Below are 57,671 nucleotides of genomic sequence, written 5' to 3' on the forward strand. Positions count from 1 at the left end.
GAGAACAGCTCAGATAACGAATTCCTGCCACTGCAAAGACAGGCCGAACGGGCTGAAAAGGAAATGGATCAGATCAGGCTAGGCAAAATCAGGCTTGCTCCCCCTGAAGCAACGAGCGCGCAGCCCAATGACACCGTTATCGTCGTAACCCCGCCCCGCAAATTTAACGATTGGAGCAGATTCTGATGGGTGGCGTCCGTTTTAAAATGGATATGAGCAAACTAATGAGAGGAGTTGGAGCTGCCGCAGAACGTGTTCAACATAGTCAGGAACTTATGGATGCAATAGGTGAAACGCTTGTCAGTTCAACAATACAGCGTTTTCAGGATGGTGCAGGCCCGGATGGTAAGAGATGGAAACCAAGTAAACGCGCAGAATCCGAGGGTGGACAGACTCTTGTTAAGTCCGGCCAGCTCCGCAATTCCATAAGTTATGAAGCTAGCCCCAAAATGGTCTGCGTCGGGACCAATAAAATTTATGCTCGCATCCACCATCTAGGAGGTAAGGCCGGGCGTGGTTTGAAAGTGAAGCTACCCGCAAGGCCGTATCTTGGCATTGATGATGAAGACCGCGCCGAAATCAAAGAGCTGATGATGGAAGAACTTAAATCTATGTTCGGCGCATAAGGACAGCCAACATGAGAAATTTGATTTTTGAAACTCTGACTACAGCCGCAATCGCTGCCGGATTACCACTTAAAACTGACGGTGAGGCTCCGATTTACGAGGCCCCTGTCGAAATGTCAGACAAGCTTCTGCCCAAACCTCGAATTGAAATCCAGCTGACCAAAGCCCAGGTTAAACATCTGAGCCGGAAGCTGTCCAAGTATCCAAGCCCCGGAAAAGAAGATTTATACCGCACGGTCAGAAAAGCCATTGATCAGATCATTCAACCGGTGCGTCTTAGCATAATTTCAAATGACGAAAATTGGCTTGCAGATTTCTCGCACCGTTTGCACAGAGACCTCCCGCGTCAGCTTGCAGACAGGCATAATAACAACGTCTTGGTCAGCATTGAAGCGGTTGAATCCACAGGCGGAGGATCGAAACTTGTGGACGTGGCCATCAAACGAAAGCTGATCAAGGTCTTTCATCTCCGTTTTAGCGGATACGTCACGATGGATGATGAAACCGTCTGGATAAAAGACGTTAATATTAAAGCTCATCAAAAGGAGGTTGAAGATGGCCAAGAAGCCGATTGAATTGTTTCCTGTTTCAGAGCTGGCCGAGAAAGCCGGTCTTCAAAACTGGAAGCTGGCAGCCATGTGTAAAGCCGCTGGCTGGACCACAGATAAACAGGTTTCACAAAGCGATTTTGATACAGCGGTAAGTAATTTGGAAAGCCGCAAGATGGGAGGCTGATCATGTCATCTCATGATGTTTTTGAATATATTGTAGACGGAACTTCCGGCCTTGTTCCCGGTGATGTCTCCGGCAAGGCTCTTATAGCCGGGGTGTGCTCAAAAGGAACTGCCGGTAAAATATACTATCTTGGTAAAAGTTCTGATTTAAACGGACTGCTCGGTGCTGGACCTCTTGTCGATCGACTAAATGATATTTTTACTGTTTGCGGTCAGTCCGCAACCGTTCTTGCCGTTCCGGTTCCAGGAAGTCCAGCCGGTTATATCGGGGCCGTTGAACATATAGGAGAAGGCCCGGAGATTGAAATTCACGGTTTGGCGGCAATAAATGCTGACGTGGTTATATCAGTAACCGATGGTGGTGCTCCCGGAGTCGCAAAAGTTAAAATATCAAATGATGGCGGTGAAAATTTTGATGCTGCAACCGTAGTACCTGAGAATGGACAGATTACAATAAATGATACCGGAGTCACCATTGTTTTGGAATTCGGGGATCTAATCAAAGATGATAGTTATTCTTTTGTAGTACGCTCCGCAATTGGCCCAGTTGAACAGATTGGACACGGACCCCAAATTACCGCAGCTGGAACCGTAACCATGGCGGCCCAGATACTTATGCAGGTTGTTAAATCCGGTGGCAGAAACAAAGGACAGTATAAAATATCGACTGACGGAGGCGATAACTACGGACCATACAGGACAATCCCAATTGATGGTCTTATTTCCGTTGGTGACACCGGAGTAAGCATATCATTTCCTGAGGGGGAATATACTTTCGGAACTGAATACTGTTTTGATCTTATGGCTCCTGTTCCAACAATTACAAGTGTAATAGAGTCTCTGGCTCTTCCTCTTGAAAGTATAGACCCGGAATTTGTGCATATCTGCGGTCCTTCAGATTCCATTGACTGGACAGCTTTAGGCAGCCTTGCCGATGATCTTTTTAATAAACACCGCCCGACAATTTTCACCTGTGAATCAAGACTCCCGAATGCTGCTGAAGATCTGAATGATTTTACAACGGCCATGAAAATAGAACGCAGGAGCGTTTCAGCAAGATTTGTGGCTGTCTGCACGGCCTTTGGAGAGACTACCAACCGCACAGGAGAAAGCGTTCTGCGAAATGCTGGAGGACTTCTTGCCGGGCGTATTTTGAGCATACCGGTCCAGCGTGACATTGGCCGGGTGCGTGATCAGGGCATAACCCCGTTAAAACTTCCTGAAGGATATGCTGAAAGTATGCAGTCTGAGCTTGAAACAGCCGGATTTATTACCGCAACGACTTACGCCGGTCTTTCTGGAGTCTACTGGGGAGATGCCAGAACTCTTGCCGATGCCACCAGCGATTATCAGTATCTGGAAGTTCTGCGGGTAACTTTTAAGGCTATTCGTCTCTTGAGAATACAGGCTTTAAAGTCCCTCAAAGATGAGGCCGGGGACCCGATTCTTGGCCTTGACGCTTCCGGTCTTTCCTATCTGAAAGCAAATCTAGAGAATGCTCTTGATACCATGACCAAGGCCAAGCCGAAAGAAATGGCTGCTTATGTGGTCAATATTCCTGACGGTCAGGACATAGTAAATAATGGTGTTGCCGTTGAGGTAACCCTAATCGGCATCCCGATTATCAAATCCATTAAACTTTACGCCAGCTATGTTTATGCGGGCAGTTCATTTGACCCGCGTCTTTCCGCGTAAGGAGGTATAATGGCAAATAAGTCAACAGTTTCAGTCCTTGGAAGGTCATACGACTGGGAATCTCTGACAATTACCGGCCCTCAGGGTGTGATTGTCGGGATTTCTGAAATCAACTGGAAATCCAATCAAAAGAAAAAAAGAACCTATGGCAAAGGGCTACTGCCACGTGGCGCAACTCGCAGTAACTATGAAGCAACTGTAGATTTTACTCTAGACTATTCCGAATACACGGATCTGTTGTCCGCTCTGGATTCTGGAATATTCAATTCAGTATTCAATATCTCACTGGTCTTCGAGCCAGACGGCGGAGACAAGCGTGAAGTTGTTTTAAAAAACATCATGATCGACGACAAAGATGAAAGTGCCAAGCAAGGCGACGATGAACAGACTGTAAAGCTATCCGGTACGGCTGAAATGATAAACATAAACGGCACACCGGAATACGAGGAGAAATAAAAAAATGGCTGAAGGAAAAGATATAGCAACTGATGATAAAATAAGCAGTCAATTTAAACCGTTTACCGCTGAGTATGACGACTTTGAAGAACAGGCCATCAAGCTGACTTTTCATTTCAAAAAGCCGGGGCGGAAGCAGCTTGTCTCTCTTTCAAAGGCGGATAAGTCCAAGCAGTTCGACACCATGTCAAAAGTTTTGGGCCAGCTTGTTGATCCATCTGAAAGGAATTCTCTCGACACTGAACTCAAAAAAGAGCCCATGCTTGTCGCTGCTTATGCTGATGCAATCATGCGCCGCTGTGGCGGCGGGTCGGTTGAGCTGGGAAACTAGAGCAAACCAGGGCTGCGTATCAAAACGCGGTCCTGGTTTATTCGGATCTAATTCGTCATTGGCTGCATGAACCGCCCGCTGATGATCTGGACGAATTTACAGAGCAGGCAGCCAGAGCCTTGAATATGGAAGAACGCTTCCACAAGCAACAAGCCGTGCATCTTGGAAACGTAATAGCCAAAATTTTTGGAAGTGAATAATGGACGTATTTGACGTATTCGCATCATTCAATCTTTTAGACTTTATGTCTAATCCATTGAGTAAAATAAGGCACGGTATGGATCAGACCGGTGCTGCCGGTTCTTCTCTGTCTGGTAAAATGGGTGCGCTTACAAAGTCCATGTTGCCATTTGTTGCGGCTGCTGGGCTATTTCTAGCGTCGTTAGCTCCTGCAATCGGTGTTGCGGCTAATTTTGAGCAGTCAATTTCTGAAGTCGGAGCTGTTTCCGGTGCTACCGCTTCTCAAATGCAGACTCTTGAGCAAGCTGCTCAGGATCTTGGAGCCTCCACGGCATGGTCAGCTTCCCAAGTTGCTTCGGCTGAAAAATCACTGGCTATGGCTGGTTTTGAAGTCAAAGACAATGTGGCCGCTTTGCCTGGTGTTTTAAATCTGGCCAGTGCAGCCCAACACGATCTTGGCTCAACCGCTGATATTGCATCGAATATTCTTTCCAGTTTCAGCATGAAAGCTAATGAAATGGGTAAAGTTGCGGACATTCTGACCACCACTTTCACCTCATCAAACACAACACTCGCCTCACTTTCCTCAACTCTTGCCAATGCCGGTCCTGTTGCCGCTGCGGCAGGAGCTTCACTTTCTGATGTAGCAGCTATGGCCGGAAAACTTGGTGACGTCGGTATTGATGCTTCCGTTGCCGGTACCGGTATTAAAATCATGTTTCAGCGTTTGCAGGCTCCTGCCGGTGGAGCCGCGAAGGCTCTTAAGCATTTAGGAATTACCACTAAAGATGCTCAGGGAAACATGCTTCCAATTTTTGATATTCTGGGAAATCTGGAAACTGCCCTTTCTGGCATGGGAAGTGCGGACAAGGCCGCATATTTGCAGAAAATTTTTGGATCTGAGGCTGTTGGTCCCATTCAAGCCCTGATGACTACCGGGATAAGTACTATTAAAGAATACGCAGCGTCGCTGGAGAAGCCCGGCAAAGCCGCAGAAGTCGCGGCCATGCAGCTTGATAATTTTAATGGTGCCACAACCATTTTAGGCTCTGCATTTGAGGCTCTGCAAATCACCATAGGTAATATCTTCCTGCCTGTACTCACATACCTTGTTAAGGGTGTGACCTCAGTTGTGACATGGTTAAATAAGCTTGCAAGTAGTCCTGTAGGACGATTTTTCATTGCTTTTGCTGCGGCTCTGGCCGTTGTGGTCGTTTCTATAGGCATATTCTCCGCAGTTATGTGGGCTGCAACACTGGCTGCTGGAGCACTGAATATTGCCTTGCTGGCTAACCCCATTGTTTTGATCGGCGCAGCAATTGTCGCAGCCGCAGTTTTGATCATTTCTTATTGGACAGAGATTAAAGATTTTTTTGTCGGGCTTATTTCATATTTCACTCCAGTAATAGATTTTCTGTCCAATGCTTTTGAGCCGGTAAAAGCTGCGTTTGCTGATGTCGGATCAGACCTTGAGGACCTCGGTTCAACAATATCAGAAGCCTTAGAACCACTTTCTGACCTTTTCGATGGGATTTGTGAGGCATGGGACAATCTGGCGCAGGATTTCTTTGGTGGTAATGACGACGCAGAATCCAGTTTTAAAGTTTGGGAAACAATTAGTTCTATAATCGGTACAGGCGTGCGTAACTCCTTTATTCTTCTCGGTGCAGCCATTCGAATAATCTTGAACCCAATTAAAATGGCCATTTCAGGTATCAAAACCTTTGTTGAATTATTAAGTGGCAAAATTTCATTGCGTGAAGCCGGTGTAAGGCTTGTTTCAACATTTGTTGACGGTATAAAAACAATGGTCATGGTTCCGTATAATGCAGTTAAAAAGATGTTGTCCAACGTCCGTAAATTGCTTCCGTTTTCGGATGCTAAAGAAGGACCGCTCTCAACGCTCACATTATCTGGTAAGCGCACAATGGAAACTCTGGCCACCGGAGTTCATTCCGGAGCAGGCAGCTTTTTTGATGCTGTCTCTTCAGCTCTTTCAGCACCGGGAAAATTATTAGACGCTGGAATTGGGGCACTATCCGTTCCCGTAGATATGGTCAGCAGAGGTCTTGACGCAGCTGGTGAAATGCTTTTCGGACCAAGCCCTGAACCGGCGGAAGGTGGTGCTCCGACAGCGGAAGTTTCTCCGGTTAATTTCAAACCGGCTGCAAACACTTCCAGATCGAAGCACAGCTCGTCAAAGTCCAGCGGGATCACGATTCAAAACATGACCGTAAATATGCCTGATGTGACTGACGCAGAAGGTTTTAAGCGTGAGCTGCAAAAACTTTTGGAGAAGTACGATGGCTAATGGATATTTGTCGTGGGAAGACGGCGCAGTCGTGCTGGGTGATTCCGAGCTGGACGGCATTTTACAGAACCTTTCTGTGCGCGGGGCGGTTTTGTTTGACCGGGCCGAACAAGATGGACTCAGCGGTAAAACCAAAATCCCCATGGGTTGGGAGGACGCTGATATCACCCTAGTTCTGCTACTCGAAACTAATGAAGCTGCTGATTGCTACGACCGTCTTGAAGAATTGGACGCTCTGTTTAAAGGGCAGGACAGTAACGGCAACCCACTGATCTTGGACGTGCGCAACCGTCATTGCCAAGCTCGGCATATTAACCAGGTCGTTTTTTCCGGTTTGGATTCTCAGGAGAACAACAAAGACGATGCTATCATAGCCTCGCTTGCTTTCTCTGAGCACCGCCCGGCAACGGTGGCCACTGAAGAACGTGTTGTCGCTTCCGGCAAGGCTGCCCCGGCAATCAATGCTTCCGAGGAGTCCCGCTAATGCAGATTAACGGTGTACGCACTCATATTATGATCGGCGGAATTGAAATCCTGCGCTGCCCCCGGTTGGCCATCATGTCCCGTCGTGGTGCCCCCATGTGGACATTTGAGATTACTTTGCCCGATCCTATGGGCAAGATCGGCCGCGCGGTACGGCTCGGCGATGCGGTTAACATGGCCATCGGCTACCGCGATAAAGAGCCGGTACTGTGGGCCGGAACCGCCAAGGCCATGCGACCGGGCAACAAAGATCAGCTCATAGTCTCCGGCGTTGGCCGTGATGACGAGCAGCTTAACACCGTGACTGTTTGTCAGTCCTGGGAAAATGAAACACCTGAAGCAATTGTCCGCTATGCCGCTGGCCTGACTGGATTACCCATTGCTCGCATCGACTCTCCCGGCGTGATTTTTCCACGGTTTGTTTCTTCGACCGTTCCCGTTTGGCAGTTGTCCAGGCAAGCCTCCGAGTCCTGCCAGCGCGGTTTCAATATCGACATGGCCAGGTGGAAAATGTGGCTCGGCTCTGACGGTATCCACTGGGGGGATCATGACCAGCCCGGAACTATACCGACTATTGCGACCGGCGCAGGACTGATTACGCATCTTCCGGCAGACAACCCCGCGGCACTCTCCAAGGTGGAAACATTTCTGCTTCCCAACCTCATGCACTCCCGTGTTTTCGGACTTATCGACAACAAACGCGGCATCAATGACAAATTCCGCGCTTTGAAAGTCCTGCATCTAATTGAGAACACATCTGCAAGAACCCTCATAAGCTACGGAGTTGAATATGGGTACTGATTTGCTTGCACTCTTAAAACGCGTTGTCGAACTGGCTATGCCCAACCTGCGCACCTATTACCGCATCACAAGAAAAGCCAAGATTGTGGCCACGTATGCTAGTGACGATAATTACTGGGCAGACGTGCAGCCGCTCCGCAATGATGAATCCGTAGATGACACCGAGCCGGTCATACCAAAAGTTGAAATCCCGATTATGTGGGCCGGACCTTTGCGTGGTGTTGTCTGTCCACCGTTGCCCGGAACTTACTGTGATCTCACATACTATGACGGAGACCCCGACTATCCGCGTATTTCGAATTTCCGCTGGCACGTATCTCAGGCTCCAGAATGTGAGGTCGACGGTTTTATTATCCAGCAACAGCCTGGCGTTCATATAAAGATAGATGCCGAGTCAAATATAATCCATTTCACTACAGCGAACAGAGTGAACAAAATCGGAGGTGAAAAGAATGAAACGATTGGAGGAAATTGGACCATAAGTGTGTCTGGATCAGCTGTTATTAAATCAGACGAACGCATTGAAATTTTGGCTCCTGAGATTCTCCGCCAGGGAAATGAGACATCAACCGGTGCATACGGTAAAATTGGAACCTCACATGAGCGCACTAACAGGGAACATGAGGGCAGCTACACATTAACCGGGACTCAGGTGATTAACGGTGACGTTACTATCAATGGCAATCTTACGACATCTGGTAACAGTCATGCTGGAAGCAGGACCGGGGGTAAGATATGAGTGCAATTTACGGCCAGGATATCCGGCTGGATGGTGACATGCAGGCGGCCGTTGCTGCAAACGGTGAACTAGTGCTGACAGACGGCACAGATACAGGTGAACAGGATATCAAGCTGGTGCTGTTCACTTACCTTGGAACTCTTTTTTATGACGTCGAGCACGGCAGCACCGTGCTCGACTGGATCAAAGAAGAATCTACTAACGCAACACGCAGCGCATTTTGTGTTGAAGTTGCACGTTGCATTAATACTGATCCACGCGTTGTCCCTATGTCCCCAAAATGCCATATCTTAAGTTGGGATGAAGCTGGAATAACGGCAAGAGCAAGCTGGAGATTTATAGACGAAACCCATCCGTTTAATATTATTTTTGAGGTTGGCGAGAATGGCTTAGTCAAAGAGGTTATTGAAGATGTCAATCCCCGTTAAGAAGACACTAGATGAAATACGCGAAGAAATATTTACCAGGATAAATGAAGTTCAAGACGAATATTCGGATAAGGGATGGCTTCCAAATCGACTAAATCTGAATAAAGGCGTCATACGCGGACTTATAGAAGTCTTCGCTTTCAGTCTGTTCAAACTCTATGAACTGCTTGCCATCATACTTGAAAATGCTTTTCCAAAGACATCCACCGGAGACTGGGCGGACTTACATGCTGAGCAGCTAGAGCTGACCCGTAAGGTTGCAACCAAGGCCAGTGGCAATGTTGTGTTTAATGGTGAAGAGTCCGGTAATGTTAAAATCCCTGCTGGCAGAATTATTAAGACCGCACCAGACGGTACCGGAGCCGTTTACCGCTTCATCACTACTAAAGAAGCGGTCATCCCTGATGGTCAGACTCGCGTTACCGTTCCTGTTGAAGCTGAAGAGTACGGACGCGGAGCAAATGCCGCGGCTGGTCAGATTTGTGAAATTTCAACAACAATATCTAAAGTTACAGCAGTAACAAACACATCTGACTGGCTCATAAGTGAGGGAGCGGATGAAGAAACCGACGCCCAACTAGGTCAGAGATATGTACTGCGATGGATGGAAAAAAACGGTTGTACCAAATATGCTTATGCTTCATGGGCGATGTCTATTTCTGGTGTTATTGCAGTAAAGGTTCTCGATCAACATCCTCGTGGCCAGGGAACTGTAGATGTTGTTGTGAAAGGAGCAAATGGAATTCCAACTAATGAATTATTGTCCAAAGTACATGACGCTATTTCATCAAATTTCCCGATAAATGATGACTGGATTGTGAAAGGCCCCAAGTCTGTACCTGTTGTAATTAATGCCGAGCTGGTTCTCGTGTCCGGTTCAGCCTCAGAAATAATTTCTGAGGTTCAAAATAGAATTACTACATTGTTTACTGATCCTACTACCGTGCCAAGCATTACCCCTCTCCAGATCGGGGAAGACCTAACCCGTGACCGGTTAGTGTCCACTATTATGGCCGTATCAGGTGTTAAATTAATCAACTGGAAATCTCCGATAACAGATGTGTTTGTCGCTGCTGATGCGCTGGCCGTGCTAGATGGCATAAACATAACCAGCAAATGGGCAGATGAGGATTAGCCGTGGATTTTAAAGACTACATTTTTAAAAAATTACGCTGGCCACTTTGTATGAGTTCAGGCCCTATTGCCGTCGTAGTTCACGGATTGGCGCGGGTCTTTAACGATGTCGTCATGGATATTAACTGGCTGCGTGATCAATTTAACCCCGCGACATGTGAGAATCAGTTCGTACAACCATTAGCCGAATCACGAGGTATAAAGCGTCACCGTCTTGAAACTGACGATAACAAATTTCGCCAGCGCGTAGTTAAAGCTTTTGCCTGGCAGCTTCTAGGCGGCAAATCGGCTGGCATGCCGGTGCTGCTTAAGCATTTTGGATATGAAACCGAGGAGCCCGTAAATCTCCGAAGTGAAGACCAAAAGCGTTGGGCTGAATTTAGAATCAATCTTACCACACCTATTTCACCCATTCAGCAAGATGATTTCGAGCTTTTAGGCTGGGCCATAAATGAATCAAAGCCAGCACGTTCAAAATTAGCATCAATCAGAGTTGCTAAAAAATTTTTTTCCAATGTTTATATAAGAGGATACCTCCGAAAAACCAGAACTCGAACAATTTATCCAGCAGATTTAGGACCTACAAAATCTGGTCCAGCTAGTGTGTATATCGGAGGAGCAGTTATTCGGACACGTATCAGGACTATAAGGAGCGTATGATGAGTACTAATGGATTGATACTTACAAGAGCGGGATTGGATTTATATAACAGAACTCAGACTGGTGAAATAATAACTTTTTCACATGTCGAAATCGGCGCAGGAGAGTGGAATAACAATGTTGATCCTGAGTCCGTGACTGGCCTTGTTGATTCACGAATGAGTTTTCAGATTCAATCTGCAACTGCACAGGGAGATGGAACTACTTTAATAACAATTGCTTTCACAAATGAGGGATTAAAAACCGGATTTTTTCATAGGGAGACCGGAATTTTTGCTAACGATCCGGTTTATGGACAAATTTTATATGCTGTAGATTATTCTGAAGGTGGTGTCGTTCCTGCATACGGTGGAGCTTATTTAGCTGAGGAGATTTTACGCTATTATGTCAAGACAGGTAATGCAGAAAACATTAAAGTAGTGGTTTCAAATACATCAGTGTTTGCGACTCAGCTTGATCTTGAAGATCATAATACAGATACACAGGCTCATCCCGATATTCGCTCCCAAATTGGTGCCTTGTCACCCAAAAAGCATACACATACTTCAACTGATATTACTGACTTAGAACAAAAACTGGACGCTAAATCAAACATTGGTCACAAGCATACTTCAAACGATATTGTAGGGTTAACAGCAAGTGAATTGGATTTTTTACGTGAAAATTTTAATAAGCTTGTAACTGGCGCAGCCATAGGGACAGAAGGCCCAATGATATGTGTTGAGCATGAATCTTTTGTCCTCGAAGCAAAGGGTTTTGTTTCAGGAAACTATGGAACTGATGTGACGCGGATCGCGAACTGGTCGTCCGCCGCTGGAAATTTAGATGCGCATGCCATTCACGGAGGAGTCAGAATCGTGATTTGTGGAGACTCCGGAACTTTTTATGAATGTATAAATAAAGATTCAAGGGAAAGAACATTATTAGATATCAGTCCGTTATATGGGGATGTGACGTGGGATTTTACCATTGGAAATCAGTACTCATTTATAGTTTTTAAAGAAGATATAGATAACAAAGGTGACCTAGTTGATATAGTTGAAATTTCGCCCGGAGGACAGTCAGCTTATTCTATCCCTGAAAGTACAAAACAAATAGATCCGGCAGCTGATGTTGATATGTCTATTCCCCATTCTTTTGTAGCAAACAGTAGAAACGGGTCTAGAATTGAATGGAAAAACGGCATTTTATGCGGCAATAGTGATAAATATATAGCAATTGATTTTAGACAAAAATGTTTCGTAGATGTTCGTCCAGGTATGACTATTAACATAGAGGGCGTTGTCGGGTCATGCAGCAATGAAGAAGAACGCAATTTTGACGTCGGGTGGGGATTGTTTAATGCAGAGCAATCAAGTCATTTTTGTACAGTATTCAGCGACCCTTTTTTTGAGTTTCGTTCAGATCAAATAGCGACAGAACCTTTAGATACAAATCAAGACGGTTTTATCCAGCCGGGGGAAACGCAAGAAATTAATATGGGCGTTTCGTCGTGGACGAACAAGTTAAACGGTCGTTACGAAATTATTTTTTTCTTATATACATCAAAAACTTTTCCCAATGAAGTTTCTGTTGACTTTAGTAATGCTAAGATAACAACAGATCCTGATATAATAGAGAAAACTATACCTGCGTCATCATCTCCGGCTAAAATTCCAACCAAGGAAGAATTGTTAGAACTATGTCCTGTAGGGAGTCAATGCACTCTGAATACCGGCTATAGAGACGGTGGAGAATGGCGATCACAACTTTTATCTGATGCAGAATACGAATCAGTAAATGGTGATATCATAATTAAGGCTTCACGTATTTATGATACAAACCAGTCGATGATGTGTTTTGCACATAAGAAAGATTGCTCATGGCAACGCTATTTACCAGGTTATCCTACTGGTGAAAATTTATTTGTCCTTAGCTCAGTTAAAAATGAATTTAAAGTTGACGTAAAGTCTTCATTCTCAGGCCTTGGGTATGACTCCGAGCAGCAGTTTCGTAATGACTCTGATATACGAGTTGGTTATAAATCAAAATCCAGATGTGCACGGTTAGCCGCATTGCCTCCTAATATTTATATGGATAATCGTGTGTATTTTTTAAGTTCAGCAGATATCTCAGCTGGTGCCAATTTATTATATGAATTGATAGGAAATGTACCAACATTAGAACCTTCTCCATATATGAATTGGTCATATTTACAGATTGGTGGCGATACATATCAAAAAGCAGGGGCTGCACCAGTTGGCAATTGTTTTTATCTTCCCAGATCACCACGGTTTAAAGAAACAAATGCAGTAGTTGTTTGGCCCGGATGTTTTGTCCGTGAAGGAACAAAACGTATAGGAATGTATTTTAAAGAGTTAATCCTTGGAAAGAATGGAACATATGGTGATGATTACAAATTAAATACTAATTTTGGCTATGTTCGTTTTGATTTTGACTTGAATGGAAACGTCTATCAGTTCGGATTTGCTGAGTACGACACAGGTATTCCTGATTAGGAGAGAGCTATGTTTGATTCATATTTATTAGCACTTGCTTACGGCAGTCCTGACCACGTTTTGGAATCTCATTTTTATGAAGGCTTGCAAAGCATGTACTCTGAAATGTCACTTTTCAATTGCCCAGACATTTTACCAGGAAAAATTAGTGAGACAGATTGGTATAAATCGGGAGGATGGGAAGAGTGCAGAAAAGCTATATATCCAGACCCTACAATGTATCTGGATGGCGTAGCTAAAGGTGATGAGGAGCAAATTCAAAATTATAAAAATAAATGTATGGCAGTTAAAACACAATTTCCTAAAATAGTTTGAAATTATACTGAAAATTTTAATTAATCTTTGAAAATCGATAGGAAAATTTTGACAGATTGGAGCAGGTCAGGGACTCAGAATCCCCAACCGAAGCGATGTTGACGCATCGCCCCACGGCCCGACAATCGGCTGACTTCCGATTGAAGAGATAACCCGCTGCTCCGCAGCTTGATCAAGCCGAGTAGCTATTTATCATTTGGGTTAGAAGTAGACAATCAAAATGAGAAAAAACGAAATTAGATGCGGCAAATGTAATCGTCTGCTTGCTATAGGCACAGCAGAAAATATTGAAATAAAATGCCCCAGATGTGGGACATTAAACCATGTGAGAGCCACGAGCCCCAATAAAGAAAGCCTTAGAGCATCATTAGGAGAACCTAATGAAGGTAGGCAGTCTTTTCAGCGGAGTCGGTTTAACTGACTTTGGTCTGGAGTTGGCCGGGTTTGAGCACGCTTGGTTTTGTGAAATAGAACCATACGCTCAAAACATACTCTCCAAGAGGTGGCCCGGAAAACAAATTTATAAAGATATAAAGGAGCTTGATGGAAATGATGTTGAAAAAGTCGATCTGCTCTCAGGTGGATTCCCATGCCAAGACGTCTCATGTGGAGGCAAAAGAAAAGGTATTACAAAAGAAACCAGGTCAGGATTATGGTATGAATATGCCCGTATTATTCGCCAAATTCTTCCCAAATACGTACTCATTGAAAATGTACCAGGTCTCAGGTCTAAAGGGTTTGACATTGTCCTCAAAGAGTTGGCCAAGATCGGGTATGATGCTGAATGGATCGTGCTATCTGCTGCCCAGTTTGGTGCGCCGCATCTGCGTGAAAGATTGTTCGTTGTTGCCTACCCCCACAGTTATGGGGATGACAACACAACTGGCACACGGCGGATATTTACGGAAGCACGAATCAATGCAGTCAACTTCCAACTTAATTCCAAAGCTAGCTGGAATAATCTTCAAATTGACAGGACAACGCCCGAAAAAATTTGCAAAGCATATCCCGGACCCATCATTCATAGAATGGATGATGGGGGTGCCGACTGGTTGGACAGACTTAAAGCACTTGGAAACGGCATCACACCACAGCAAGCGCACTTTGTCGGCAGCTTAATTCTTGATCATGATTTTAACATATTGAATTTACTAACTAATGAGTAAATAATTAATATCTTGAAATAGTTGAACAAATTAACAGATGTAAATTTATAAAAAAGGCCGGACTAACCGGCCTTTACAATTTGCGTTCCAGCAGTGCAAAATGTGCACATTCTTTTTCTCAACTCAAATGTCCAAAATTCTCAGGTAGGGTGTCCGCTTACATTAAACTGCAAATTCTTTTTCATATTCTAAATATTTTTCGGCAACCATAAAAAAAGGATTGGCTAATTAGATTAGCCAATCCTGATAATAGCGTCTTTGGTCGGGATGAGAGGATTTGAACCTCCGACCCCTTGAACCCCATTCAAGTGCGCTCCCAAACTGCGCTACATCCCGACGCGGAGAAACTTCTATGTAATCATAGGATATAAGTCAACATTAAATTTTATTTAAAATGAATTTTTTTGATAAAATGTTATTAAAATGTATTATAATGGTAAAAATAATATTTAAAATTTTATCGTTAAACAATTTTTAACCATTGAATCAAATGAAATATACCAAAAAAATTTTAGTAGTCGGAGCTACAGGTTATATCGGCGGACGTCTTGTCCCAAGACTTCTCGATGATGGCTGGGATGTGCGTATAGCTGTGCGGACTGTCGAAAAAGCAATGTCCAGACCGTGGAGTGGACATAGAAATTTAGAGATTGTTCAATCGGATCTTTTAAATCGTGAGTCTATCGAAGCGGCAGCAACGGATTGTTTTGCTGTCTATTATCTTGTTCATTCTATGGGTGGACATGATAGTAATTTTTCCTTTGTTGATCGTAAAGCTGCCATAAATATGGTCCATGCAGCTAATAAAAATAATATAGAACGAATTATTTACTTGAGTGGGCTTGGGAATAGAAACGATGCTCTGAGTGAGCATTTGAAAAGTAGAGCAGAAACTGCGGAAATACTGGCTTTATCATCTGCAAAATTAACTTGCCTCAGGGCTGCAATGATTCTTGGTTCAGGGAGTGCTTCATTTGAGATTTTAAGATATCTGGCTGACAGACTTCCGATTATGGTAACCCCGCGCTGGGTGGATACCAGAACACAGCCTATAGCGGTATCTAATGTATTAACTTATCTTGTCGGATGTCTGAACTCACCGCTCACCGCTGGAAAAGTATACGATATTGGCGGACCGGATGTTTTATCCTTTGCTGAAATGTTTCAGCTTTACGCACAGGTATGTGGTTTAAGAAAAAGGATTATGATCAGATTGCCTTTTATAAGTCCCGGATTAAGCTCGCACTGGCTTAATTTAATAACTCCTGTCCCTATATCAATAGCCCGACCATTGGTTGACGGGTTACGAAACGAGACCGTTTGTGAAGAAAATTCGATAAGAGAAATAATCCCGCAGGAATTATTGAGCGTGAGTGATACTTTTAAAATTGCCTTACAGAAAGTTGATCAGAAACGCATTGATACCTGCTGGCACGATGCAGGGCAGACTTTGCCTGCCGAATGGACGATTTATGGTGATCCTTCATACTCTGGAGGACAGGAATTGCAATGCGGATACAGATGTCTGCTGGCAGCTGAGCCAAAGGATATCTGGCCTGTTATTTCCGGTATCGGAGGCGATTCAGGTTGGTATGCTTTTAATTCGTTATGGAAGATTAGGGGATGGATAGATAAGATTATCGGTGGAGTTGGTCTTAGGAGAGGGCGTAGGGACCCTAAAGATATTTTTGAGCAGGATGCTTTGGATTTTTGGAGAGTTTTAAAAGTTGAACCTGAAGTTGAGCTGGTTCTTCAGGCAGAGATGAAGCTTCCAGGAGAAGCCCTGCTCGAATTTATTTTAGTCAGAAAAGGAGAAAACAAAACAGAATTGATAATGCTTTCGCATTTTTTACCGAAGGGGTTGGCAGGATTATTATATTGGTATGCGGTTTATCCTTTGCATCATCTTGTTTTTTCAGGAATGTTGAATAAAATGGCAGAAGCTTCTCTAGCTGAAATAGTATCAGCTCCAGAGAGATATACACCAGTATGGCGTAATGCAGCTAAATGTCTTTTTAAAACAAATATTGAAAAATAATCTTCATAATTAATCTATTATAGCAAATAGTTCCAAGTTAAGGGGGTGCTTATGTTGGGGAAAATTAATCTGCGTTGGAAGATTATGCTGATTCTTGTTGTCGTTGTTCCTGTTCTATTGGGCATAACTCTTTTTCAAGAAAGCGTGTTTCTAAGTAAAATGCGTGAAAATGCTGAAGCTAAAGGCAAGGGTATAGCTCAGGAATACGCAAATAAGATTGATGCCTCAATGAGTTCTGCCATGGTGTCATCAAGGACAATTGCTAGAATAATCGAAGGACTTTCCGGTTCCAGTACTCCTATACCGCGTAATGAATTATTGGATGTCTTTAAAAATTTTCTCTCTGACCATAAGGAGTATCTTGGGGTTTATGTTGCTATGGAGCCTGATGCTCTAGATGGAATGGATAACGAATATAAAAAAACAAAATTTCATAATGAAGATGGTCGTTTTGTGCCTTGGATTTATAGATCAGGTGGTAAAATAAATGTTAAAGCCAGTTCCGGATACATGACTGATGGATCTGGAGGAGCATGGTATCATTTACCTAAGGAAGTCGGCCATGAAATTGTTATGGACCCTTATGCCTATGATATAAACGGTAAAAAAGTCCTAATGGTTGATATGATAGTCCCTATGTATAAGTCCGGTAAATTTATCGGAGTGGCTGGAGTGGATTATCCAATGGATACCATTGATAAATATGTCAGCCAATTAAATGTATTTGATTCGGGGTATGCATTTTTATTCTCCACGTCAGGTTCATTTGTTGCTCATCCTGACAATGAAAAATATGTTCAGGGTGGTGTTAACTTTTTTGATATGCCTGAAATAGATTCATCAATCAGAGAGCAGGTTAAACAGAATGTTTTGCAAGGAAAGGTTTATACGTCTTATGCAGAAGGAAAGGATGGAGAAACTTTTTATGTTTTTGCTCCGATAATGATTGGTAGGGCTACAACTCCTTATATACTCGGCCTTAGTATTCCTATGGATAAAGTTTTAAGTGAAGCTAAGCAACTGAGAACCGTTATGGTAATAATTGGTGTGCTTGGTGTAATTCTCGTTGCTGTTGCTATCCTCATAATTTCTAATTTGATAGCTTCTCCAATTAAGCAGACCATGACAGCTGTTGAATCTATTGCCGATGGAAATCTTGATGTTAAACTTCCTGCTACAGCTTCAGATGAAATTGGCAGAATGCAGAGTGCTGTAAATAACATGTCGGAGAAGTTAAGGTTAGGTATGGAAGAGATAAGACAGCAGAAAGCCCATGCTGAAGAGAAAACCATAGAAGCTGAGCGTGCTATGGATGAAGCCGAGGAAGCTCGCAAGAAGGCAGAAAATGCTAAGCGTGAAGGTATAATGCACGCAACCTCAAGATTAGAAAAAGTTGTTGGAAATGTCTCTTCTGCTTCTGAAGAAATTTTCAGCAGATCAAATGAAATATTAAGAGGAAATGAAGTTCAGCGTGATAGAATTTCTTCCACAGCTACTGCAATGGAAGAGATGAATGCAACTATTCTGGAAGTTGCTAAAAATGCAGGACAGGCTTCTGATCAGGCTGAAAGGACTCGCGATAATGCCCAAACCGGAGCTAAGGTGATAAGCAGGACTGTTGATTCAATGAACAGTATTCAAACTCAGGCTGAATCCTTGAAAGCCAGTATGAATGAGCTTGGCGAAAAAGCAGATGGAATCGGAATTGTTATGAATGTTATTGAAGACATAGCTGACCAGACCAATCTGCTTGCCCTTAATGCGGCTATCGAGGCAGCTAGAGCAGGTGAAGCCGGGCGTGGATTTGCTGTAGTTGCTGATGAGGTAAGAAAACTTGCTGAAAAAACTATGGGTGCAACTAAAGAAGTCGGAGTTTCAATTAATTCAATACAGGAAGTTGCCCAAGGGAATATAAGCAGTATGGAGGATGTGGTATCCCATATCTCTTCCGCTACTGAAGATTCCAGAAATTCAGGAGAAGTTTTTACTTCTATTGTGACTGATGTTGAGGAAACTTCACAAATGATTCGCAGCATTGCCACGGCGGCAGAACAACAGTCTGCCACATCAGAAGAAATTAACAGGTCGGTAGATGAAATAAATCAGATTGCGATAGAGACATCAGATGCTACTTCTCAGGCTAATAATGCAGCAGAAAGGCTTGTTGATGAATCCGGAGAGCTTACATCTATAATTAACGATATGAAATCTGAAAGCTAATTACTGATGCTCAGCTCAAATTGAGTCCCTTAACAAGGCTAGTTGTATAAAATAATTAAGGCTGCCTGAAATTTCAGGCAGCCTTAATTACTAAAAATTCAGTATCAATAAATTAATCTATGCGGTAATGGCATCCCACACTGGAAGTATTTCTTAGTGCAGACAGAGTAATTGTTATTGCTGCCTGACAACCATGAAACAAGTCGATTATAGGCTTAGATATAGGGGTACGCTTGTAGAAAGTCCTCAAATTGCGGTTTAGGTGCTGTAAGTCTTCCATTGCTCGCGTAAGCCTGTCTGTTGATCTTGTTATCCCAACATAATTCCACATAGTATTTTTGATGAACGCCCAATCCTGAGCAATTAATGCCGGGTCTTCGTTATGAATATTTCCTGGAGATTCCCAGTCCGGGATAGAATCCATTATTTTCTTCTTCAAAGCGGTTTTGTTTGAGCGGCGTCTGCCGACATCTTCTCCTGCAAGCAGTCCCCATACAAGCCCTTCAAGCAGCGAGGTGCTTGCCAGCCTGTTTCCACCATGAAGACCTGTACAGCTGCATTCTCCAATGCAATACAATCTGTCTAAAGTTGATCTGCCTTTATCGTCAACAAGGATTCCTCCGCAAAAATAGTGGGCTGAGGGAACTACCGGAATTGGCGTTTTGGTCATATCCGTTCCAAGCTCTCTGCATTTTGCAAATATTGTGGGGAATCTTTTCTCAAGGTCTTTATGTACGTATTTAGCGGCATCTAAATAGACATTTTTTTCACCTGTCCGCAGCATTTCTTCCTGAATCGACCTCGTTACAATATCTCTCGGGGCAAGGTCGGCTCTGGGGTCATACCGAGACATAAAAGGCTCTCCGGCTGAGTTGACCAGTTTCGCACCTTCCCCCCTCACTGCTTCAGAAATGAGGAAACGCCTATCTTCCCGTGAGCGTTCCACATAAAGTGAAGTGGGGTGGAACTGAATCATCTCGGCATTGATAACTCTTACCTTAGCTCTTGAAGCCATAGCAAGGCCGGAACCGATGGCGCTTGAACTGTTGGTGCTATGCAAGAATATCTGACCAACACCACCAGTTGCCAAAATAGTATAATCGGCTAAAATTGTTTCAATTACATTACGGACTTCATTGTAAACATAAGCTCCAAGACATTCATTTTGCAGAGTATATTTAAACTCCAGTGATCTTGCCTGATGGTGGGTAGTAAGCAGGTCAATGGCAGTCCTCTGGCTACAGACGGTTATGTTTGGATGCAGTTCGACAGCCTTGATCAGAGAATTAATTATGTCTTCGCCGGTATGGTCGGCACAATAAAGAATTCGAGGTATTTTATGCCCGCCTTCACGGGTCAGACAGTATTCTCCAGATTCATCTCTTGTAAAATTAACAGGATATTTTTCAAGAAGGAGTTTTTTTACTGCTTCAGGTCCCTTTCTGCATAGGGTTCTTACTGCTTTTTTATTATTATAATTCCAGCCTGCAGTAAGAATATCCTTTTCCAGTTTTTCCGGCGAATCGTCATGCCCAGTATATATTATGCCACCCTGCGCTAACCTTGTATTACCACTTTTAAGTCCTTCACCTGATGAGAGAATCGTAACATCCAGCCCTTTTTCTGCGGCTGTTAATGCAGCGACGCATCCAGCTATTCCTGAGCCAACGACAAGAATATCTGTTTTAATCCGGTAATCATTCATGGTAGCCCCTGTCTTAGGTCAGGCCCTTTCAGGTCGACGGTTGAGATTAATGTTTACAAGCAGATTTTAAGAGCATGCCTCCAGCATTCTTTCTAAAGCTTTGCGTGCCGGAATCCGTATGTTGTCATCCACGTCTTCTTCATTGAAAGTTTCAATGTTTTGTAGAAGCTCAGCTAGATTTTTTTCAGTAATTTTAGCCATATTACTGCAAAAGCTTTGACCAAGAGGTAGTATGGTTTTGTTTTTATATTTGGCTGCAAGCCTGTCCACAAGATTTGTTTCAGTTCCGATTACTATAGTTGCTCCATCAGGAGCCTGCTCAACATATTTTATAAGGAAGGATGTTGATCCGTCTGCATCGGATTTTTTAACAAGTTCAGGAGGGCATTCCGGGTGTACGGCTATTTTAGCTTCCGGAAATTTTGTTCTGAAATGATCTATATCTTTAATTTTAAAACGCTGGTGGATAGGGCATAACCCCGGCCACATAATTAGGCGCGCTTTCGATGCGGAGTTCATGTCGATTTTATCGCCGCAATTGCGTATATCCATCTCATACCGTTCGGTTTCATCAAGTCCGAGTTTATCTGCTGTATTCATCGCCAGATTTTTATCAGGCAAAAAAAGAACAGAGTCTCCTTTTTCAAGAGCCCATTTCATCATCGTAACAGCATTGGCAGAAGTACAAACACTACCATCATACTTTCCACATACGGCTTTAACCGCAGCCGGAGTATTTACGTAGGCCAGCGGAATGACTTTTTTCCCGGTTTGCCTGGAAATTTTTTCAATAATTTTTTCAACCAGATCAGCAGGAGCCATGTTAGCCATTACACAGCCTGCAGATTTATCCGGAATAAAAATTTTCTGGTTTTCCTTTCTTAATATTGCCGCAGATTCAGCCATAAAGTGGACGCCGCAGAAAACAATATATTCGGCGTCTAAATTCCCGATCTGGCGTGCAAGTTCCAGCGAATCTCCTTTGAGATCAGTGTGCTGAATAATTTCGTCAGATTGGTAATGATGCCCTAGAATTGCCAGTTTAGCACCATACTTGTTCTTTATATCCTTAATTATTTTTGAATACATGAGGCTCCCTCAATTGCTGCTGAAGTACAGGGGACTATATTTGAAAAATTCTCATACTAATATCAGATGATTTCGCAGAATGAGTGATTCCGCCTACCGAAATGAAATCCGCTCCGATTTTTGCAAGGTTGGAAATTGTATCAAGTGTGACGTTGCCACTTATTTCCGTTTCTATTGAATCGGGAATGATTTTGATAGCCTCAGCTGCTTCAGCAGGAGTCATGTTATCAAGCATAATTCTATTAACTTCAGTTTTTACAGCCTCAACCACTTCCTGCTGATTTCTGCACTCAACTTCGATTGGAGGGCAATCATCATACGTTTCACGAAGTTTTTGCACTGCGTTTGTGATTGAACCAGCTCTGTCAATGTGATTGTCTTTGAGCATGAGCATTTCAACCAGATTGAGTCTGTGATTTTGAGCTCCACCCATGAGGACTGCATATTTCTCAGGATATCTTAAACCGGGCAGGGTTTTACGGGTATCAAGAAGGGTGGTTTTACTTCCTTCGAGGGCTTTTACATATTGCGAGGTGAGAGTGGCTATTCCTGACAAGTGACTGATATAGTTAAGTATGATTCTTTCTGCTTTTAAAAGAAGTGCTGCGGGACCTTCCATCACAGCCAGAAGAGCACCTTCGTCTACTGTTTCACCGTCATCGACATTTATGAAGACTTCACACTTTTTATCCTGATCACCAAATTCGAGAATCAGAGGAATCAGAGGCATTCCGGCTACGACAGTCTTCTGTTTAGTTATAATTTGTGCTCTGGCAATATCTGAGGGCTCGAAGAGTCCTTGTGAAGTCAGGTCTGGACCGTCTTCACTTAAAGCAATTCTGATTGTTGCCAACATGAACATCCGCGCTTCATTTTTGAAAAAATCATCAAAGTTCATTTTGCTCATTTTCTTTGTTACTCTTTTGCAACTTTAGTATTAAGGTTCTGTAGCAAAATCTGGTAGTCATTTTTTGCTGGTGACACAAGGGCTGAGAAGGATTTCACAAAGTAATTGTCAAAATTCTTCAACGCCTGTTTTTTTGACGTTTTCAGGTAATTACGATAGATGAAGCGCCATGAAAAGGACAAAAGGCATACCAGAACCACTCCGCAAATGGCAGGAAAGCGGCAAAGGACTCCCGGGAAATGTTGATCAGCGGGTTATAGATGCTTTGCACCCTGCGGATACTGCAGATCATATTGAAGAACTTGGCCTTGAAGAACAGGTTAAGTTTATCAAGCAGCTTCCAATTAAGGATGCCGCTGATTCGATAGCGGAGATGGACAGATACGACCAGCAGGAGCTTATGGAAAAGCTCAACAGTGGTCTTGTTGCCCGTATTCTCGAATTCATGTCCCCTGATGACGCCACGGATATTCTCGAAAATTTTGAGGATGATAGACGTGAAGCAATTTTAAGGCAGATAAAGGCTGAAGACCGTGAAGAATTGTCAACACTGTTGACTTTTGACCCGGAAACAGCCGGCGGTGTCATGAACACCGAAGTTGCCATGTTGCGTGAAGATTTTACCGTTGATCAGGCAATTCATGCTATAAGAGCTGAAGTTGAAGATAAGAGTATCCCTTATTATGCATATCTTGTTGACAGTACACACCATCTTACCGGTGTAGTTTCCATGAGAGATCTGTTGATAACAAAATCAGGAACAAAGCTGAAAGATCTCATTAATAATCAGCATCTTATTTCTGTAAGATATGATGTGGACAAAGAAGAAGTTGCCAGACTTATAGCCCACTACAATTTTCTCGCCCTTCCTGTAGTTGATTTCGATCACCGTTTTCTCGGTGTCGTAACAGTTGATGATGTTATTGATATTCTGCACGAAGAAGCCAGTGAAGACATGCAGTCAATGGTTGGTGCGGGTACAGATGAAACTACTGATTCTCCATGGACATATTCTGTTCAGAAAAGGCTGCCGTGGCTTATTATCAATGTTGCCAATTCAGCTATTTCTGCATGGGTCGTCCACATGTTTGAGGGGAATATCGCCAAAATGGCTATATTAGCCGTGCTCATGCCTATTGTTGCCAATCAGGCAGGTAATACGGGGCAGCAGGCTCTGGCAGTTATGATCCGGCAGTTTGCTACAGAAAAGTTTGACCGTAAAAAATCCTGGCTTGCAGTAATAAGAGAACTCAAAATTGGCTTGGCAAACGGATTATGTGTTTCTTCTTTAGTTTTTCTTGCCGTATTTTTGATGACATCCAGTTTAGGCCTCGCCGGTATAATGTCTGCGGCTTTATTTTTTGATATGATCATAGGTGCTGTTGTTGGTGGATCAATACCTATTGTGCTGAAAGAATTCGGACGTGATCCGGCTCAGGCTTCTTCAATATTTTTAACAACGATAACAGATAGTATGGGATTCTTTTCTTTGCTTGGGCTGGCCGGGTTGTTCTTGCTATAAATAGCTCTGGATCAACAAAAAAATATTTTTGATTATGCGTGTCTTAATTCTCAGTCAGCCGTATATTCAATTTCAGGGATACCTTGAAGCCCGCTAAAATATGCACTTATACCGGCCTCGTAAAATTTATTTGTAATACTAGCATTGGTGTCGGTTAAAGTTACTTTTTTACCTGAAATATTTAGTTTTCTGGAAATATTCAGTAATGCTTCTATCCCATCAAGGCTGATATCAACAGCTTCTGACATATCTATCTTCAAATCTGTCTGACGTTTCATTATTTTTTTTTCAAATCGCGCTATGGCCGGAAGCATTTTGCTGTCAATCATTCCAGAAAATTTGATACTGCTTCCTGTTTTTGATCCGACAAAGCGGAGAGCTGATGATGTACAGTCAAAAGCTACATTGGAGAAAATTTTTTTAATGTTTTTTTCCGACATTAATATATTTTTTATATCAATTTTTTTTCGAATAGTACTTAACCAATTAGAATTTGATTTTTTGGGAAAACAAACCAGTAAAGATCCTCTACTATGTTCCATTATATCTGGAGAAAGGTCCTGTATAATGTCGTAATCAGCGTGAATAAGAATTACATTCGGTCTGTGTTCTGAGATGGAATGTAGTATGGTTTTTCTTTCGTTTTTTGTTAATATTTTGTTTTCAATTATAAAGTTGGTAAATAATTCATCCTGCACCAGAAATTTTTCAGGATTATCCAGCCATTCCAGAAAAATAGGTCCTGACGCTATATTGAAAATGGTATGCCCGTTATGAGCGCAGATTCGAATCACCTGTTCGGCAAAATCTTCATAACGTGCAGGCAATTCAAGTGGGGTGCCATTTTTTCTGGCCATTTCGATTAATTCCGTATCACATGGGATGTAGAAATCACAGAATTCAAAAGACTGCAGCGGATTTTTAATAGTTCTGATGACATAATCAGAAGTAGCAGCAAGAATACATTGTGAGAATTCAGAGCTGACAAGATCGTTGAAAGCCGGCATCAGCTCATGGAACCCAATATTTTCAAATGGAATTCCAAATGCAAGTCGTATTTTACGTGAGCTGTAAAAATTGGTCATTCTACCTTGGCATTGTCTTTTAGCTGCAAATTTAATTTTATAAAATTAAAAATTATCTCAATTGAATAATGTTAGTTATAGAATTATAAAATGGTACAACTGGCTATTGTTAAAAATCCATTTTGCCCCAGTTCTGTCCCTTATCCCATTGTATCTTACCACCTTTTTTGTTTTTGCGAAGAAGAACGTAGATGGCTCCTGATCCGCCGTCCTTAGGTTGAGCTGTGCAGAAAGCAAGTATGATTCTTTTGAAAGGTTCTCTTGCAAGCCATTCATAGACTTCACGTTTCAAAATACTTTGTCCACCGGGAGAATTTTTACCTTTACCCGTAACGATTAGGATACATCTTTTACTTTGCAGGTATGATTCTCTAATAAAAAAATGCAGACTATCGTAGGCCTGATCTGCATTAAGTCCATGAAGGTCTATATAGTTCTCATGACTGAATGATCCGGATTTAAGTTTTTGAAAAATTTTGGAATCAATTCCTCTAACAAATCCAAACAGATAATCTTCATAATATTCTATTTCAAATTCTATTTTACCGGAAACAATGCCGGAAAGGATTTTCTTCCCTTCATCTTCAGTCTTTTTTTGTGGCTGCGGTTTAATTCTTTTTTCAGCGAGTGGTTCAATTTTTTCACCGTCAATTTTTTCAACTCCACCCATTGCTCTCAGAAAAATTTCTTCATCGCTTATAGTTTCCACGTTTTTTTCTTCTATTTTTGGAGCTGGAGTTTTTGGTTTGAGTCCAGCTTTTTTTATTGCTTTTCTGATTATTTTTTCTTTCGGATCTATCGATTCTTCTTCTTTTTTATTAAATTTTAACGATTTCAGATCTGATAATGAATTAAAATGTTTTTTTGCCATAATTATCTCCTAAAAATTCAATTGTGAATTTAATCATATTTTACGGCGAAGTAAACTTAATCTGTTGAAAGTTTGCTGGCTGTCTCTTGACAAACTACAGATGATAATCACCTTTTATTAAGTGATTTATTAATTCTGGACTTAAAAGGTGAATTTTATTAGCTCTTCTAATCAAACAGTCGAACAGGGCTAGTAAATATACTGATTATTGCCCTTAAAGTGAGGAAATTTAATGCTTAAAATAGAAGATCTGCACGTCAGCATTGGTGACAAAGAGGTTATCACAGGCCTCGACCTTCATATAAAAGACGGCGAAACATTTATTCTTTTCGGGCCCAATGGCTCCGGAAAAACTTCCCTGCTCATGACCCTTATGGGTTTTGGAAATTACACAGTCACTCAGGGTAAAATTATTTTTAAGGGCGTTGATATCACATACGCCCCCATATATGAACGCGCCAGATTAGGAATTGGAATGTCTTTCCAGCGTCCTCCGACTATTCACGGACTCAAAACACGTCATCTTGTTTCCATGTGCGGGCATGGAAAAGATGTTGATGTTGATTACCTTGCAGAAAAAGTCAATATGGAGAGTTTTTTGGACCGCGATATTAACTCCGGTTTTTCCGGTGGGGAGATAAAGCGTTCTGAATTACTTCAGATTATGGCTCAACAGCCGGACCTCCTTCTGTTTGACGAACCAGAATCCGGTGTAGACCTTGAAAATATGCATCTCATCGGTAAGACCGTAAGGACTCTTCTTGACGGTGAACTTGAACCAGCAAGCGGAATCAGCATGAAAGAGCAGAAAGAGATGATCACAAAAGCATCTGGTTTGATTATCACCCATACCGGTTATATTCTTGATTACATAAATGCTGACCGTGGACAGGTTTTATATAACGGCCATCTTTGTTGTGAAGCCAGACCTCGCGACATTCTCGACCATATTCGCCAATATGGTTATCAAGAATGTGTTAAGTGCTTGAACTAATTGTTAAATCACGAGGAATATTCTTATGAAAAAGATTGATCTCAACGAATATAAATTTGATGGTCTGGAACATGATCAGATCGCCGATCTTAAAACACTGAGTTCTGAAGAAAAAGAACAGCTTTTAATGGCCGGAATTGATGTTGAAGCCGCTGATACCAGTGCTAATTTTTTGCAGATAGATCATTCTAATGTTCATTGCGACAACGAAAATAAAGATGTTGAAGTTATGGATATTAAAAAAGCTCTGGAGAAATATGACGGTCTGCCTGATTACTTTTTTAAATTGATTGATAAGGATCAGGATGAATTTACAAGAGAAGCAGCCAAAAACTTGCATGGCGGATATTTTGTCAGGACTAAGAAGGGAGCTAAAATCACAGCCCCCGTACAATCTTGCCTCTTTCTTAAAGCCGATAATGCCGGTCAGAATGTTCACAACATTGTAATTGTTGAGGAAGATTCTGAGGTTCACATCATCACAGGATGCGCCGCAGCTCATGGTAAATTCAGTGGAGCTCACTTCGGGCTTTCCGAGTTTTATGTGAAAAAGGGTGGTAAATTGACTTTTACCATGGTGCATAACTGGGGAGATAATGTTGTTGTCCGTCCGCGCACTATTGGTGTTGTTGAGGAAGACGGTGTATTTGTAAACAACTATGTATTGCTTAAAAGAGTTAAGGATCTTCAGTCCTACCCCAAAATTTATTTGAATGGAGACAACTCCGTAGCAAGATTTAATTCTGTTCTGGTGGCTCCTGAGGGCTCTTATCTTGATACTGGTAGCCGAATTATTCAAAACGGTAAAAATACTCGTGGAGAATCTATTGCCAGAACAATTACTACAGGCGGAACAATTATAGCCCGTGGTCATATTCAGGGAAATGAAATACCTGCCAGAGGTCATATCGAGTGTAAGGGGCTTATTCTTGGTGGTGGTCGCATCCATGCCATTCCAGAACTTGAAGGCACAGTTGAAGGAGTAGAACTCTCACATGAAGCAGCTGTGGGTAAAATTGCACAGGAAGAAATAGAATACCTGATGGCCCGCGGAATGGATGAAGATGAAGCTACTTCTACAATTGTTCGTGGATTCTTGAATGTAGATGTAATGGGACTTCCTGAAAAATTACAGAAAGAAATTAATAAACAGATTGAAGAGCTTGATTCTGGAAACGCCATGTAATCAGCCTTTGGAATTTAGTTCTGTTTTGCTTATTAAATATAGAGTTGACTGGTATTAGAGAGGTCTCCACTAGTTTGGGGCCTCTCTTTTTTTATATTAATGTAATTTTAAGTAGCTGTTTGACTTTTAAAAATTAATATATTTTATAGTTGTAATAGATATAATAAAATATAATCTAAATCTGGTGTTTTAAAATTTAACGAAATAAGTATATTACGCAGTAGATAGTGACGATCTTTATCGATCATTCTAGTTCAGGACATTAAAAGTTATATTGGAAAACGTTAGATAATATATGCCCGGTTATAAAACACATATCAGTGGTGCTCTTGTGGGAGCCTGCATTTTGCTGGCGGCTTTATTGTATTTTGGCCTGTATAAGTTTGATCCTCAGCAGGTGTGTACTCTTATTATTATCTGTGTGCTGGGAGCACTTTTCCCTGATGTAGATACTGATTCAAAGGGAAAGCGTCTTTTTTATTCAGGTATGCTCATTTTTGATATTGCCCTTATCTATTTAAAACATTTTAAATGGGCATCCTATCTTGGGTTACTTGCCATTCTTCCGGGAATCTCGGCTCATAGAGGATGGACTCATAAATGGTGGGCTATGTTTTTAGTGCCAGCCCCGTTGGTGGTTGTTCCTTATTATTTTTACGGAATGGATTATTCTATTTTTATGCCGTATTATTTTGCTTTTGTATTCGGGTATTTTACCCATCTTCTTTTGGATAAGGAGTTTTAAATTTAGAACTATTCTTCAATAAGGTCCTTAAGTTTTCCAAGAACAAGCGGGGTATCAAAATTTTCTAAAACTCTTTTCCGTCCTTCCTTTCCCATTTTATTTCTGAGTTCACTGTTTAAAATAAGCCTTTCAAGCGCTTCTGAAAGTTTTTCCACGTTTCCAGATTCAACTAATAATCCTGTAGAATTATTAGCAACAACTTCAGGGTTAGAACTTATGTCAAAAGCCGCTACTGGTTTTTCCATTGTCATAGCTTCAACCAGAGCATAACCGAATCCCTCCCAAAGAGAGGGAAGACAGAAGATATCTATACTTTGATAGAAACTTTTCATGTCATCAACAAATCCTAAAAATTCAACACGGTCATCAAGATCAAATTTTCTTACCAGACCCATGAGTTGATCTTGCAATTCACCGGTGCCGGCAATTGCAATTCTAAAATTGAGCCCTTTATCCCGTAAAATTGCTGCAGCTTCTAGCAGATATTTCTGTCCCTTTTGAATAGTTAATCTGGCTGCATTGCCGATAATTATTTCATTATCCTTTTTTTCAATAACAGGCTGGCTTTGTTGGGAATCAAAATCGGCAACGTCAAATCCGTTATAAATTAATCTGATTTTGTCGTTACTGATAAGGTTAGGAGCATTTTTTAGGACCATCTTTTTGGTTTCTATTGAGTTCACAATTAAACGGTCAATGATTCTAGAAAAAAGATAGCGATTAAGTTTTGAATTTCTGACCGGTACAGCTATACCACGGCGATATATAATTTTTGAAACACCAGCAGCTTTCGCTGCAATACCTGCTGTCTTCAAATCCGAAGGTAAGGCCATAATTACACAGTCGATTTTATTTTTATGAAAGTAGTTTCGTAACGTGATGAATGATAGTGGATTTAAGAAACTCAAATTAGATACGGAAAATTCAGATAAGGTAATTCCCGGTTCATTTTCAAGTTTTTGGTAAAGTTCAGAGGCCTTATTTGTCGCAACAAAGACTTCATATCCGGCATCACGCAAAAGTAATGAAAAATGGTGATTCCATTTCTCGCCACCGCCCCAGGCTTTGTTACTGTTGAAGAAGCATATTTTTTTCAAGATGTTAAACTCGTTTTAATTATATTTTCTGCGTTAAATTTAAGCTGGTCCGTAAGTCTGTTGGGATACTTTTTTTTGGTTAATCAAAATGTTGAAATTCCCTTACACTAAACTTTTCAGCAAGTAATCTCTAAATTATGATTATTAAAAATTCATTGGCAGCTGAAAAAATTTGAATTTATGAGTTTCCATAGTTTAACAATGGCTGGTAGAGCAGAGGAGATCCTGCCGTATAACCTATTTACAAGCAGGATCTTTTATTAAAAGCTCTGACATTATACTTATTGGTTGTTAAGAACTTCTGCTGTGAGATCAGGGATGGATTCAAGACTAGGGCAGACTATGAAGCCTGCTTTACGCATTCTCTCAAGCTTGTCCAGAATACCTTTTCCTTCTTTTAATATGGCTCCGGCATGTCCAAGCCTTTTACCCGGAGGTGCTGTCTGTCCAGCTATGAAGGATAGGACTGGTTTCTGAAAACCTGTCTTAATTACATAATCAGCAAGGTCCTGTTCAGCCGTCCCACCTATTTCTCCAAGAATTATTATTGCCTTTGTCTCATCATGATTACGCAGCATATCAAAAAGATCGGCAAAAGTTGTCCCTATATATGAATCTCCTCCGATTCCTATGCTTACAGACTGTCCAATTCCAGCTTTGTTGAGTCTATCCGCCACCTCATAGGTCAATGTTCCGCTTCTGGACAAGATAGCAACCGGGCCGGGAGAAAATGGTGTAGCAGGCAGTATGCCGATTTTAGTTTGTCCTGGAATAATTATCCCCGGAGTATTGGGGCCTATAATTTTTGAATTACTTCTTTTTACCTGTTCAAGCACATTAAGCATTGAACTTTGAACGATTCCTTCAGTTATGCAGACTATCCATGGAATATTGCAGGAAGCAGCTTCCAATATGGCATCCGTTGCCAGTTTAGGAGGAACAAATATAATGCTCGCTCCTATTTCATGCGACTGCTGGGCTTCGATAATACTGTTGTAAACAGGAACGTTCAGAACGTTTTGGCCCCCTTTAAAGGGGGTTACACCGGCAACAATATTGCTGCCGTATTCGAGCATAAGCTTCGTATGCAATTTCCCTTCATGCCCGGTTATGCCTTGTACAAGGATTGGCGTATTTTTATCTATCAAAAATTTTTTGGAAGAAGTGTAATCCGTCTGTTCAATTTTTCGTCTTGATACAGACGATATCGGCTCTGGGAATGGGATGTAACTCTGATCATTTGGTTTCAGTTTCCGTAGAAGTTCAATTGCTTCTGTCATATTTTTAGCAAGATGCAGTTTTGAAGAACTAATTTGTTTTAATTTTTTCAAACCAGCCTCTGAACTATTCCCGGACATGCGTATGACAATATCTTTTTCAGGAGCTTTTCCACCAAGAGCAGCTATAAGGGATGTAGCAACAAGTTCACAGGAAAGAATTCCACCAAAAAGATTGATAAAAATTGCTTTGACCTGTTCATCGTTAAATAAAATATTTAACGCGGCCTCAATCCGCTCCTGATTTGCCGCTCCTCCAAGGTCGAGAAAATTTGCGGCTGGAAGGTTGGAAAAATTCATGGCATCCATTGTTGCCATAGACAGACCGGCACCGTTTGCAATGAGTCCGACCCATCCTTTGAGAGAAACAAAACTCATTCCTGCTTTTCGCGCAATATTTTCTTCGGTAGTACTGTGCTCCGGCTGGTAAAATTTTTCAAAATCAGGATTAATTTCAACTATATTGTCATCCATTTCTATTTTGGCATCCATGGCAAGAAGTTTACCATATCCTGTAAGAGCTAATGGATTTATTTCAGCTAGTAATAACCCATAATTGATCATAGTGTCATATAATTTGGTGATTATCATACTGAAATCAGGGAAAAGTTCTTTAGCTATTTTTATATGGAAAAAGGCAGCTCTTATCTGGTTGGGTTGAATTCCTCCCGGAAGGCTGATTTCTTGGATAAGCAGGTTGCCTTTGCCCATTGTTTCTATTTCAATTCCTCCCTGTCTTCCAACAGTCATTATAACTTTTTTCTTTTGTCGTGATAGGGTTAGAGAAAGGTAAAATTCTCTACGGATATCAATAGCCGGTTCAACTCGTAAAAAGGGGACCTTGTGTCCTTTGATTTCCATTGATAATATCTTTTCAGCCATAGCTTCATATTTATCACTGTCATCAACTTTTTGGATTCCACCTGCTTTTCCTCTCCCTCCAACAGGAACTTGGGCTTTTAAAATCCAAGGTAGTGGAAAATATGGTTTAAGCTCCGGTAAATCGTCATTCGTAACTTTAACTCCTGTTGGGACGGGTATTCCGGCAGCATTTTTTAGAAGCATTTTGCTGAGATGTTCATTTAGAAGCATTTCTCCTCCTGTTATTTTTTGCTGGAAAGAGCTTGAAAACCGGTTGTATTTTAATGAAGGATTTTATTTCCATATATTGGAGTTCGCATAGTTAAGTTTATAATATTTTTAATATAGTTTAAAAAAAAGTTGTGTTCAAGCTGAGCTTGCGAATTCTATTCTGTTTTTTAATATTTGTTTTGGAAGAAAAATATTCGGGTAGGTAATATGGATAGCATTAAAGATTTATCAGATGCTCTTAATGATGAGGTCATGACAGAAGTTGCAGATAACTTTTTTGGAACTCGGAAAAGACTTGATGATGCTTTTGAATTTTTTGACGAAAAGGTTGAACGTTTGCGTTTGAAATTGGAGAAAGTCTATGTCAGCGCTTCTTATCTCAGGTGTTTGTGTATAACTGATGATAATTTTATAAAATTTTGGAAATATATAAATGTAGAAGGTGATGCCTTTAGCGAAATAAGGGAATATCCATGCAGTTCATTGAATCCAAAACATCAGTTCTCATTTACTGCTAAAGGTGAATATAATAAGTATTTTTTAGAGTCCTATGAAATATTATATACTGCAGTTAATGATTATATGGTTGGCAGTTATGTTGATTCCCAAAAAAATGATGGAAGAAAAATTTTAACAGTTAATAGAACAGATTTATTAGAACTTAGTATAAATATTAATAATAGTGTCAGAAAGGTTAATGGTGATGTTTCCCCATCAGGGGTGTTACAATTTACTAAATCTTTAAAACCTGATGAAGTTGAGAAAGAAAAAATAGGTGCCTGTGTAGGTGGTAAATGTGATTCATTCGATACTGCAATGAAATTTAAAGAAATAGAATTTGAAAATTTATCTTTGCCATCTTTTCCTGACCTGCCTGAAGTTAAAAATATTTCTTCGGCGATTAAAGAGTTTTGTAAAAAAGTTTATTATGATAATAAAGACCAGATAAAAATGATGATTAAAGATTTATCTTGAAGTTAAATTTAAAACAAAAGGTGTCTGAAATTGTTTAGTAATAAATTGTTGCTGATTATATTGGTTGTATTTTTTATATTTCCCTGTTCTGTCCAAGCACAGGATAAAACTGCTCCGGATGTGAAGAATAAGCCAGCTGAAGTTGTAGCTAAAGAAAAATCTCCAGCAAAAGCTGAGGGACGACCTGTTTTTATTGAGCATTCAGGAAAAGACGCCATTGGTGGCATGCTCGCGTTGAAGCTTAAAGAGAACCTTCATCAATCTTCATTATTCTCTATAGCTGATAAAGGTAAAAAATCTGTTAGAATTCGTGTTGTGACCAGAAGTGAGTTTTCAGATCGTCCGGCTGTTGGTTCATTATATACAATTATATGGACTTTTGCTGAAAACGATAATGTTCTAGCTTACTACCTTTCTGATACGATTGGGATAGTCGATAACTCCTCTCTGGAGCTTGAGGCTGAGAAACTGACAGCAATGACCGATAGCGTTGTTGATCAGTATAAATTTTTGTTTGAATAGGAATGAATTTGATACTGTTAAGTAAGGCCATATTGGTTATATTCCAATATGGCCGATTTTTATGAATCAAATCTTTTTTAAAGTCTCTATCCTCATCTCACGTAAAATCCTTCCTGAATCCCTGCCCCTGTTTTGATCATTAGGCTTTAGTCTTACTTTTAAAATTGTATCCAGTTCTTTTTGAGCAGATTCCATTAATCCCACAGATTCTTCAGCAGCAGTAAGTGATTTCATCATATCCAGTAAATTTGTAGAATGTAGTTTTAGCAACAAGTCTACTTTAGTATCTACAGTTAACTTTTTGTAGTTGCATGCTAATTTAAAATAACCAGCAGAAATCTCTCCTGCTTTAATGTATTTGTTGGGTAGTTTTAGTTTTTTACCAAGGTAAAAAGCTTGTTGCTGTCCTATGCTGTTTATCTTATTTAATGCCTTTAGATTATTGCTAAAAGATCTTCCTAAAGAGTGACATAAAGCCCCCCAGCAGAATATGCTGTTAAAGTTCATTTTGTCCATCAGCTTTGCTGAACTGTCTATTCTCGTATTTAAAATGTTATGAGGACATGAGTCAGTTCTTGTAGCAAAGCATTTAAACCATGGGTCTAAACAGTTTGTTTTATGCAGCAGGCGTATAAAATTTCCGGGTGATTTTCCGGAAAGGGCTTTGCGTACCTCCATAGCTATACGGTCTGGTGCTAAGTTCGAAAGTAAATTGTGTTCAGAACACTTTTTCATCCCCATCATAAGCTCGGATGACGGATTTAATTCAGGAAATCGTGCGTATAGGCCTGCGGCTCTGAAAATTCTTAAAGGGTCTGCTATCAATGCGTGAGAAGATGTCGGCCTAAGCATTTTATTGTATATATCAAAAAGAGAATCCGGGTGTGTATATAGCTCTCCGTCTTCATCCAGGGCTAATGCATTGATTGTAAAATCTCTTTCAATTAGATCATTATCTATACGTTCATCTGGAGAGTTACCTCCGTTACGCGGGAAGGAGTATTCGTATCCATCTACAATAAAAACTGTATGAGATTTGCCGGCTGAAATGGATTCAGGGAAACGTAATTTAAAATTTGAAATACTACCATCAGCGACAAGAAAGTCGTAATCAGAAGCTTTTTTTCCCGTAAGCAGATCTCTGACAGCCCCGCCTACTAAAAGAATTTTAGAGTTCGATCTTTTCATAGTTAAAGTCTGGTTGATAATTTATTTACAACAATCACAATACAGGTTTAATGGTTTCTTATGAAGAGTCGAATCTCTATAATTATTTTTATAGCCGCTTTAGCAATAATCTTTTTTGCTTTTGATTTGCAACATTATCTGACACTTGAGTATTTGAAATCCTCAAGAACTTTTCTACAGAATTTATTTAATGATTATCCTGTTAAAACAAGCGCTGCATTTTTTTTTATTTATGTATTCGTAGTCGCTGTAAACCTTCCCGGTGCAACAGTTCTGGGTCTAGCCGGTGGAGCAATATTCGGTTTTATTACCGGAACGCTGCTGATTTCTTTTGCAAGTTCCATCGGAGCGACTATTGGATGTTTTGTTTCCCGATATATTTTTAGAAATTTCGTTGAGATGCGATTTAAAGAAGTTTATGACAAAATTAATAAAGGTATCGAAAGTGAAGGACCATTTTATCTTTTTACAATGAGGCTTATTCCTGCAATCCCCTTTGTAGTGATTAATCTGGTCATGGGTCTGACAAAGATGCCCTTAAAAACTTTTTACTGGGTTTCTCAGATTGGTATGCTCCCCGGAACAATGGTTTATGCCAATGCAGGAAATGAGCTGGGAAAGATACATTCAGCCAAAGCTGTTTTTTCACCGGAATTGATCATTTCTTTTCTTCTTTTAGGACTTTTTCCTTTGATTGTTAAAAAGGTTATGAAACAGATAAGAAAAAGGAGATCTTCTTTAAAGTTATGATTAGGCCCAAATCTCCTACAGTTCGATCATATCATCGGGGGAAAATACTCTTTCGTGAAGGGCATGAAAGCCGCATTGCTTTTATGATAAAATCCGGAACCGTAGATATTTATAAGTTTCATAATAATAAAAAAAGAGTTCTGACCTCTTTGGGACGAGGTGATATCTTTGGGGAAATGTCCATTCTTGCCAGAGCAAAACGGACGACAAATGCTGTAGCAACTTCTTATTGTGAGCTAATAATTCTTACTGAAGAAGTAATGAAGGTGCTTCTTGATTCTTCTCCTGTAACAATAAAAAAAATGGTTGAAACTCTTGCTCAGAGAGTAACTGACACCGATATAAATAATGATGGACAAAATTCAGGCAATTCTTTTTTAGCCCTTGCCAAGATTCTTGACCTTGCTTACAAAGATTACCTCTACATACCACTGCAGGAAAAAAGAGAAATTCTTAATTATGATCTCGGACTTTCCGTAGAAGCCTTTTCATGCACAGTTCGCAATTTAGCTGTGTATTCCCGTCTCGAAATTGATTTATTTATTGACACGTTATCCAGATTAAATCTGATAGATATTACCAGTTTGGGCTCAAGAAAATCATTTAAGGAACGTTATATAAAAATTAACGATCCTGATGATTTTATTGATTCTATTACTGAGCTTAATCATGAGATGAGAGACCTGTACGGTCTCGCTGAATGTCGGATGACTTTTTATTCTATTCCTGAATTTTCAAGAAATAATGGTGTATCCCAAGAATATTTGTATAAAGAAATATTTAAGGGTGAAGTTCCTGAAAATTTGTTTTTTTTCAATTTAGAAAAGGCAATGAGCTGGAGTAGAGGAAAAGAAGAAAAGTTTTATCAGAAATTTTATGTTCAAGCTAAAAAGAGTCAGGATTTAAAAACAATTGATGATATAATTTATATTGATGATCATACTGTTAAAATTATTTTAAAAAAGTTTGATTATTCGAAAATTATTAAATTTTATCAAGGTGGAGACGAGTCTGTTAAAAATAAGATTGTTAGCAATGTAGGAAGGAAACTTGCAGGAATAATTGCTGAAGAGGCTGGGATACTGCCTTCCCCTGATCCTGCCGAGCTTCAATCCATAATAGATGATTTTTATACTGTTTTAAGACAATTGAAATGACCGCTATGTTCTTGCAGAGGAAAGTATGAAGTCATTTGTTCCTGAAATAAAACAATTTCAAAGTGGATCTGTCATTTTCAATGAAGGTGATCCAGGAAAAGTGGCTTATCTTATTCAGGAAGGCTCGGTTAATATTGTAAAAAGAATTAAAGATAAAAAAAATGTTTTAGCAACTTTGTCTGTTGGCGAAATATTCGGCGAAATGGCTGTTATTTCAAGCTCTAAACGTACAGCTGGAGCTGAGGCTGTTACTGATTGTTCTTTGACGGTTCTTGATGCGAAGCTGATTTATGCTCTTCTTAAAAAGAGTCATCCAATAGTATTTCATCTGACCAAAGTTCTTATTGCAAGACTTGCAGATGCTAATTCTGGTATTGGGGTTAAACGCTCAGAGAATGTCTGGATGACTATGTGCAAATTTCTTGATTTGAAATGCAGAATTGCTCGAAGAGACCCTGTCAAAAGTATGAATGTAGGTATTGAATATAACAATTTTTGTTTTGATTTAAAACAAATTGCCAATATCTCTAAGAATGAAATTGATAGGATGCTTGAATCAGCTATTTCTGTTAAATTGATTACTAGGACCAAAATTTTGAGTGAATACCGCCTTGATATAAATGATCCAGAAACATTTTTGGATTCTGCAGCAAGTCTTTCCGAAGAATTTAATACTCTTTCCGGGGTTGTGTGTCGTACTGAATTTTTGGATATTTATGATTTTGCAAAAGCTGTCAATTCAACCCCTGAAATTATTTATAAAAAAATTGGTTTGCAGGAATTTCCTGATGATATTTGCCTGTTGCATAAAAAAGGATCTCAAGAATGGGCTAAAAGAGTCGGGTTAGAATTTTTTAGGGAAGGAATTCCTCAAAGAGTTTCTTTGAAAGAAGTCGAGGGATTGGATGATATTTTATTTGTTGATGCCACAACGTTGGAAAAAATTTTTCATGATCTTGGGTACTATAAGATGGGAATACTTTTAACGGTGGCAGAAGGTAACGTTTATGATAAAATAGTCTCTGTTTTGTCAGATAAGATTGTGAATGCAATTCTTGAAGACTCGAAGGGGCGGACGGCGATTGACTTTGAAGAAGCCGTTGAAATTGAGGAAGATCTGGTCAATGCAATCAACAGGTTGATGATATCTGATAAAAACTGACCACAATTTTATAATGTAGTATATTTTATTGTAGTTAGTCCAGACCTTGCATTTAATACTTTAACCGTGAAATAGTGAGCCATGATCAGCAGAATTACCATTGTAAGCGGAAAGGAAGGCAGCCCAGTAGCAAAAGTTACTCCGGAAACTTTTTTTGTCTCTCATCCTTTATGGGCAAATGATATTGAAAATCTTGGCCCGTGGAACCGTGAAGAATTAGATTATCTGCCGTATGATATCTGGTTATCCGGTGCGAGAAAGGGTGTCCCTGTTGCTGTTTGCGGAGCCTGTCAGTCTAGTTTCGAAATCGCCTGGTATTTAAACAGGCAGGAAGATCTCCCTGAATGGGGAAGTGTTCTTGCTCTGGAACAGACAAGTGGAAGAGGGCAGGTTCGCAGAGAGTGGATCTCTCCTTCCGGTAATATTTATGCTGTTCTCAAATGGCCCGCCTTGAAAATTCCTGCAGAAGTTGAAGGTAGGCCCATTTGGACAAGAATCCTTCCTCTGATCGTAGGTGACCTGCTTTGTAAGGCTTTCGCTTCTTTAGGTGTTGATATCAGTCTTAAATGGCCTAACGATCTCCTTATTGGAAATAAGAAAGTGGGCGGAATACTTATTGAAGAACGTGATGGCGTTGCAATGGTCGGGATAGGGATAAATCTTGATTCTGCCCCTGATAAATCACTTCTGCGTAAAGACTCAATATTTGCCGATAAAATTAATTCTGAAGAATTACAACTCAGTCCTTTAGCCACATGGGTTGAAATTGTACCCTTTATAAAGGGAGCTTACACTGAGATGCTAGCCAATCAGGAGCCTTCATTGTTTTTGGATAAGCTTGCCCGGAATATGGTCTGGGCTAATGAACTAGTCAGAGTTGTTGATGGTCCTGAGGGGTTGGATCACGGAATTGTAAGCGGTCTGACTGAAGATGGCGGCTTGGTTATTGATTGTGACGGTGAAAAAGTCAGCATGTATTCCGGTAGCATTTTGCCGTACGAAAAGTGATTTTTAATATTAAGATCGGAAATACACGATAAATATGGTTTTTTCTTGACATGTCTGGGCTGGTGGGCAAATTTTCTTTGCGAACAATGCTGGTTTAGACATGCCTTTTGCAACCTGATTCTTTCGGGTTGTTTTTGTTCTTTATACATTTGTTCTGTCGGTATGCAGCATAGATTTTTTACCAATGTTGCATGGAGTTTTGTTGGAAAACTAAAATTCTTATAAATCCGATGAAAATTGTTTAAAAAATTAATTCCTAATCTGGCTTACACTTCATAGGAGGGAGCGATGGCTGGTAATGCGGGCGAGAAAGAAACCAATAAACAAAAAGTCGCAGATAAACCCAATAAGGGAAAAGCGAAGATCGGTCTTGAGAAGAAAATAGTTCTTAATGGTGCCGATATCGTTAAAATTGGTCCTGACGCAGAACTGATAGTTGGTGGTAAAAACTACAATACGGCTATAATCAGTCAGGTTGAAGGGATAAGGGCGCCTCAATTCAGAGCTATTTCTTCTATAGCTTTTCACAAGTTATTGGACGAAACAACTGTTAATGCCGCTGTTGTCCGTTCTATTGTTGATAAGGAATACAACGCGGTTGACTGGACTGCTGAAGAAGTTAACTCTGATAGTGAATTTCTTCAAAAATTTGTTCGTTCAGTAGCCTCTGTTATAAAAGAAGAGGCTAAAAAACATGTAGAAACAGAAATTCAATTGCGAACCTTTATTAACAATGTTGTTGAAGGGTTTGCTACTTCTCCGGAAGGAATTGATCAACTCCGCAAAAGATCAGTTCTTGTTCAATGTGCTATTTTATCCGTCTCCCTTCCAAAAGAAGTCGATGAAGCAGTTAGATCTGCTTATCTCGATATATGTAAAGACGCAGGGCTGGAGAATGAACCTGTGGCGGTTCGCTCCTCCGCTGCTGGTGAAGACAGCCGTAAGAAAGCGTTCGCCGGACTTCAGGATACATATCTTAATATTGTCGGTGAAGATTCATGTTCAGAAGCATACCACTGGGATTGTGCCTCAGCTTATAATCTTCGCAGTATGACCTATCGCCGTGAAGCTATACTTGATGCAGTCACTCTTGCTGAAAAAACCGGTGATTCCTCTATCGCAGCGAATGCTAAAGAAGAGTGGGCTATTGAAAATACCTCACTCTCTGTTTGTATCATGCGTATGATTAACCCTGTAATTTCAGGTACGGCTTTCAGTGCTGATACTGCTACCGGTTGCAGAGGTACTTCACGTAAGGATTTAGTATCAATCGATGCCAGTTATGGTTTAGGCGAAGCTGTTGTCGGCGGTATGGTTACCCCTGATAAATTTTATGTCTTTCAGCGTGATGACAATTCTGAAGTTGTTGTTCGTACTATGGGGTGTAAAGAAAAGAAAATAGTCTATGACGAAGATCGTGGAGGAACCAGAGTTGAACAGGTTGCTTCAGGTGAGATCTATCGCTGGGCTCTTTCTCTTGCCCAAGCTGAAGAGGTAGCAAAAGGTGTGCGTGAAATCAGTGTCGCTTATGGCGGCATGATTATGGATACCGAGTTTTGTATAGACGCTGCCGAACGTCTCTGGTTTGTTCAGGCCCGTCCTGAAACGCGCTGGAATGAAGAGCTGGATAAGCATCCTAATACAATTTATATGCGCCGCCTTGAGGTTGAACCAGCTGCCCTGAAAGATGCTGAAGTCATTTTTGAGGGTAATGGTGCTTCACGGGGAGCCGGTCAGGGAACGGTAAGATTTTTACGTTCAGCCTTGGAGCTTAATAAAATCAATAAGGGTGATATACTTGCAGCGGCGCGTACCGACCCTGATATGGTTCCAGGAATGCGTATAGCCTCAGGTATTCTCGCAGACGTTGGCGGTGATACCAGCCATGCGGCAATCACCTCCCGTGAACTTGGAATTCCCGCTATTATCGGTATTCAGCGTTTGGAAGCATTGCGCGCACTGGATGGCCTTGAAGTAACTGTTGATGGGTCCAGAGGGCAGGTCTATCGCGGCATGCTGCCTCTGACAGAGGTTGGTGGCACAATCGATACTTCAGTTCTTCCTGCAACTAATGTCAAAGTCGGATTGATACTAGCCGATGTAGGGCAGTCACTGTTCCTATCGCGCTTGAGAGATGTTCCTGATTTTGAAGTAGGGCTACTGCGTGCCGAGTTTATGCTCGGAAATATTGGTGTTCATCCTCTTGCTCTTGAAGCTTACGATAATGGTCGTCTTGATACTCTGATCAATAAAAAAGTTAAGGAGCTTGAAGATAGACTGACTTCAGTTATGAAGGCTCAGTTGGAATCAGGTCTGATTACCCTGCATCTTAAACTTCGCGACTATGTCAGCGCTGTTACCGGCCTTGATGTAGAAATGGAATCTCTTGCAAACGCTGAAAATGCTAGAGGAACTGAAGAAGTTCTCGCAATGCATCGCAAACTCAGAAATCTTGATAAGAAACTTGACCTGTATTTGAGTCATGCCAGTGAACGCCTTGATATTCTGAAAACTTCCGTAGAACTTGAAGATCATATCCTTGCTATAATCGGTTACAGCTCTTACGTGGATGAGCAGGATCAAAAAGCCAGCCTGCGTCAATCTGAAACCATGAACGAGGTTACAGCTATGGTTGAAAAGGCCAAGCTAAATCCTATGGTTCAGGATATGATAGCCCGTATTAAGTCACTTCGTGAAGAAGTTGCCATTAAAATGGGTGTTAAATCAGAAATGGACGAGGTTAAAAATCTTAAGTCCAAAATTGCTTCTCTTCTCAAATCAAGAGGGCTTAGAACTGGTAAAGAAAACTATATTCAAACTCTTTCTCAGGGATTGGCTCTGTTTGCTATGGCCTTTTACGGTAAAGACATCATTTACCGTACAACTGACTTTAAGAGTAATGAATACCATAACTTGCTTGGCGGACTTCTTTTTGAACATAAAGAAGACAACCCTATGCTTGGTTTCCGTGGCGTTTCGCGTGATATTCATGATTGGGAACTTGAGGCATTTAAACTCGCCAGAGGTGTTTTTGGCGGCAAGAATCTGCACCTTATGCTTCCATTCGTAAGGACAATTGAAGAAGCCCGCAGTATGAAACGTTATCTGGCTCAGGTTCATAATCTTAAGTCAGGTGAAGACGGGCTCAAATTAATCCTTATGTCTGAGATTCCAAGTAATGCTGTCCTTAGTAAGTCTTTTATCAAAGAAGTAGATGGATTCTCTATCGGCTCCAACGATATGACTCAGCTTGTCCTTGGAACAGACCGTGATAACGCCAGACTGCAGCATATATATGATGAAGAAGACCCAGCTGTTGTATGGGCTATTTTGAGTACTATTTTTACGGGACAGAAGTTTTGTAAAAAAATCGGTTTTTGTGGACAGGGTGTTTCTAATTCTGAGATTCTCAGGGGAATTGTTTGTATTGCAGGTATTGTTTCTGCTTCTGTTGTTCCTGATACATATATTCAAACCAAGAAAGATATGGCAGCCATTGAGGCTGAGAATCTGAAGGTCAAAGATCTTGGTGAATGGATTCGCGGCAAGCATTTTGAAAGGCTTGCAGAACTTATGAGCAACAACGGATACAATCATATTATTAAAAAATACAAAACTCCGGAAGACCTCGAAGATTGGTATGAAGGAGAGATCAGCCGTTTGAATGAGCAGATCAGAGATAATATTGATTCTCCAAAAGAAGACTTTTATCGTCAGGAGATGAACAATTTCAGAAGAATGTTCCATAAACCGGTTATTTATTCTTCATGGAATTGGGGCGAGACAGTAGAAGACGCTTTGCACCATTCCGGATTTGCTAATTTTGAAGAGCAGGAGGAAGCTCTGAAAAAGCAGCGTGAAAAGAAATGGTAGATAATTATGTAAAATATGATTTTTAGTTGAAACTAGCTTTTCAACATAAGAATTGGTAGTTTATAGCAGGGAATCTGCCTCCATCAACGAGGTCGGTTCCCTGTTTTTATTACTATTGTTATAGTTTTAATAGATATTTTCGTGTATTGAGTGTATTTCAAAGTTGTTTTGTTAAGGCTGTGTATGGAATTGATAGTTTACTTGTTTTGTATGTTGCAGCTATCATATTTATTTTTAGGTCTTTATTTTAAAATATAAAATTATATCTGAAAGGTTTACCTATGTTTAAAGTCAATGCTTTATTTTTGTGTTTTTTGATTTTGTTAGGAGGTTGTGCCAGCAAAACAACTGTGCGTTCTCAGGTTGAGGATGTTTTAAAAGAAAATCCACAACTGATATTTGAAGTTCTTGAACAGAATAATGTTCAATTACTTGAGATTGTAGAACGTGGCATTGACAAAAGAGAGAAGCAGGCGAGAAAAATGCAATTTGAAAAAGAGTTGAATAATCCTTTTAAGCCTAAGCTTGATTTAGCAAGACTTGAACTTGGTAATCCTGATGCTCCTGTTACTGTAGTAGAATATTCTGATTTCCTGTGTCCTTATTGTAGTAAAGCGAATAGCATGATCAATGCTATGGTTAAAAACCATCCAGATAAATATCGCCTGTTCTACAAGCATTTACCGTTACATAAAAATTCGCGTAAAATTGCTATGATTTACGAAGCTATTGCATCTATTGATCATGGAAAAGCATTTAAATTTAAGAATTATGTCTTTTCACACCAAGCTAAGTTTCGTGAAAAAAATATAGATATGGCCTTAAGTCAGGCTGTATTGGAAACAGGCATTGACTCTAAAGCGTTACAACAATCTTTAACATCTAAAGAACTTTCAAGCATTGTTAGACAGGATGTTGCTGAAGCAGATTCTTTCGGCCTTGATGCCACTCCGACATTTCTTGTTAACGGAGTTACGATCAGGGGATTTGTTTCTGCAAAACAATTTGATGACATCGTCACAACTATTTTAGAAAAAGGTAAAAAAGCTGAAGATGATGGTGAAGTCTGTGAAGACTGCTTGAACAAGATGTAATCAACTATTAATTATAAAATTAGAAAACGGATTTCAAAGTGAACTACTTTGAAATCCGTTTTTTTATATATAATTGAGCCTGTTTGTCTTTTGTTTATTGGCAAAGTTTTTAAAATTCAGGATGCTGGTGCCAGCGCCATGCTGTTTCAATTATTGTTTTGATATCTGTAAATTTAGGAACCCATTCTAATTGCTTTTTGGCTTTACTACTGTCAGCCACGAGTCTGGCAGAGTCTCCACTTCTTGCTTCCATAATATCATATTTAATATTTTTGCCGGTAACTTCTTTGGCCGCATTAATAACTTCGAGGACACTGAATCCGTTTCCGTTGCCTAGGTTAAAAATTTCAGCACAGTTATGCTGATCCAAGTAAGTTAAAGCCTTAAGATGTGCAGAGCACAAATCCTGAACGTGTATATAGTCTCTGACACATGTCCCGTCTGAAGTTTTGTATTTGTCGCCGAAAACTTTTAGTTTTTGATCTTTGTTGATGCAACTTAATAAAATATTGGGGATCAAGTGAGTTTCCGGGTAGTGGGCTTCACCTAAAATCCCTGATGGATGTGCTCCTGCTGCATTAAAATATCTGAGGCTAATAGATTTTAAACCAAAAGCTATATGATAATCACGCAGAAAATCTTCAACAAAAAGTTTACTTCTTCCGTAAGGATTAAGTGGAGCAAGCGGATGGCTTTCATCTATAAAATCACTGCACGGATTTCCATATACTGCTGCTGTAGAAGAGAAAATAAATGATTTAACACCTGCTTCACACATCGCGTTAAGTAGGTTTAGTGTCCCTATTATATTGTTTTCATAGTATATATCTGGGCGCTCAACAGATTCACTTACTACAATCAGCCCTGAGAAATGAAAAACAGCATCAAATTTTTCATTTTTAAAGACTGCGCGTAAAGCTTCAATATTTCTTAAATCTCCCTTAAAAAAATTACCCCATTTGAGAGCCTGCTTATGACCAGTAGAAAGATTGTCAAAGACGGTTACGTCATAACCATTTTCTGCCAGCATAGCAGTCATGTGCGAACCTATGTAACCAGCACCGCCGCAGATAAGAATCTTTTTATTCATAAACAGCTCCACTAATTTAAATTTTGTTAATTATCTTATATAATAAGTCAAAATGCAACTAATCATAGTTTTAGTTAAATAAAATAGTAATGATTCTTGACAATTTTGATGAACTAAAGAATATTCTTAAACTATATTTTAAATTTTAAAAGTAGGAGTACTTATCATGATATCCAGAAGATCATTTATTTCATCCTGTGCAGTTGGCCTTACCGGAGTTGCTTTGTTAGAAAAAAAATCTTTTGCCGGTTCCTCGGCTGTTTACCCTGATCATATTATTTATACTGCTGATAAGCCCGGCATGTGGGAGAAAAAAGTAGCTTTACATGTACCTGAAGTAGAAGTTGAAGGTGATAAAATTATTGTAACAAATGCTCATCCAATGACTGAAGATCATTATATAGTTAGGCATACCATAGTCTCAGAGGATGGTGTTGTTTTGGGAGGGCATACTTTTTCTAATAAAGACAAGAAAGCGGTTTCAGAGTTCTCAATTCCTGAAGATATGCGTGGAAAGAAAATGTATGCAACCAGTTTTTGCAATCTGCATGATTTCTGGGTTGCAGAATTTAAACTTTAATTAAATTTATACATTCTCAATATATTGTAATAATTAAATAACAATTGGAGAAAAGTATGTTTTTTAAGCAGATTCACACAGAAGGCTTGGGCTGCTATTCGTATGCTATCGGATGTCCTGCTGCGGGGGAAATGCTGGTAGTTGACCCTAAAAGAGATGTTCAGGAATACCTTGATATTTCTCGTGAAGAAGGAATGAAAATAACCAAGGTTATTAACACGCATGTTCATGCTGATCATGTTGCTGGTGAACAGGAGCTGAAGTCTCTTACCGGGGCGGAGCTCTATATACATGAAAATGCCGGAGTCACCTATAAACATAGTACGATTAAAGAGGGTGATTCAATAACTCTTGGTAATGCAAAGCTGGATTTTATTGCTACTCCCGGTCATACACCCAATTCTGTCTCAATTTTACTCACTGACCTTGCCAGAGGAACAGATCCCTGGATGATTTTGACTGGCGATTTATTATTTGTGGGTGATATCGGCCGTCCGGATTTGCCAGGGAACGAGATTTTAGATGAGCAAGTTAAAAATTTATATGACAGCCTCTATAATAAATTGGGTCAGCTTCCGGACTATCTTGAGGTTTTTCCTGCTCACGGGCAGGGGTCTCTCTGTGGAAAGGGAATGAGTGCTAAATCCAGTACTACTTTAGGTTTTGAACGTAAGTATAATCCGATGTTTCAGTTTAGTAATTTTGAAGATTTTCGTGCTGAGGTTATGAAATCATTTCCTGTTCGTCCGAAATCTTTCAGTCATATCATTCAGACAAATCTGAACGGAGCTCCTCTTCTGGAACGTTGTCCATTGGATAGGGCAATGAATCCGGAACGTTTCAAAGAAGTTATGGAGAAAGGAGCTGTTGTCATAGACGTTCGTGATGCTGCCGGTTTTGGAGGATTTCATATTCCCGGTAGTATAAATATAGGACTGGAAAAACAACTCGCGAACTGGGTCGGAATGGTTATTGACCCGAAATCTGATCTCCTCTTGGTCGTGAATTCACAAGCGGACTATGACAGAATGTTGCTTGAGCTTCATCGGATTGGCTATGATCAGATTCATGGTTACCTCATGGGTGGAATCTCATCGTGGCTTTTGAGTGGGTTTGATGTTGAAAGTCTTGATCAGAAGTCTGTTAAACAGGTTAAATCAGCAATTGATGAGGGTAGAAAATTTGTCCTTGTAGATGTCAGAACTCCGGCAGAATGGAATTCTGGGCATATAGATGGAGCAGTTCACGTTCCTCTTGCTGATTTGTTGGAAAACGGAATAGACGTTGAGAAAGATAAACCTGTAGTTGTCATGTGTGGATCAGGTTATCGTTCTAATATCGCTGGGAGCCATCTCAAGAAGATAGGACATAAAGAGGTCTGCTCTTTAGCTGGAGGGGCTATGGCTTGGAGTCGATCCGGATTCCCTATGGAAAAATAAGTTTCACATATTGTCATTAAAATTAAGTCCTCTGAAATTTATTATTGCAGAGGACTTAATTTTTTATGAATGATTGCGTAATTTTAATTCTATAGGATGAGGATTCAGATAATACTGTTTTTTTAAATAATCCTTATCATATTTCCGTACATAATGATTCAGCAGTGTTACCGGGACAATCAGTGGTACAAGCTCTTTGCGGTAGTTTTCAAAAACTTCAAGCAATTCAGACTTTTCATCCTGTGAAAGATCTTTCTTAAAGTATCCCATAATATGCTGTAATACATTAATATGTTTTTTGATTGTCGGTTTGTATTTTAAAGCTTTTGACAGGAGTAAAAAATATTGCCCGCAGACATCGCTGTCGTCTTGTTTGTCATGATTGGCGACCAACTTTCCCATTTGCCTGTAAGTACTCTCATGGTGTGAAAATATGAGTAGTTTGTGGTTGGTATGAAATTTCATAAGTTTTTTAATTGAAAACTCAGGCTCAACTGTTTCTCGCCATCTTTGCATTGTAAAGATACTTTCAATAAAATTTTCTCTAAGTATAGGGTCATGTAGTCTGCCATCCTCTTCTACCGGGAGGGTGGGGAATTTTTCCATGAACATTTTAGCAAAGATACCAACTCCTTTGTTCACCGGCATTCCCTGGGGATTATATATTTTAACTCTTTCCATTCCACTGGATGGTGATTTCCTTTTAAAAATAAATCCGCAAAGATTTTCTTTTTGCAGCTCTTCAAGCTTGGATTCTGACCAAAATGACATTTTATCAGTGATATCAATACCTGTTTTTTGGGTCATAAGTCTGTAGTTCTCGATTGAACCAACAAGCCTCAGAGCTTCTCTTGGAATCCCAAGTCCACATTCAACTTCGGGACAGACTGGAACAAATTCAACATAAGCTCCAAGTTCGTCAGTTATCCATCTGTCAAGCTGATGACCTCCGTCATAACGGACTTTGTTTCCCAGCAGACAGGAGCTTACTCCTATTTTAAATTTTGACATTTTGAATTCCTTATAAAAGCTAAAATATTATTCCAATTTATATTTAAAAATATATTATTAAAAATTAATATGGTAACTAAATTAGCTGAAGTAATTTTTGATTTTCAAAGTTTGACACAGTATGTCTCGTGAATGAAGTGCTTTCTTGAATTTTTGGTCTGTATATGAGAATAAGGCCCAGCTTATGAGTGCTTCTAGACTGTTTATACAGCTAATTAAAAAAACGATATTCCAGCAACTGTTTAATTATTATTAAGGAGATCTTCAATGGTCACTCTTGGAACTGCAAAAACTGATTCCGCCCGTAAAATGATGCTGCTTGGTGGAGGTGAGTTAGGCAAGGAAGTTGTAATTGAGGCACAACGCCTTGGAGTGGAAGTTATAGTCGTTGATAGATATGAATATGCTCCTGCTATGCAAGTAGCTCATCGCAGCCATGTAATGTCTATGCTTGACGGTAAAGCTTTAAGAAAAATAGTTGAAGCTGAAAAACCTGATTATATAGTTCCTGAGATTGAGGCTATAGCTACGGAAACTTTGCTGGAACTGGAGAAAGAAGGGTATAATGTTGTTCCAACTGCCAGAACAACATGGTTAACAATGAATAGAGAAGGGATTAGGAGACTTGCAGCTGAAGAGGTCGGGCTCAAGACATCCCCCTATGAGTTTGCTGATACGGAAGAAGACTACCTTGAAGCTGTGAAAAAAATTGGGGTCCCATTTGTAATCAAGCCCGTGATGAGTTCTTCCGGTAAAGGGCAGAGCATCGTAAAAAATGATGGTGATATTAAAAAGGCATGGGATTATTCTCAGTCTGGAGGACGGTCCGGTAGCGGACGTGTAATTGTAGAGAAATTTCTTAAATTTGATTATGAAATAACACTTCTCACAGTCAGGCATGTTGATGGTACTATTTTCTGTGAGCCTATAGGCCACAGGCAGGAAGGCGGTGACTATCGTGAATCATGGCAGCCTCAGCCAATGCGTGCAGATTTATTGGATAAAGCTAAAGATTATGCAGAAAGAATAACTCAGGCTCTTGGTGGGCGGGGTATTTTTGGAGTTGAACTGTTTGTTGTCGGTGATGAGGTCCTTTTTAGTGAAGTCTCACCAAGGCCTCATGATACTGGGCTGGTTACATTGATATCCCAGGATCAAAGTGAATTTGCACTGCATGTGAGGGCTATTCTTGGTCTTCCTGTTCCTGCAATTCGCCAGTATGGACCTGCGGCATCAAGCGTGATTCTTTCAAATGGAAAATCTGATGCTCCACAGTTCTGCAATGTTGAAAAAGCTCTGGCTGAGCCGGATACAAAGATTTTATTTTTTGGTAAAGGCGAATGTAATGGAGTTAGACGTCTGGGGGTGGCCTTGGCGTTGGGAAGTTCAGTTGAGGAAGCAAAACAGAAGGCTGTGTCAGCATCAAGCGCTGTGACTGTTTCTTACTAATTTTTCGAGAGATAAGATGATTTGAAAGGTCGGACTTAATTAAGTTCGGCCTTTTTTATGCAATAAAAAAGGTCGATAACTTTTGTTATCGACCCTGGTCTTGCGTCTCTGGTCGGGATGAGAGGATTTGAACCTCCGACCCCTTGAACCCCATTCAAGTGCGCTCCCAAACTGCGCTACATCCCGACGCGAGTGAGGTAGTGTTTAAGCCCTACGCTAGTATATGTCAACCATAAATCTAAGTTATTAAAATTATATTAAACAATAGAATTTGAAGCTGATTATTTCATACAAATCAATGTACTGAAATAGTCATTATCCAAAGATAATATTGCACTATGATTATTTAGAGAATATCCTTCGGAGTTAAAGGAGAATTCACTTGAATCTGGTAGCAATTATACTTTCCATATGTCTTCACTTTGTCTTTTTCTTTGGAGTAATCGTGAGCTCCAATTTTAATGAAAGTCAATCTGAAGGTACTGTTTTGCATTTTGAGTTGGTATCGTTAGCACCTCATCTAGATGAATCACCTAAAATTACGCCTCATAGTAAGAAAAAAAGAGAGCTGGAAAGCTCTGCGCATAAGAAGACAGTAATAGCACCAAAGCCTGAGCTTAAAGTTAAAAAAAACGAAGTAAAAGAACAGACTAAAATTATAGACCGTAAAGCTGATAACCATCCCCGAGGTATAAAAGAGAAAACAGAAAAAGCTGTTGTTGAAAGAAAAAAGGAGCCTGTCATCAGGGAATCTTCACCAAAAGGTAAGGCTATAGTTTTAAAGCAGGGGATAGGAGTGAATATCGGTAATAAAACTATAGTTATTAAAAGGGGAGCAGGGCGAGGCAGGAGTCTTGATGCCGTGGCAGCATACTCTTTTAATGAAGATTATTTCTGGGGGAACTATGAGACCTCAAGTGGCAGGAAAGTAGCAATTATTGATGCTCGCAAGGAATGTGGGCGGTTGATCCTTTATGACAGCAGGACTGGATTAAAAAGAAAACTCAGAAATGCTGAGATGGGTGATTTTATTTATACCTACGGTCCATCTTTAAATGAAGATTTTCCAGTAAAAGGTTCAATTGTTTTTCTACCGGGATCTGGTCATTGGATACAGCGGTTTATGTGGATGCCTGAAGAAGGTCCAAGTGTTTATCCTGACAAGCTTAAACATTAATCTAAGTTAATTGTTTCAGTTTGCATATTAAGTTTAATACCTATCTAATTACAGGTATTAAGCATTTAGAGCGCATCTTGATATGTGTAAAAAATATTTCTTAGAAAGGTCTATGCTGTCATGATGGAATACTGAACTTCAGCGCTGCCCGATAACAATCCGTTTGAAACGGGCAGGCTTTGTTCAGACTATTCTGGAATAGGATCAGAACTCAATTTGGTGTGTACTCATTGCATTTGGTTCACGCCAATTTTTATCAATCTGCAATAATCAATAATAATTGTAGGAATTGTATAGACAAATGCACAGACAAGTCATTGGTGACCTGTGAGTAACCAAATTATTCTCCTTTAGTTTCATAAAGTGAAATTAAAAAAAGGAGATTTTGAGAGTCGCTATCTCTCTTTTATGATTGTTAGCTTTGTTGATATCCTTGATGGACGGCTCAAATCAGTCCAGTGGATATTAAGATATAGGGCTCGATAATTATTGCAAAAAACCCTCTGCTTTTATGATTTGTCGTGTGATCTAAGATGCAGAGGCTTCATCGGAATCGGACTCGTTTTCCATTGCGAGAGCCTTTTCCTGCTGGTTGAGAGATTCAACCATCGCTTCGATGTGTTTGCTGACTGAACGGAATTTGAAAGGGTCCATTTTTTCCATTCTCTTGAGGGCTTCTGAAGTTTCAGCAGTTTTGTCATTTTTGTTCATAAAAACCTCCATTACGATTTACGGCTGTTTAGCTGAGAACGTGTTTGAGATTTTTTTGAGCCTGATCCAGTACAAGAGGCAGTATATCTAAAAAAAAATATTTGTCCAGTTTTATTCTGGACAATTACTTATGACTTAACTGTCTAATTTTATTTAATAAAAGTTTTTTATTGCAAAATTGTAAAATAGTACTTTGGTGATTGATCGGTCAAAATACATTTTTAGTTAAAATTCTTTTCCCAATTCTAAATATTTTGAATGAAAATTTTGATCATTGTTTATAGCAGGGCAATAAAATTTTTTGCTGTTGGATTAGCTTGCAGTACTCGGTTAAATAGTTAAAAATATCTGTCAAATTTCTATGATTTGTGATGTAGTTTTTATATTAGGTTTTTAAGTTTAAGTGAAACATCAGATTATGTTTTTAATGATTTCTTAGATTGTGGTCCAAGGTGAATTTGTTGCAGCTACAAAAATGGAGGAAAAATGAGCAATCCCAAGGAATTTGTTCTTTATAGCGGTGGAGCAGCTGGTACTGAGAGTGAATTCGGTGCAATCGCAGAGGAGTTTGGTGTTCAGGAAGTAAATTACAGCTTTGAAGGACATCAGATAGAACGCACTAGAGGAATGAGGGTTCTCACTGATAATGAACTCCAGAATAAGGATGTAAGCCTTACCTATGTTTCTAAACTTATGAATCGGAACTACACCAGAGCACCCATATTCAGAAAAGTACTCCAGAGTATATGCTGGCAGGTTGATAGCGGTCATGAAGTCTTTATTGTTGGTGCTATTCTCGATGATGGAACAGTAAAAGGCGGAACCGGTTGGGGAGCTGAATTTGCCAAGATTTGCAACAAACCATTGTATGTTTTTTCTCAAGATAGGGATGCCTGGTTTAAGTGGGAAAAAGATCAGTGGCTTGAATGCGGAAAACCTGTAATTGCTACAAAAGAATTTACAGCTACAGGTACCAGATTTTTAGAAGAGAATGGCAAAAAAGCCATTAGAGAATTATTTCAAAGGAGTTTTAAGTAATTCCTGTTCCTGAAACTTGTCCTTCAGCCGGGGTTATTCAGTTAATCCCGGTTTTTTTAATCTATTTTAAAGAACATAATTGTCTGCTGTAGACTTTCTGCCTGTCCTGACAGTTCTTCAGATGTTGCTGCAACTTCTTCAGATGAAGATGCATTCTGCTGGATGACAGTGTCTAACTGCTCTGTTGCATTTTTAAGGGTAATAATAGTTTCACTTTGCTCGTTGCATGCTGCTGATATTTCTTGAATAAGTTCAGAAGTATTTTTTATTTTGGGTATTATTTCTTCGAGAATATCTCCGGCTGATTCTGCTGTTTTCAAACTCTCTGCTGAGAGTTCGCTTATTTGTGACGCAGCCACACCACTTTTTTCGGCAAGCTTCCTTACTTCGGCTGCAACCACAGCAAAGCCTTTGCCATGTATTCCTGCTCTTGCCGCTTCGATTGCGGCATTAAGAGCCAGTAAATTTGTTTGCCGTGATATTTCTTCAATGATAGCAGTCCGCTCAGTAATATTTCTCATGGCTTGCAAGGTCTCATTCACGGCCTTACCACCTTCAACCGTATCTGCTGTTGCCTGCAAAACAATTTTCTCTGCCTGCGAAGCGTTTTTATCATTTTGGATTATGCTGTCAGCGATACTATCCATCGACGCACTTAACTCTTCTACTGCCGCAGCCTGTTCAGTAGCTCCTTGAGATAATGATTGTGCTGAAGCTGAAAGTTCTTCACTACCGGCAGAAACATTTTCTGCTGCATGCTGCACATCAAGTATTGTGGAACTTACTTTATCAATCATTTTTGCTATAGATTTGAAAGCTCCATGCTCATTCTGAATTTTAAATCCGAAATTCATTTTTCCTTCGGCCATATTGTCAGCAACTTTTTTCAAATCTTCAGGCTCAGTTCCAAGTGTAGATGTTATTTTCCCTGCAAAAAATCTTGATGCTAAAGCTGCTAAAAATCCAATTACAACAGCAAGTATAATGATCGTCATCAGCATGCTGTTTATGGTTTTTTGCTGTTGTTGCTTTTTTGTTTGAACGGCATCATCAATCGAGTCTATGTAGATGCCCATTCCTATAACCCAGTTCCATGGTTTAAAAAGCTTTACATATGATAATTTGGGAACACTTTTTTCTTTACCCGGTTTGTTCCAATAATATTTGATAGTTCCTTCTCCTTCTGCGGAACAAAGGTCTACCATCTCTTTAAAGAAAAACTTTCCATTGGTATCAGTTATGTTATCTATTTTTTTACCGTTCATTTCAGGGTTAAGTGGATGCATTATCATTTTGTAATTCAGGCCGTTTACCCAGAAATAATTCCCGTTTTCAAGAGTCATGTGGGCTATTTGTTCCAGAGCTTTTGATTTCATTTCAGCGGTGATATCCGATACCCATGCGCCTGTTCCTATTATCCAACCGAATTTAGGCAATTTTTTTACGTATGAAATTTTTAAAGTTTCATTTTGATCACCCGGTTTTTTCCATAAATAATCGACCATACCTTCATTCTGTTTTCGGCACAGCTTAACCATCTCATTGAACATATGTTTTCCATTGCTGTCAGCTGCTGAAGAAAGATTACTACCGTTAAGTTGGGGAGATGTTGGGTGCAGTATCATGCGTGGTGTAGAATCGTTAATCCATATATAATTTGAACCTTCATACCGTATTGGTGCTACAATCCTTTTTATTCCTTCTTTGAGCTGAGCGGCGGTTAATATACCTTCATTATTTTTTATATATGTATCTATTTGAGAGTAGCATGTAGAAATTATTTGTTTCAAATATTCAGATTTTATTTTTGATAGTGAATCTATATCGATTGATTTTTTATAAAATGATTCAATAGTGCTTTCTGCAAGCGAAACCATATCTTTTAAATCATTTTCTCTTATTTTAGTAACTTCTTTTCTATATTGTAAATTATCATTTTCTGAATATTGATTTATCTTGTAAATAAAAACAAAACATAAAATTATGATGGTTAAAAAGACAACTGCAACCTGAAAAAAAGTAAGTTTTGTTTTTAGTCTCATGCTTCTCTCTGGCGCTAATTTTTTATTTTTTTATACAGCTCAAAAAAATAGTTAACCAATAATACATTAATATTAAAAAAAATAAATACTTTTTTTATAACGATAGAATCTTTTTTAGTACTTGGTTCAGCAATCAATTGAATGAGTATGTTTATAATTTAATCTATTAATTAAAGCTGTTGACTCCAGATTTTTCAAAGCGTAAAAGAATCTTGTTTATTCTCAGGGCGGGGTGAAATTCCCCACCGGCGGTAATCCAATCAATGAATGGAAAGCCCGCGAGCGCCCCAATTGTTTTGGGGGTCAAGCAGATCTGGTGCAAATCCAGAGCCGACGGTAACAGTCCGGATAGAAGAGAATAAGGCAGATTCATTTCGTTATGGGAATTCTCTCATACGCAGACGTTCATATTTTATGGACTGTCATCCTGTCTCTTTTCGCGCCCTGATTCTGGTAAAAAATATCTAAAGGAGAATTACCATGAATCAGAATCTTCTCTCTACTTTCGGCGACTCTTATACCCGAGTTACAAATGCATTGGAAAATCTTCGTAATGGTAACGGTGTTCTTGTTACAGACAATGAGGACCGTGAAAATGAAGGTGATCTGATTTTTTCTGCTGAATTTTTGACCAATGAACAGATGGCCATGCTCATCAGGGAATGCAGTGGCATTGTGTGTCTCTGCCTGACAGATGCTAAGGTTACTGAGCTTGGTTTGGATATGATGGTAGAAAAAAACACCAGTACATACGGAACCGGTTTTACGGTGTCGATTGAGGCCGCAGAAGGTGTAACAACCGGAGTCTCCGCTGCCGATCGTGTAACTACTATCAAGGCCGCCATAGAGGATGGAGCTAAGCCTTCATGCCTGAATAAGCCTGGTCATGTTTTTCCTTTGAGAGCAAGGGCCGGAGGGGTTCTTGAAAGAGGTGGACATACTGAGGCTACAGTTGACTTAATGAAATTGGCTGGTTTGAAGGATTGTGGTGTACTTTGTGAGTTAACCAATCCTGATGGCACTATGGCCAGACTTCCTGAAATAGTAGAATTTGCACAGAAAAATAATTTTTGTGTACTTACTGTTGATGATATTATTAGCTATCGTAAACAGATTGAGATTAAAGCAAGTTAAAAAATAGTTTTAGGGCATACCTAATCATTACCGACAGCTATATTAAAGCCCGCTGAAGTTTTTAAGCTTCAGCGGGCTTGTAATTTATATTGTTTCTTCATCTCCATATAAAGAACATATGCAGCATAAAAATGTAGCAGAGTCAGTCTCACTGTTATTGCGTAATCCATGTGGTTCCATAGTAGGAGAATAAATATAATCTCCCGGTCCGCAAATCCTGTTGGACACAACTTCATCTGTTTCAGGATCATAAGAAAAACATTCCAACTCACCGCGCTCAATAAACATCGTCTGGAGGTACAGGTGACTATGGCATGGAATAATTCCACCTGGTTCAACGGTAAAATGTCTTAAACCATATTCAGGTTGTCCTTCCGCGTCTTTACCTGATTTTGACAGCCAGCGTATGGTAACTCCCTTAACTTTATATTCTTTACCCTTATATGTTGCTTTTTCAACTTTTTTACCTTCAACTTCCTTGAAATTATAGGCTTCCATTTTTTCTCCTTAATGCTCGATGATTGTATAGAATTAGATTTATGGAGTTGATTACTGCTGTTTTCAGCTTAATTTTTTAATCTGTTAAGAGCAATCAGAGAAATAAATAATCAGAAGTTTTAATTCTTCAACAATGTTTGATCCTTAACTCAGCTGCTTGAGGAAAGTGTCGCTTCAAGTTGAGAAGCTATGTTTTCATAGTATGAAAGCATTTCATCAAGAGCTGCATATTTTCTGTTGAGTTCTGTTTCAAGTGAATCTAGGCGTGCTTCTTCAGTATAAATATTGTTCTCAAGGTTGGTTATAGATTCGTCATAGCTCTTGATGAGAAGAGGTATTGATCCACTTGTAACGTCAGTCATGCTTGTAAACAGATCAGCTAATTCGCCGCATTTACCTTGTTTAACGCTTATAGTCGCATTGTATGTTCCATCATCTGATTCAACGCAGTTAAGATAAAGTCCGTTTGCATCGCTATTGCTTTGGGCAAGCATGGTTGAGCCTGAAATTTTCATTTCGACTCCATCTATTGTCGCAGATATAATTTCTCCGCCGGAGATTTCATATTCAACTGAATACTCACCAGCTTTAGTAAGTCCGCTAACGCTTGAAATTACCTCAAGCGATGAAGTATTGCTCTCTGCTTCACCGGATGCTGCGAAGAGGGTTGCAACCGCTTCAGGGTCTGCTGCAATTGCTTCCTCCAGATCATCGTAATCTATGACAAGTTGCCCAAAAGTATCTGATCCCTGTTCAGAGTCTGTTGTAATTCCTATTGTTGAAAGAGTGGTGTAAAGATCTCCTTCCTCAGTAGTGCTGTCATATCTTTCAAAACCAAGACCGATTGTTGAAAGCACGTTTTTTATTGAATTATAGACAACATCGAGTGAACTGTCATTTAGTGTGAATGAAGAATCATCGTCATCATCACTATCTTCGTCATCGGTGTCAGTAGAAACAGAATAATCAGTGTCGGTATCAAGTCTCCCTGTTACATTTTGAATATCATATATCATTTGATTTATTTCAGATACAAAATTTTCTATAGTGCTTACCATTGCATCTGTATCATATGTTACTCCGACTTCAACTCCATCAGAGTCCGTAGTGTGATTGAGTTCAAGAGTCACACCATCTATAAGATCGGTAACTGTGTTAGAGTCCCGTTCAAGCCATGAATCTTCAGCAGAAGGGTAACCGTCTATTTTTAATTCTGCATTGCACGCCGCCTGAGTATTATTAAAATCAGCAGAACTTATTCCGTTAAGGTCAAAATCCACTATTTCAATTACATTTGAGCTTCCAGTATCGTTACCACTGAGCTTAAGATGGTATCCGCTTCCATCATATATTAATGATGAAGAAATTTTATCATCAAAATCAGAATC

51 protein-coding genes, 2 tRNA genes, 1 pseudogene and 1 riboswitch (1 of these 55 running past the window's edge) are annotated in these 57,671 nt (G+C 40.0%); of the genes and pseudogenes, 38 read left to right on the plus strand and 16 right to left on the minus strand.

Annotated elements, in window-relative coordinates; translation table 11 throughout:
- From G496_RS21270 to G496_RS20490, 18 genes and pseudogenes are all read left to right on the plus strand, one after another.
- Positions 1–186, plus strand: a pseudogene (locus G496_RS21270) (DUF1320 domain-containing protein); the annotation flags it as partial.
- Positions 186–626, plus strand: coding sequence for a phage virion morphogenesis protein (locus tag G496_RS0106645; RefSeq protein WP_027178595.1), 441 nt, complete (start codon positions 186–188; stop codon positions 624–626). The pseudogene G496_RS21270 and the gene G496_RS0106645, both read left to right, overlap by 1 nt.
- A gap of 11 nt (positions 627–637) precedes the next feature.
- Complete coding sequence (locus G496_RS0106650; protein WP_027178596.1) at positions 638–1,201, plus strand: hypothetical protein; 564 nt, start codon at positions 638–640, stop codon at positions 1,199–1,201.
- Positions 1,182–1,361, plus strand: a complete 180-nt coding sequence (locus G496_RS0106655) for a hypothetical protein (RefSeq protein WP_034632637.1) — start codon at positions 1,182–1,184, stop codon at positions 1,359–1,361. Before G496_RS0106650 ends, G496_RS0106655 begins: the two co-directional genes overlap by 20 nt.
- 2 nt (positions 1,362–1,363) lie before the next feature.
- Positions 1,364–3,055, plus strand: coding sequence for a DUF2586 domain-containing protein (locus G496_RS0106660; protein ID WP_027178598.1), 1,692 nt, complete (start codon positions 1,364–1,366; stop codon positions 3,053–3,055).
- Positions 3,056–3,064: 9 nt separating this feature from the next.
- Complete coding sequence (locus G496_RS0106665; protein WP_027178599.1) at positions 3,065–3,511, plus strand: hypothetical protein; 447 nt, start codon at positions 3,065–3,067, stop codon at positions 3,509–3,511.
- A gap of 4 nt (positions 3,512–3,515) precedes the next feature.
- Entirely contained in the window at positions 3,516–3,842 is a 327-nt protein-coding gene (locus tag G496_RS0106670) for a hypothetical protein (RefSeq protein ID WP_027178600.1), read from the plus strand.
- A 199-nt stretch (positions 3,843–4,041) separates the two neighbouring features.
- Positions 4,042–6,333, plus strand: a complete 2,292-nt coding sequence (locus G496_RS0106675; RefSeq protein ID WP_027178601.1) for a phage tail tape measure protein — start codon at positions 4,042–4,044, stop codon at positions 6,331–6,333.
- Positions 6,326–6,817, plus strand: a complete 492-nt coding sequence (locus G496_RS0106680; RefSeq protein WP_027178602.1) for a hypothetical protein — start codon at positions 6,326–6,328, stop codon at positions 6,815–6,817. The genes G496_RS0106675 and G496_RS0106680 overlap by 8 nt, the downstream gene beginning before the upstream one ends.
- Complete coding sequence (locus G496_RS0106685; RefSeq protein ID WP_027178603.1) at positions 6,817–7,617, plus strand: hypothetical protein; 801 nt, start codon at positions 6,817–6,819, stop codon at positions 7,615–7,617. Before G496_RS0106680 ends, G496_RS0106685 begins: the two co-directional genes overlap by 1 nt.
- Complete coding sequence (locus tag G496_RS0106690; RefSeq protein WP_034632640.1) at positions 7,607–8,356, plus strand: hypothetical protein; 750 nt, start codon at positions 7,607–7,609, stop codon at positions 8,354–8,356. Before G496_RS0106685 ends, G496_RS0106690 begins: the two co-directional genes overlap by 11 nt.
- Complete coding sequence (locus G496_RS0106695; RefSeq protein WP_027178605.1) at positions 8,353–8,784, plus strand: contractile injection system sheath initiator; 432 nt, start codon at positions 8,353–8,355, stop codon at positions 8,782–8,784. The genes G496_RS0106690 and G496_RS0106695 overlap by 4 nt, the downstream gene beginning before the upstream one ends.
- Positions 8,768–9,919, plus strand: coding sequence for a baseplate J/gp47 family protein (locus G496_RS0106700; protein WP_027178606.1), 1,152 nt, complete (start codon positions 8,768–8,770; stop codon positions 9,917–9,919). The genes G496_RS0106695 and G496_RS0106700 overlap by 17 nt, the downstream gene beginning before the upstream one ends.
- Before the next feature lie 2 nt (positions 9,920–9,921).
- Positions 9,922–10,578: a phage tail protein gene (locus tag G496_RS19040; protein WP_051294884.1), complete on the plus strand. Its 657-nt coding sequence runs from the start codon at positions 9,922–9,924 to the stop codon at positions 10,576–10,578.
- On the plus strand, positions 10,578–13,076 hold the full coding sequence (locus G496_RS0106710; protein ID WP_027178607.1) for a hypothetical protein: 2,499 nt from the start codon (positions 10,578–10,580) through the stop codon (positions 13,074–13,076). The genes G496_RS19040 and G496_RS0106710 overlap by 1 nt, the downstream gene beginning before the upstream one ends.
- 9 nt (positions 13,077–13,085) lie before the next feature.
- Positions 13,086–13,391, plus strand: a complete 306-nt coding sequence (locus tag G496_RS0106715) for a hypothetical protein (RefSeq protein WP_027178608.1) — start codon at positions 13,086–13,088, stop codon at positions 13,389–13,391.
- Positions 13,392–13,611: 220 nt separating this feature from the next.
- Entirely contained in the window at positions 13,612–13,812 is a 201-nt protein-coding gene (locus G496_RS20855; RefSeq protein ID WP_084407511.1) for a Com family DNA-binding transcriptional regulator, read from the plus strand.
- Positions 13,772–14,557: a DNA cytosine methyltransferase gene (locus tag G496_RS20490; protein ID WP_051294885.1), complete on the plus strand. Its 786-nt coding sequence runs from the start codon at positions 13,772–13,774 to the stop codon at positions 14,555–14,557. The genes G496_RS20855 and G496_RS20490 overlap by 41 nt, the downstream gene beginning before the upstream one ends.
- A gap of 259 nt (positions 14,558–14,816) precedes the next feature.
- Here the strand turns inward: G496_RS20490 and G496_RS0106725 are convergent.
- A tRNA-Pro gene (locus G496_RS0106725) sits at positions 14,817–14,893 on the minus strand.
- A 154-nt stretch (positions 14,894–15,047) separates the two neighbouring features.
- On the opposite strand from G496_RS0106725, the gene G496_RS0106730 reads away from it, so the two are divergent.
- Together G496_RS0106730 and G496_RS0106735 are read left to right on the plus strand one after the other, a co-directional pair.
- Positions 15,048–16,595 (plus strand): SDR family oxidoreductase, encoded by a 1,548-nt coding sequence (locus G496_RS0106730; RefSeq protein ID WP_034632641.1) that lies wholly within the window; start codon positions 15,048–15,050, stop codon positions 16,593–16,595.
- Positions 16,596–16,646: 51 nt separating this feature from the next.
- A complete protein-coding gene (locus G496_RS0106735; protein ID WP_027178610.1) occupies positions 16,647–18,815 on the plus strand; it encodes a methyl-accepting chemotaxis protein in 2,169 nt (722 codons plus the stop codon).
- A gap of 112 nt (positions 18,816–18,927) precedes the next feature.
- On the opposite strand, the gene nadB is transcribed toward G496_RS0106735, so the two are convergent.
- The 3 genes from nadB to nadC form a co-directional block, all read right to left on the minus strand.
- Complete coding sequence (gene nadB / locus G496_RS0106740; protein ID WP_027178611.1) at positions 18,928–20,520, minus strand: L-aspartate oxidase; 1,593 nt, start codon at positions 20,518–20,520, stop codon at positions 18,928–18,930.
- 66 nt (positions 20,521–20,586) lie between these two features.
- Positions 20,587–21,609, minus strand: coding sequence for a quinolinate synthase NadA (gene nadA / locus G496_RS0106745; RefSeq protein WP_027178612.1), 1,023 nt, complete (start codon positions 21,607–21,609; stop codon positions 20,587–20,589).
- A 34-nt stretch (positions 21,610–21,643) separates the two neighbouring features.
- On the minus strand, positions 21,644–22,516 hold the full coding sequence (gene nadC, locus G496_RS0106750) for a carboxylating nicotinate-nucleotide diphosphorylase (protein WP_027178613.1): 873 nt from the start codon (positions 22,514–22,516) through the stop codon (positions 21,644–21,646).
- 169 nt (positions 22,517–22,685) lie between these two features.
- Here nadC and mgtE point away from each other — a divergent pair, with 169 nt between their 5' ends.
- On the plus strand, positions 22,686–24,038 hold the full coding sequence (mgtE, locus tag G496_RS0106755) for a magnesium transporter (RefSeq protein ID WP_027178614.1): 1,353 nt from the start codon (positions 22,686–22,688) through the stop codon (positions 24,036–24,038).
- A 50-nt stretch (positions 24,039–24,088) separates the two neighbouring features.
- Here mgtE and G496_RS0106760 read toward each other — a convergent pair whose 3' ends face one another.
- Complete coding sequence (locus G496_RS0106760; RefSeq protein WP_027178615.1) at positions 24,089–25,123, minus strand: hypothetical protein; 1,035 nt, start codon at positions 25,121–25,123, stop codon at positions 24,089–24,091.
- A 109-nt stretch (positions 25,124–25,232) separates the two neighbouring features.
- Positions 25,233–25,994 (minus strand): Smr/MutS family protein, encoded by a 762-nt coding sequence (locus G496_RS0106765; RefSeq protein WP_027178616.1) that lies wholly within the window; start codon positions 25,992–25,994, stop codon positions 25,233–25,235.
- 232 nt (positions 25,995–26,226) lie between these two features.
- Between G496_RS0106765 and G496_RS0106770 the strand changes: the two genes are divergently transcribed.
- The 3 genes from G496_RS0106770 (at position 26,227) to G496_RS0106780 (ending at position 28,919) form a co-directional block, all read left to right on the plus strand.
- Positions 26,227–26,988, plus strand: a complete 762-nt coding sequence (locus G496_RS0106770; protein WP_027178617.1) for an ABC transporter ATP-binding protein — start codon at positions 26,227–26,229, stop codon at positions 26,986–26,988.
- Positions 26,989–27,013: 25 nt separating this feature from the next.
- A complete protein-coding gene (locus G496_RS0106775; RefSeq protein WP_027178618.1) occupies positions 27,014–28,174 on the plus strand; it encodes a SufB/SufD family protein in 1,161 nt (386 codons plus the stop codon).
- Between the two features lie 295 nt (positions 28,175–28,469).
- The gene (locus tag G496_RS0106780) at positions 28,470–28,919 is read left to right on the plus strand and encodes a metal-dependent hydrolase (protein ID WP_027178619.1); all 450 of its coding nucleotides are present in this window, start codon (positions 28,470–28,472) and stop codon (positions 28,917–28,919) included.
- Positions 28,920–28,927: 8 nt separating this feature from the next.
- On the opposite strand, the gene G496_RS0106785 is transcribed toward G496_RS0106780, so the two are convergent.
- Complete coding sequence (locus tag G496_RS0106785) at positions 28,928–30,016, minus strand: glycosyltransferase (RefSeq protein ID WP_245577877.1); 1,089 nt, start codon at positions 30,014–30,016, stop codon at positions 28,928–28,930.
- A gap of 281 nt (positions 30,017–30,297) precedes the next feature.
- Positions 30,298–32,385, minus strand: coding sequence for a succinate--CoA ligase subunit alpha (gene sucD, locus G496_RS0106790; protein ID WP_027178621.1), 2,088 nt, complete (start codon positions 32,383–32,385; stop codon positions 30,298–30,300).
- Between the two features lie 207 nt (positions 32,386–32,592).
- Between sucD and G496_RS0106795 the strand changes: the two genes are divergently transcribed.
- Positions 32,593–33,360: a hypothetical protein gene (locus G496_RS0106795; protein ID WP_027178622.1), complete on the plus strand. Its 768-nt coding sequence runs from the start codon at positions 32,593–32,595 to the stop codon at positions 33,358–33,360.
- A 120-nt stretch (positions 33,361–33,480) separates the two neighbouring features.
- Positions 33,481–33,882: a hypothetical protein gene (locus tag G496_RS0106800; protein WP_156900610.1), complete on the plus strand. Its 402-nt coding sequence runs from the start codon at positions 33,481–33,483 to the stop codon at positions 33,880–33,882.
- Between the two features lie 66 nt (positions 33,883–33,948).
- On the opposite strand, the gene G496_RS0106805 is transcribed toward G496_RS0106800, so the two are convergent.
- A complete protein-coding gene (locus G496_RS0106805; RefSeq protein ID WP_027178624.1) occupies positions 33,949–35,070 on the minus strand; it encodes a tRNA nucleotidyltransferase/poly(A) polymerase-related protein in 1,122 nt (373 codons plus the stop codon).
- A 60-nt stretch (positions 35,071–35,130) separates the two neighbouring features.
- On the opposite strand from G496_RS0106805, the gene G496_RS0106810 reads away from it, so the two are divergent.
- From G496_RS0106810 to G496_RS0106835, 6 genes are all read left to right on the plus strand, one after another.
- The gene (locus tag G496_RS0106810; RefSeq protein ID WP_027178625.1) at positions 35,131–35,820 is read left to right on the plus strand and encodes a TVP38/TMEM64 family protein; all 690 of its coding nucleotides are present in this window, start codon (positions 35,131–35,133) and stop codon (positions 35,818–35,820) included.
- Positions 35,817–36,977, plus strand: coding sequence for a cyclic nucleotide-binding domain-containing protein (locus G496_RS0106815; protein ID WP_027178626.1), 1,161 nt, complete (start codon positions 35,817–35,819; stop codon positions 36,975–36,977). The genes G496_RS0106810 and G496_RS0106815 overlap by 4 nt, the downstream gene beginning before the upstream one ends.
- A 25-nt stretch (positions 36,978–37,002) precedes the next feature.
- Positions 37,003–38,139 (plus strand): Crp/Fnr family transcriptional regulator, encoded by a 1,137-nt coding sequence (locus G496_RS0106820; protein WP_027178627.1) that lies wholly within the window; start codon positions 37,003–37,005, stop codon positions 38,137–38,139.
- 81 nt (positions 38,140–38,220) lie between these two features.
- Positions 38,221–39,147 carry a biotin--[acetyl-CoA-carboxylase] ligase gene (locus G496_RS0106825; protein ID WP_027178628.1) on the plus strand — a complete coding sequence of 309 codons (927 nt, stop codon included), beginning with the start codon at positions 38,221–38,223 and terminating at the stop codon, positions 39,145–39,147.
- A 288-nt stretch (positions 39,148–39,435) separates the two neighbouring features.
- The gene (locus G496_RS0106830; RefSeq protein WP_027178629.1) at positions 39,436–43,020 is read left to right on the plus strand and encodes a PEP/pyruvate-binding domain-containing protein; all 3,585 of its coding nucleotides are present in this window, start codon (positions 39,436–39,438) and stop codon (positions 43,018–43,020) included.
- A gap of 281 nt (positions 43,021–43,301) precedes the next feature.
- On the plus strand, positions 43,302–44,114 hold the full coding sequence (locus G496_RS0106835) for a DsbA family protein (RefSeq protein ID WP_027178630.1): 813 nt from the start codon (positions 43,302–43,304) through the stop codon (positions 44,112–44,114).
- A 109-nt stretch (positions 44,115–44,223) separates the two neighbouring features.
- Here the strand turns inward: G496_RS0106835 and galE are convergent, their stop codons facing one another.
- Entirely contained in the window at positions 44,224–45,204 is a 981-nt protein-coding gene (gene galE / locus G496_RS0106840) for a UDP-glucose 4-epimerase GalE (RefSeq protein ID WP_027178631.1), read from the minus strand.
- 166 nt (positions 45,205–45,370) lie between these two features.
- Between galE and G496_RS0106845 the strand changes: the two genes are divergently transcribed.
- The gene (locus G496_RS0106845) at positions 45,371–45,784 is read left to right on the plus strand and encodes a desulfoferrodoxin family protein (protein ID WP_027178632.1); all 414 of its coding nucleotides are present in this window, start codon (positions 45,371–45,373) and stop codon (positions 45,782–45,784) included.
- A 56-nt stretch (positions 45,785–45,840) separates the two neighbouring features.
- Positions 45,841–47,223, plus strand: a complete 1,383-nt coding sequence (locus tag G496_RS0106850) for an MBL fold metallo-hydrolase (protein ID WP_027178633.1) — start codon at positions 45,841–45,843, stop codon at positions 47,221–47,223.
- 63 nt (positions 47,224–47,286) lie between these two features.
- Here G496_RS0106850 and G496_RS0106855 read toward each other — a convergent pair whose 3' ends face one another.
- On the minus strand, positions 47,287–48,234 hold the full coding sequence (locus G496_RS0106855; protein WP_027178634.1) for a YbgA family protein: 948 nt from the start codon (positions 48,232–48,234) through the stop codon (positions 47,287–47,289).
- Between the two features lie 267 nt (positions 48,235–48,501).
- Here G496_RS0106855 and purT point away from each other — a divergent pair, with 267 nt between their 5' ends.
- Positions 48,502–49,683: a formate-dependent phosphoribosylglycinamide formyltransferase gene (gene purT / locus G496_RS0106860; RefSeq protein WP_027178635.1), complete on the plus strand. Its 1,182-nt coding sequence runs from the start codon at positions 48,502–48,504 to the stop codon at positions 49,681–49,683.
- Between the two features lie 109 nt (positions 49,684–49,792).
- Here the strand turns inward: purT and G496_RS0106865 are convergent.
- Positions 49,793–49,869, minus strand: a tRNA-Pro gene (locus G496_RS0106865).
- A gap of 259 nt (positions 49,870–50,128) precedes the next feature.
- Here G496_RS0106865 and G496_RS19050 point away from each other — a divergent pair.
- Positions 50,129–50,860 (plus strand): hypothetical protein, encoded by a 732-nt coding sequence (locus G496_RS19050; protein WP_156900611.1) that lies wholly within the window; start codon positions 50,129–50,131, stop codon positions 50,858–50,860.
- 528 nt (positions 50,861–51,388) lie between these two features.
- On the opposite strand, the gene G496_RS0106875 is transcribed toward G496_RS19050, so the two are convergent.
- Positions 51,389–51,571, minus strand: a complete 183-nt coding sequence (locus tag G496_RS0106875; RefSeq protein WP_027178636.1) for a hypothetical protein — start codon at positions 51,569–51,571, stop codon at positions 51,389–51,391.
- Between the two features lie 486 nt (positions 51,572–52,057).
- Between G496_RS0106875 and G496_RS0106880 the strand changes: the two genes are divergently transcribed.
- Positions 52,058–52,609 (plus strand): hypothetical protein, encoded by a 552-nt coding sequence (locus G496_RS0106880; RefSeq protein ID WP_027178637.1) that lies wholly within the window; start codon positions 52,058–52,060, stop codon positions 52,607–52,609.
- Between the two features lie 56 nt (positions 52,610–52,665).
- On the opposite strand, the gene G496_RS19055 is transcribed toward G496_RS0106880, so the two are convergent.
- Positions 52,666–54,651, minus strand: a complete 1,986-nt coding sequence (locus G496_RS19055; protein ID WP_034632674.1) for a methyl-accepting chemotaxis protein — start codon at positions 54,649–54,651, stop codon at positions 52,666–52,668.
- A 214-nt stretch (positions 54,652–54,865) separates the two neighbouring features.
- A riboswitch (FMN riboswitch) is annotated at positions 54,866–55,015 on the plus strand.
- 116 nt (positions 55,016–55,131) lie between these two features.
- On the opposite strand from G496_RS19055, the gene ribB reads away from it, so the two are divergent.
- Positions 55,132–55,785, plus strand: a complete 654-nt coding sequence (gene ribB, locus G496_RS0106890; RefSeq protein WP_027178638.1) for a 3,4-dihydroxy-2-butanone-4-phosphate synthase — start codon at positions 55,132–55,134, stop codon at positions 55,783–55,785.
- 84 nt (positions 55,786–55,869) lie between these two features.
- Here ribB and G496_RS0106895 read toward each other — a convergent pair whose 3' ends face one another.
- Positions 55,870–56,283 (minus strand): cupin domain-containing protein, encoded by a 414-nt coding sequence (locus tag G496_RS0106895; protein ID WP_027178639.1) that lies wholly within the window; start codon positions 56,281–56,283, stop codon positions 55,870–55,872.
- Positions 56,284–56,432: 149 nt separating this feature from the next.
- Positions 56,433–57,671 carry the 3' portion of a flagellar filament capping protein FliD gene (gene fliD, locus G496_RS0106900; protein WP_027178640.1) on the minus strand. 525 nt of this gene lie beyond the right edge of the window, so the window shows 1,239 of its 1,764 coding nt (coding positions 526–1,764); its start codon lies off the right edge, out of view; it ends in the stop codon at positions 56,433–56,435.

Source organism: Maridesulfovibrio bastinii DSM 16055 (genome assembly GCF_000429985.1).
Classification (GTDB): Bacteria; Desulfobacterota; Desulfovibrionia; order Desulfovibrionales; family Desulfovibrionaceae; genus Maridesulfovibrio; species Maridesulfovibrio bastinii.

Coding starts and splice junctions, on each gene's coding strand:
- G496_RS0106715 (WP_027178608.1), top strand. CDS start 13,086: ATGTTTGATTCATATTTATTAGCACTTGCTTACGGCAGTCCTGACCAC.
- G496_RS0106680 (WP_027178602.1), top strand. CDS start 6,326: ATGGCTAATGGATATTTGTCGTGGGAAGACGGCGCAGTCGTGCTGGGT.
- ribB (WP_027178638.1), top strand. CDS start 55,132: ATGAATCAGAATCTTCTCTCTACTTTCGGCGACTCTTATACCCGAGTT.
- G496_RS0106710 (WP_027178607.1), top strand. CDS start 10,578: ATGAGTACTAATGGATTGATACTTACAAGAGCGGGATTGGATTTATAT.
- G496_RS0106650 (WP_027178596.1), top strand. CDS start 638: ATGAGAAATTTGATTTTTGAAACTCTGACTACAGCCGCAATCGCTGCC.
- G496_RS0106670 (WP_027178600.1), top strand. CDS start 3,516: ATGGCTGAAGGAAAAGATATAGCAACTGATGATAAAATAAGCAGTCAA.
- mgtE (WP_027178614.1), top strand. CDS start 22,686: ATGAAAAGGACAAAAGGCATACCAGAACCACTCCGCAAATGGCAGGAA.
- G496_RS0106780 (WP_027178619.1), top strand. CDS start 28,470: ATGCCCGGTTATAAAACACATATCAGTGGTGCTCTTGTGGGAGCCTGC.
- galE (WP_027178631.1), bottom strand. CDS start 45,204: ATGAATAAAAAGATTCTTATCTGCGGCGGTGCTGGTTACATAGGTTCG.
- G496_RS20855 (WP_084407511.1), top strand. CDS start 13,612: ATGAGAAAAAACGAAATTAGATGCGGCAAATGTAATCGTCTGCTTGCT.
- G496_RS20490 (WP_051294885.1), top strand. CDS start 13,772: ATGAAGGTAGGCAGTCTTTTCAGCGGAGTCGGTTTAACTGACTTTGGT.
- G496_RS0106880 (WP_027178637.1), top strand. CDS start 52,058: ATGAGCAATCCCAAGGAATTTGTTCTTTATAGCGGTGGAGCAGCTGGT.
- G496_RS0106685 (WP_027178603.1), top strand. CDS start 6,817: ATGCAGATTAACGGTGTACGCACTCATATTATGATCGGCGGAATTGAA.
- G496_RS0106690 (WP_034632640.1), top strand. CDS start 7,607: ATGGGTACTGATTTGCTTGCACTCTTAAAACGCGTTGTCGAACTGGCT.
- G496_RS0106645 (WP_027178595.1), top strand. CDS start 186: ATGGGTGGCGTCCGTTTTAAAATGGATATGAGCAAACTAATGAGAGGA.
- G496_RS0106775 (WP_027178618.1), top strand. CDS start 27,014: ATGAAAAAGATTGATCTCAACGAATATAAATTTGATGGTCTGGAACAT.
- G496_RS0106835 (WP_027178630.1), top strand. CDS start 43,302: ATGTTTAAAGTCAATGCTTTATTTTTGTGTTTTTTGATTTTGTTAGGA.
- G496_RS0106765 (WP_027178616.1), bottom strand. CDS start 25,994: ATGGCAAAAAAACATTTTAATTCATTATCAGATCTGAAATCGTTAAAA.
- G496_RS0106805 (WP_027178624.1), bottom strand. CDS start 35,070: ATGAAAAGATCGAACTCTAAAATTCTTTTAGTAGGCGGGGCTGTCAGA.
- G496_RS0106810 (WP_027178625.1), top strand. CDS start 35,131: ATGAAGAGTCGAATCTCTATAATTATTTTTATAGCCGCTTTAGCAATA.
- G496_RS0106730 (WP_034632641.1), top strand. CDS start 15,048: ATGAAATATACCAAAAAAATTTTAGTAGTCGGAGCTACAGGTTATATC.
- nadA (WP_027178612.1), bottom strand. CDS start 21,609: ATGTATTCAAAAATAATTAAGGATATAAAGAACAAGTATGGTGCTAAA.
- G496_RS0106830 (WP_027178629.1), top strand. CDS start 39,436: ATGGCTGGTAATGCGGGCGAGAAAGAAACCAATAAACAAAAAGTCGCA.
- G496_RS0106875 (WP_027178636.1), bottom strand. CDS start 51,571: ATGAACAAAAATGACAAAACTGCTGAAACTTCAGAAGCCCTCAAGAGA.
- G496_RS0106665 (WP_027178599.1), top strand. CDS start 3,065: ATGGCAAATAAGTCAACAGTTTCAGTCCTTGGAAGGTCATACGACTGG.
- G496_RS0106845 (WP_027178632.1), top strand. CDS start 45,371: ATGATATCCAGAAGATCATTTATTTCATCCTGTGCAGTTGGCCTTACC.
- G496_RS0106675 (WP_027178601.1), top strand. CDS start 4,042: ATGGACGTATTTGACGTATTCGCATCATTCAATCTTTTAGACTTTATG.
- G496_RS0106820 (WP_027178627.1), top strand. CDS start 37,003: ATGAAGTCATTTGTTCCTGAAATAAAACAATTTCAAAGTGGATCTGTC.
- G496_RS0106770 (WP_027178617.1), top strand. CDS start 26,227: ATGCTTAAAATAGAAGATCTGCACGTCAGCATTGGTGACAAAGAGGTT.
- G496_RS0106895 (WP_027178639.1), bottom strand. CDS start 56,283: ATGGAAGCCTATAATTTCAAGGAAGTTGAAGGTAAAAAAGTTGAAAAA.
- G496_RS0106815 (WP_027178626.1), top strand. CDS start 35,817: ATGATTAGGCCCAAATCTCCTACAGTTCGATCATATCATCGGGGGAAA.
- G496_RS0106695 (WP_027178605.1), top strand. CDS start 8,353: ATGAGTGCAATTTACGGCCAGGATATCCGGCTGGATGGTGACATGCAG.
- G496_RS0106660 (WP_027178598.1), top strand. CDS start 1,364: ATGTCATCTCATGATGTTTTTGAATATATTGTAGACGGAACTTCCGGC.
- G496_RS0106795 (WP_027178622.1), top strand. CDS start 32,593: ATGGATAGCATTAAAGATTTATCAGATGCTCTTAATGATGAGGTCATG.
- G496_RS0106700 (WP_027178606.1), top strand. CDS start 8,768: ATGTCAATCCCCGTTAAGAAGACACTAGATGAAATACGCGAAGAAATA.
- nadB (WP_027178611.1), bottom strand. CDS start 20,520: ATGAATGATTACCGGATTAAAACAGATATTCTTGTCGTTGGCTCAGGA.
- purT (WP_027178635.1), top strand. CDS start 48,502: ATGGTCACTCTTGGAACTGCAAAAACTGATTCCGCCCGTAAAATGATG.
- G496_RS0106760 (WP_027178615.1), bottom strand. CDS start 25,123: ATGACCAATTTTTACAGCTCACGTAAAATACGACTTGCATTTGGAATT.
- sucD (WP_027178621.1), bottom strand. CDS start 32,385: ATGCTTCTAAATGAACATCTCAGCAAAATGCTTCTAAAAAATGCTGCC.
- G496_RS0106735 (WP_027178610.1), top strand. CDS start 16,647: ATGTTGGGGAAAATTAATCTGCGTTGGAAGATTATGCTGATTCTTGTT.
- G496_RS0106655 (WP_034632637.1), top strand. CDS start 1,182: ATGGCCAAGAAGCCGATTGAATTGTTTCCTGTTTCAGAGCTGGCCGAG.
- G496_RS0106825 (WP_027178628.1), top strand. CDS start 38,221: ATGATCAGCAGAATTACCATTGTAAGCGGAAAGGAAGGCAGCCCAGTA.
- nadC (WP_027178613.1), bottom strand. CDS start 22,516: ATGAGCAAAATGAACTTTGATGATTTTTTCAAAAATGAAGCGCGGATG.
- G496_RS0106850 (WP_027178633.1), top strand. CDS start 45,841: ATGTTTTTTAAGCAGATTCACACAGAAGGCTTGGGCTGCTATTCGTAT.
- G496_RS0106855 (WP_027178634.1), bottom strand. CDS start 48,234: ATGTCAAAATTTAAAATAGGAGTAAGCTCCTGTCTGCTGGGAAACAAA.
- G496_RS19055 (WP_034632674.1), bottom strand. CDS start 54,651: ATGAGACTAAAAACAAAACTTACTTTTTTTCAGGTTGCAGTTGTCTTT.